Source organism: Corynebacterium sp. MSK012 (assembly GCF_030232435.1).
Taxonomy (GTDB): domain Bacteria; phylum Actinomycetota; class Actinomycetes; order Mycobacteriales; family Mycobacteriaceae; genus Corynebacterium; species Corynebacterium jeikeium_D.
Genome location: NZ_JASPJU010000005.1, coordinates 57672 through 110728 on the forward strand (window position 1 = coordinate 57672; position 53057 = coordinate 110728).

The 53057-nt window shown below is 57.7% G+C and carries 48 protein-coding genes, 3 tRNA genes and 1 CRISPR repeat array; of the genes, 33 read left to right on the top strand and 18 right to left on the bottom strand.

The genetic code is table 11. The annotated features are described in order from the left end of the window. Positions 1-36: 36 nt before the first annotated feature. Complete coding sequence (locus QP977_RS04265; protein ID WP_049189409.1) at positions 37-1989, top strand: alkaline phosphatase family protein; 1953 nt, start codon at positions 37-39, stop codon at positions 1987-1989. A 13-nt stretch (positions 1990-2002) separates the two neighbouring features. Here QP977_RS04265 and QP977_RS04270 read toward each other — a convergent pair whose 3' ends face one another. Together QP977_RS04270 and QP977_RS04275 are read right to left on the bottom strand one after the other, a co-directional pair. Then, entirely contained in the window at positions 2003-2341 is a 339-nt protein-coding gene (locus QP977_RS04270; RefSeq protein ID WP_049170123.1) for a hypothetical protein, read from the bottom strand. Next, on the bottom strand, positions 2338-2565 hold the full coding sequence (locus tag QP977_RS04275; protein WP_049189408.1) for a hypothetical protein: 228 nt from the start codon (positions 2563-2565) through the stop codon (positions 2338-2340). The genes QP977_RS04270 and QP977_RS04275 overlap by 4 nt, the downstream gene beginning before the upstream one ends. A 256-nt stretch (positions 2566-2821) precedes the next feature. On the opposite strand from QP977_RS04275, the gene gyrA reads away from it, so the two are divergent. From gyrA to QP977_RS04310, 7 genes are all read left to right on the top strand, one after another. Further along, on the top strand, positions 2822-5338 hold the full coding sequence (gyrA, locus tag QP977_RS04280) for a DNA gyrase subunit A (RefSeq protein WP_231367213.1): 2517 nt from the start codon (positions 2822-2824) through the stop codon (positions 5336-5338). A gap of 4 nt (positions 5339-5342) precedes the next feature. Then, positions 5343-5675 (top strand): DUF3566 domain-containing protein, encoded by a 333-nt coding sequence (locus QP977_RS04285; RefSeq protein WP_049170131.1) that lies wholly within the window; start codon positions 5343-5345, stop codon positions 5673-5675. 203 nt (positions 5676-5878) lie between these two features. After that, positions 5879-5952 (top strand) — tRNA-Ile (locus tag QP977_RS04290). Between the two features lie 31 nt (positions 5953-5983). Beyond that, positions 5984-6056, top strand: a tRNA-Ala gene (locus tag QP977_RS04295). A 478-nt stretch (positions 6057-6534) separates the two neighbouring features. Beyond that, positions 6535-8187, top strand: a complete 1653-nt coding sequence (locus tag QP977_RS04300; RefSeq protein WP_049193109.1) for an ABC-F family ATP-binding cassette domain-containing protein — start codon at positions 6535-6537, stop codon at positions 8185-8187. After that, complete coding sequence (locus QP977_RS04305; RefSeq protein ID WP_049193110.1) at positions 8184-9428, top strand: MFS transporter; 1245 nt, start codon at positions 8184-8186, stop codon at positions 9426-9428. The genes QP977_RS04300 and QP977_RS04305 overlap by 4 nt, the downstream gene beginning before the upstream one ends. After that, positions 9425-10411, top strand: a complete 987-nt coding sequence (locus QP977_RS04310) for an IS481 family transposase (RefSeq protein WP_049193111.1) — start codon at positions 9425-9427, stop codon at positions 10409-10411. The genes QP977_RS04305 and QP977_RS04310 overlap by 4 nt, the downstream gene beginning before the upstream one ends. Positions 10412-10419: 8 nt before the next feature. On the opposite strand, the gene QP977_RS04315 is transcribed toward QP977_RS04310, so the two are convergent. Next, positions 10420-11313 carry a hypothetical protein gene (locus QP977_RS04315; protein ID WP_049193113.1) on the bottom strand — a complete coding sequence of 298 codons (894 nt, stop codon included), beginning with the start codon at positions 11311-11313 and terminating at the stop codon, positions 10420-10422. 304 nt (positions 11314-11617) lie between these two features. On the opposite strand from QP977_RS04315, the gene QP977_RS04320 reads away from it, so the two are divergent. The 9 genes from QP977_RS04320 (at position 11618) to QP977_RS04360 (ending at position 18702) form a co-directional block, all read left to right on the top strand. After that, entirely contained in the window at positions 11618-12154 is a 537-nt protein-coding gene (locus QP977_RS04320) for a peptidylprolyl isomerase (RefSeq protein WP_369707163.1), read from the top strand. Positions 12155-12360: 206 nt separating this feature from the next. Next, a complete protein-coding gene (locus QP977_RS04325) occupies positions 12361-13485 on the top strand; it encodes a tyrosine-type recombinase/integrase (protein WP_284847181.1) in 1125 nt (374 codons plus the stop codon). A gap of 453 nt (positions 13486-13938) precedes the next feature. Further along, the gene (locus QP977_RS04330; protein ID WP_284847163.1) at positions 13939-14124 is read left to right on the top strand and encodes a helix-turn-helix transcriptional regulator; all 186 of its coding nucleotides are present in this window, start codon (positions 13939-13941) and stop codon (positions 14122-14124) included. 424 nt (positions 14125-14548) lie between these two features. Then, the gene (locus QP977_RS04335) at positions 14549-14887 is read left to right on the top strand and encodes a helix-turn-helix domain-containing protein (protein WP_284847164.1); all 339 of its coding nucleotides are present in this window, start codon (positions 14549-14551) and stop codon (positions 14885-14887) included. A 2-nt stretch (positions 14888-14889) separates the two neighbouring features. Continuing rightward, positions 14890-15255: a hypothetical protein gene (locus QP977_RS04340; RefSeq protein WP_284847165.1), complete on the top strand. Its 366-nt coding sequence runs from the start codon at positions 14890-14892 to the stop codon at positions 15253-15255. A 4-nt stretch (positions 15256-15259) separates the two neighbouring features. Further along, the gene (locus QP977_RS04345) at positions 15260-15565 is read left to right on the top strand and encodes a hypothetical protein (RefSeq protein WP_284847166.1); all 306 of its coding nucleotides are present in this window, start codon (positions 15260-15262) and stop codon (positions 15563-15565) included. Beyond that, positions 15562-16941, top strand: coding sequence for a hypothetical protein (locus tag QP977_RS04350; protein WP_284847167.1), 1380 nt, complete (start codon positions 15562-15564; stop codon positions 16939-16941). The genes QP977_RS04345 and QP977_RS04350 overlap by 4 nt, the downstream gene beginning before the upstream one ends. A gap of 758 nt (positions 16942-17699) precedes the next feature. Beyond that, complete coding sequence (locus tag QP977_RS04355; protein WP_284847168.1) at positions 17700-18155, top strand: helix-turn-helix domain-containing protein; 456 nt, start codon at positions 17700-17702, stop codon at positions 18153-18155. A 379-nt stretch (positions 18156-18534) separates the two neighbouring features. Continuing rightward, positions 18535-18702, top strand: a complete 168-nt coding sequence (locus QP977_RS04360) for a hypothetical protein (protein WP_256890731.1) — start codon at positions 18535-18537, stop codon at positions 18700-18702. A 979-nt stretch (positions 18703-19681) separates the two neighbouring features. On the opposite strand, the gene QP977_RS04365 is transcribed toward QP977_RS04360, so the two are convergent. After that, positions 19682-19927 carry a hypothetical protein gene (locus QP977_RS04365; RefSeq protein ID WP_284847169.1) on the bottom strand — a complete coding sequence of 82 codons (246 nt, stop codon included), beginning with the start codon at positions 19925-19927 and terminating at the stop codon, positions 19682-19684. Between the two features lie 818 nt (positions 19928-20745). Next, positions 20746-21015 (bottom strand): cell division protein CrgA, encoded by a 270-nt coding sequence (gene crgA, locus QP977_RS04370; RefSeq protein ID WP_005511903.1) that lies wholly within the window; start codon positions 21013-21015, stop codon positions 20746-20748. Between the two features lie 135 nt (positions 21016-21150). Here crgA and QP977_RS04375 point away from each other — a divergent pair, with 135 nt between their 5' ends. Beyond that, the gene (locus tag QP977_RS04375; protein WP_048731900.1) at positions 21151-21822 is read left to right on the top strand and encodes an aminodeoxychorismate/anthranilate synthase component II; all 672 of its coding nucleotides are present in this window, start codon (positions 21151-21153) and stop codon (positions 21820-21822) included. Positions 21823-21825: 3 nt separating this feature from the next. Here QP977_RS04375 and pknB read toward each other — a convergent pair whose 3' ends face one another. From pknB to QP977_RS04410, 7 genes are all read right to left on the bottom strand, one after another. Continuing rightward, a complete protein-coding gene (gene pknB, locus QP977_RS04380) occupies positions 21826-23889 on the bottom strand; it encodes a Stk1 family PASTA domain-containing Ser/Thr kinase (protein ID WP_049172595.1) in 2064 nt (687 codons plus the stop codon). A 53-nt stretch (positions 23890-23942) separates the two neighbouring features. Further along, the gene (locus tag QP977_RS04385) at positions 23943-25427 is read right to left on the bottom strand and encodes a serine/threonine-protein kinase (protein WP_069358903.1); all 1485 of its coding nucleotides are present in this window, start codon (positions 25425-25427) and stop codon (positions 23943-23945) included. 2 nt (positions 25428-25429) lie between these two features. Further along, positions 25430-26866, bottom strand: coding sequence for a penicillin-binding transpeptidase domain-containing protein (locus QP977_RS04390; RefSeq protein ID WP_284847170.1), 1437 nt, complete (start codon positions 26864-26866; stop codon positions 25430-25432). Further along, positions 26867-28228 (bottom strand): FtsW/RodA/SpoVE family cell cycle protein, encoded by a 1362-nt coding sequence (locus QP977_RS04395; protein ID WP_083310511.1) that lies wholly within the window; start codon positions 28226-28228, stop codon positions 26867-26869. Continuing rightward, positions 28225-29559 (bottom strand): PP2C family protein-serine/threonine phosphatase, encoded by a 1335-nt coding sequence (locus QP977_RS04400; RefSeq protein WP_016421757.1) that lies wholly within the window; start codon positions 29557-29559, stop codon positions 28225-28227. The genes QP977_RS04395 and QP977_RS04400 overlap by 4 nt, the downstream gene beginning before the upstream one ends. Next, positions 29556-30017, bottom strand: coding sequence for an FHA domain-containing protein FhaB/FipA (locus QP977_RS04405; protein WP_016421758.1), 462 nt, complete (start codon positions 30015-30017; stop codon positions 29556-29558). Before QP977_RS04405 ends, QP977_RS04400 begins: the two co-directional genes overlap by 4 nt. Before the next feature lie 136 nt (positions 30018-30153). Then, positions 30154-31053, bottom strand: coding sequence for an FHA domain-containing protein (locus tag QP977_RS04410; RefSeq protein WP_070439233.1), 900 nt, complete (start codon positions 31051-31053; stop codon positions 30154-30156). Positions 31054-31318: 265 nt separating this feature from the next. Here QP977_RS04410 and QP977_RS04415 point away from each other — a divergent pair. Beyond that, positions 31319-31402, top strand: a tRNA-Leu gene (locus QP977_RS04415). Between the two features lie 632 nt (positions 31403-32034). Beyond that, complete coding sequence (locus tag QP977_RS04420) at positions 32035-32850, top strand: hypothetical protein (protein WP_070827236.1); 816 nt, start codon at positions 32035-32037, stop codon at positions 32848-32850. Positions 32851-32888: 38 nt separating this feature from the next. Here QP977_RS04420 and QP977_RS04425 read toward each other — a convergent pair whose 3' ends face one another. Then, entirely contained in the window at positions 32889-33305 is a 417-nt protein-coding gene (locus QP977_RS04425) for an iron chaperone (RefSeq protein ID WP_070602180.1), read from the bottom strand. Between the two features lie 59 nt (positions 33306-33364). Here QP977_RS04425 and QP977_RS04430 point away from each other — a divergent pair, with 59 nt between their 5' ends. Beyond that, positions 33365-34747 carry a DHA2 family efflux MFS transporter permease subunit gene (locus QP977_RS04430; RefSeq protein ID WP_070604527.1) on the top strand — a complete coding sequence of 461 codons (1383 nt, stop codon included), beginning with the start codon at positions 33365-33367 and terminating at the stop codon, positions 34745-34747. Here the strand turns inward: QP977_RS04430 and QP977_RS04435 are convergent. Both QP977_RS04435 and QP977_RS04440 read right to left on the bottom strand, forming a co-directional pair. After that, on the bottom strand, positions 34731-35423 hold the full coding sequence (locus QP977_RS04435) for an AAA family ATPase (protein WP_070546990.1): 693 nt from the start codon (positions 35421-35423) through the stop codon (positions 34731-34733). The two genes, QP977_RS04430 and QP977_RS04435, sit on opposite strands and share 17 nt — an antisense overlap. Beyond that, positions 35420-36433 carry an App1 family protein phosphatidate phosphatase gene (locus QP977_RS04440; RefSeq protein ID WP_070546991.1) on the bottom strand — a complete coding sequence of 338 codons (1014 nt, stop codon included), beginning with the start codon at positions 36431-36433 and terminating at the stop codon, positions 35420-35422. Before QP977_RS04440 ends, QP977_RS04435 begins: the two co-directional genes overlap by 4 nt. Positions 36434-36526: 93 nt before the next feature. Between QP977_RS04440 and QP977_RS04445 the strand changes: the two genes are divergently transcribed. Continuing rightward, complete coding sequence (locus tag QP977_RS04445) at positions 36527-36853, top strand: transglycosylase family protein (protein ID WP_005511827.1); 327 nt, start codon at positions 36527-36529, stop codon at positions 36851-36853. Here QP977_RS04445 and QP977_RS04450 read toward each other — a convergent pair. Next, complete coding sequence (locus tag QP977_RS04450) at positions 36850-38079, bottom strand: HNH endonuclease signature motif containing protein (RefSeq protein WP_070546993.1); 1230 nt, start codon at positions 38077-38079, stop codon at positions 36850-36852. The two genes, QP977_RS04445 and QP977_RS04450, sit on opposite strands and share 4 nt — an antisense overlap. Before the next feature lie 296 nt (positions 38080-38375). Between QP977_RS04450 and QP977_RS04455 the strand changes: the two genes are divergently transcribed. Further along, a complete protein-coding gene (locus QP977_RS04455) occupies positions 38376-38897 on the top strand; it encodes a GNAT family N-acetyltransferase (protein ID WP_284847171.1) in 522 nt (173 codons plus the stop codon). Here the strand turns inward: QP977_RS04455 and QP977_RS04460 are convergent. Beyond that, on the bottom strand, positions 38854-39771 hold the full coding sequence (locus QP977_RS04460; RefSeq protein WP_284847172.1) for an FAD-dependent oxidoreductase: 918 nt from the start codon (positions 39769-39771) through the stop codon (positions 38854-38856). The genes QP977_RS04455 and QP977_RS04460 overlap by 44 nt on opposite strands. Positions 39772-39825: 54 nt before the next feature. Here QP977_RS04460 and QP977_RS04465 point away from each other — a divergent pair, with 54 nt between their 5' ends. Beyond that, complete coding sequence (locus QP977_RS04465) at positions 39826-40824, top strand: LLM class oxidoreductase (RefSeq protein ID WP_284847173.1); 999 nt, start codon at positions 39826-39828, stop codon at positions 40822-40824. On the opposite strand, the gene QP977_RS04470 is transcribed toward QP977_RS04465, so the two are convergent. After that, positions 40808-41845, bottom strand: a complete 1038-nt coding sequence (locus QP977_RS04470) for an aldo/keto reductase (protein WP_049172571.1) — start codon at positions 41843-41845, stop codon at positions 40808-40810. The two genes, QP977_RS04465 and QP977_RS04470, sit on opposite strands and share 17 nt — an antisense overlap. Before the next feature lie 145 nt (positions 41846-41990). On the opposite strand from QP977_RS04470, the gene QP977_RS04475 reads away from it, so the two are divergent. The 9 genes from QP977_RS04475 (at position 41991) to cas2e (ending at position 52511) form a co-directional block, all read left to right on the top strand. Then, entirely contained in the window at positions 41991-43319 is a 1329-nt protein-coding gene (locus tag QP977_RS04475; RefSeq protein WP_284847174.1) for a PepSY-associated TM helix domain-containing protein, read from the top strand. A gap of 264 nt (positions 43320-43583) precedes the next feature. Then, entirely contained in the window at positions 43584-46385 is a 2802-nt protein-coding gene (gene cas3, locus QP977_RS04480; protein WP_187271222.1) for a CRISPR-associated helicase Cas3', read from the top strand. Beyond that, positions 46382-48016 (top strand): type I-E CRISPR-associated protein Cse1/CasA, encoded by a 1635-nt coding sequence (gene casA / locus QP977_RS04485; protein WP_187271223.1) that lies wholly within the window; start codon positions 46382-46384, stop codon positions 48014-48016. The genes cas3 and casA overlap by 4 nt, the downstream gene beginning before the upstream one ends. A gap of 2 nt (positions 48017-48018) precedes the next feature. After that, the gene (casB, locus tag QP977_RS04490; RefSeq protein WP_147722152.1) at positions 48019-48642 is read left to right on the top strand and encodes a type I-E CRISPR-associated protein Cse2/CasB; all 624 of its coding nucleotides are present in this window, start codon (positions 48019-48021) and stop codon (positions 48640-48642) included. A 20-nt stretch (positions 48643-48662) separates the two neighbouring features. Then, positions 48663-49784, top strand: a complete 1122-nt coding sequence (gene cas7e, locus QP977_RS04495; RefSeq protein ID WP_147722154.1) for a type I-E CRISPR-associated protein Cas7/Cse4/CasC — start codon at positions 48663-48665, stop codon at positions 49782-49784. Further along, complete coding sequence (gene cas5e / locus QP977_RS04500) at positions 49784-50485, top strand: type I-E CRISPR-associated protein Cas5/CasD (RefSeq protein WP_147722156.1); 702 nt, start codon at positions 49784-49786, stop codon at positions 50483-50485. The genes cas7e and cas5e overlap by 1 nt, the downstream gene beginning before the upstream one ends. Before the next feature lie 3 nt (positions 50486-50488). Next, the gene (gene cas6e, locus QP977_RS04505; protein ID WP_147722158.1) at positions 50489-51190 is read left to right on the top strand and encodes a type I-E CRISPR-associated protein Cas6/Cse3/CasE; all 702 of its coding nucleotides are present in this window, start codon (positions 50489-50491) and stop codon (positions 51188-51190) included. A gap of 2 nt (positions 51191-51192) precedes the next feature. Further along, positions 51193-52152, top strand: coding sequence for a type I-E CRISPR-associated endonuclease Cas1e (gene cas1e / locus QP977_RS04510; RefSeq protein WP_284847175.1), 960 nt, complete (start codon positions 51193-51195; stop codon positions 52150-52152). Continuing rightward, the gene (gene cas2e, locus QP977_RS04515; protein WP_147722162.1) at positions 52146-52511 is read left to right on the top strand and encodes a type I-E CRISPR-associated endoribonuclease Cas2e; all 366 of its coding nucleotides are present in this window, start codon (positions 52146-52148) and stop codon (positions 52509-52511) included. The genes cas1e and cas2e overlap by 7 nt, the downstream gene beginning before the upstream one ends. A 42-nt stretch (positions 52512-52553) precedes the next feature. Further along, a CRISPR array of direct repeats spans positions 52554-53008; the repeat unit is 28 nt; unit sequence GTTTTCCCCGCGCGAGCGGGGATGTTCC. The last annotated feature ends 49 nt before the right edge of the window (positions 53009-53057 follow it).

Below are 53057 nucleotides of genomic sequence, written 5' to 3' on the forward strand. Positions count from 1 at the left end.
CCAGCTGGTAATCTGCGCTTCTTAACGTAGATGCCTATGGCAACTTCACCTAAAAATATATCTGAATTTTCCCGTCGGCACTTCCTGCAGACCGCCGCAGGAGTCGGTGCTGTCACCGCTGCGAGCACGCTGCTGCCGCCATCATTGCGCCATGCACTCGCGCAGCCCCGACCGGCTGGCTCCCTCGACCAGGTTGAGCACGTTGTCGTGTTGATGCAGGAAAACCGCTCTTTTGATCACTACTTCGGCACTCTCCGAGGTGTGCGGGGGTACAACGACAATTCCGCTTTGCCGGGCGTTTTCAACCAGAGTGGGGTCAGTCCATACCTGATTCGCAACGCCGCTAATCGCGGTGATCTCTCGGTGGAGTACATTGCAAGTTTGCCGCACGGTTGGGAAGACGGGCAGGTTGCACTAAACGGCGGCCGCTGTAACGGCTGGATCGAGGCTAAGGGCAAAGGCACGATGGCCTGCTATGACCGTCAGGACATCGCGTTCCAATTCGCACTCGCAGAGACATTCACTATCTGTGATGGCTACTTTTCTTCAATGCCTACGTCGACAAGCCCGAACCGCAACTACCTGTTTTCGGGTGATACCCGAAAGGAACCGTGGGGGACTGGAGCGGTTGGCAATGCGGCGTACGAGCCGACGCACCCGGGGTACAGGTGGCGCACGTATGCCGAGGATCTCTCGGCGGCTGGGGTGCCATGGCGCGTCTACCAGGAGTGGGATAACTACACGGACAACAACCTGGATTTCTTCGCCGCGTTTCGAAATATTGGCCGCAAGGTCATTCGTGAGGCCGGGCTGCCTGGTCGCGACATGACGGGCTTCCACGAGAAGCTGCTGGAACTGGGTGATGGCACGCCGCCAACTGCAGAGCAGCAGCAGATGGTCGACCGCCTGAATGCCGCTGTGGAGAAGCTGCCTGAGGCGGAACGGGATCTCTATGATCGCGCGCTGCACCGCCGCCAGCCGGGCACGCTAACCGACGCTTTCCGACGGGATGTTGAATCTGGGGAGCTGCCAAAGGTGTCCTGGATTGTGCCTTCGGCCGCGGAAAGCGAGCACCCGGGAGCGTCCTCGCCGATTCAGTCGGCGAATATCACTTACCGCCTGTTGGATGCGTTGGCCTCCAACCCGGAGGTGTGGGCCAAGACCGTCTTCCTGATTAACTTTGACGAGTTTGATGGTTACTTCGACCATGTGGTGCCGCCGCTGCCGCCGAAGAATGAGCCGGGGGAGTGGTACCTGGGCAAGCCGAAGGGGCTCGGGTTCCGTGTCCCGATGACTGTCATTTCACCGTGGTCGGTGGGTGGTTTGGTGTCCTCAGAGGTCTTCGATCACACTTCGGTGATCCGTTTCCTGGAGCAAGTCACCGGCGTGAGCTGCGGAAATATCACTGATTGGCGTCGTCGGGTATGTGGTGATTTGGTATCCACACTGGACTTCTCGGCGTCTACGGGAATGCAGCTTCCAGAGCAGCCGGGACCAGCGCCGGAGTTTGTGAAGCGCTGGGAGGCGGAGCCGGCCGGTGACTATCCTGTGCAGGAGTCCGAGCAGGCGACCGCGCTGCCGACACCGTACCGGCTGCACGCCTACCTCAAAGGCGGCAATCTTGTGCTGGTCAATGACGGTTCCCGTGAGGCTGTTTTCGCTGTTTACAGTGGCAATAAGGTGGAGCATCACACGGTGCTCGGTACGTTAGAGCTGCGAATTGGACTCCTGGAGCGCGAACTTACCGTGTGCGGCCCGGACCGCTTCCTGCGTGTATTCAGCAAGACGGCGAAAGAGTTGCCGGAGGTCACTTTGGAGCACGCGGCGGGACGTGTTCTAGTTGGCGGGCAGGACCGGACGGCTGATTATGTCCGTGATGGTTGGTACGAGGTTGAGCTGGCTGAAGGTGAGGCCACGGCGTATTACACGGGCCGGCTGGAGTCCGGCAATCGCATTCCGACCAGCCCGTTTACCCGAAAGAGTGACTAGGCCCTGTCCCCGGCTAAGTGCCGCCTTTGACCAGATCCCACGTCTCTGCGAATGACAGCTCTTCGCCGTTGGTGGTGAGGAGTATGTGTGCAAGTAGTGCGCCCAGTGCGGTGTTGCCAAAACTTAGTGGTTTCACGTGAAACGTTGCGTAAGCGACCGCCTGCGCTGCCGCAGAAATCGCGGGAAAGCTACGGTGACCAGCAATGACTCCTGAGCTGGCGGCGACAATAGCGCTGATTGTCCACGGCCTCGCAAGTGTAGCGTCGGCCAATTCCGGCACTGTGGCCACCAGTTCATCGGTAGCCGCCAGGATAGCGGCCTCGCTGAGAGGCTGAATCTGGGGCGCGCTCATTCTTGTACTCCGCGGGGCCTTGGGGAGCTCAACTTTCGCAGCAGCGCCATGTCAGTATCAATTACGCTTGCCGTAATTTCCCGAGCCTGACCTTGCTGAAGGGCTCTCGCTGCGGCGGATTCGATGGCGCGAATGGCGGCCTCGTGTTTAGACACGCCCTCCATGTGCGCCAGCAGCGCCAGAGCGGTGTCCTGTTCTTTCGTGAGTCTCAAGGTCATCGCCATCGCATTTGCTCCTTGCTGCCTAGCTTGTGCCGTCTTATTCGTCTCTACTAGGCCTAAAACCCAGATTTGATACCACAATGGTATCGAAAAGTTGCACACGGCGTCGTAAAGCGGGCTCTAAAGCCCTGTAGAATGGATGCGAACCTCTTTTAAGTAAAGGAAGCAGTCATTGAGCGACGATAACAACAACGACGGCTCATCCTTCGGAAGTGGAGTATTGGGCCACCAGGTTCGCCCGATCGACATCAATGAAGAGATGCAGTCGAGCTATATCGACTACGCCATGAGCGTGATTGTGGGCCGTGCGCTGCCGGAGATTCGTGATGGTCTCAAGCCGGTGCACCGCCGCATTCTCTACGCCATGTTCGACAACGGCTACCGCCCGGAGCGCGGCTATGTGAAGTCCGCAAAGCCGGTTTCGGACACGATGGGTAACTACCACCCGCACGGCGACATCGCTATTTACGACACCATGGTGCGCATGGCGCAGCCGTGGTCCATGCGCTATCCGCTTGTCGACGGTCAGGGTAACTTCGGCTCCCGCGGTGACGACGGCCCCGCAGCTATGCGTTACACCGAGGCCCGTCTGACGCCGTTGGCCATGGAAATGGTGCGCGACATTCGCGAAAACACCGTCGATTTCCAACCGAACTATGACGGTCGTACGACAGAGCCTGTTATTCTGCCGTCGCGTGTCCCGCAGCTGTTGATGAACGGCTCCGGCGGTATTGCCGTCGGTATGGCCACCAATATCCCACCGCACAACCTGCGTGAGGTCGCGGATGCCATCAACTGGTGCCTGGACAACCCGGAAGCGGATGAAAAGACCACGCTGGATGCGGTCATGGAGCGCATCAAGGGCCCGGATTTCCCAACTGCCGCCCAAATTGTCGGCGATAAGGGCATCAAGGAGGCCTACACCACCGGCCGTGGTTCGATTCGCATGCGCGGTGTGACCTCGATTGAGCAGGAGGGCACTCGTCAGTCGATTGTCATCACTGAGCTGCCGTACCAGGTCAACCCGGACCGCATGATTGCCAACATCGCGGATCAGGTCAAGGACGGGCGTCTGCAGGGCATTGCCTCGATTGATGACGAATCTGACCTGAAGTGGGGCATGCGTATCGTCGTCAAGCTCAAGCGCGACGCCGTGCCGCGTGTGGTGCTGAACAACCTGTACAAGCACTCCCAGCTGCAGACCAGCTTCGGTGCGAACATGCTCGCCATCGTCGACGGTGTGCCGCGTACGCTGCGCATTGACCAGATGGTGACGCTGTATGTCGCCCACCAGATTGAGGTCATTGTTCGACGGACCCAGTTCCGCCTGGACGAGAAGGAAAAGCGTGCCCATATCCTGCGTGGTCTGGTCAAGGCCCTGGATATGTTGGACGAGGTCATCGCCCTGATTCGCCGGTCTGCCACGGTTGATACCGCGCGCACGGGCCTGATGGGTCTGCTCGAAATCGACGAGATTCAGGCTGACGCCATTTTGGCGATGCAGCTGCGTCGTCTGGCTGCTCTGGAGCGCCAGAAGATCATTGACGAGTTGGCTGAGATCGAGCTCGAGATCGCCGACCTGAAGGACATCCTGGCCAAGCCGGAGCGTCAGCGCGCCATCGTTAAGGAAGAGCTGGGCGAGGTCGTGGAGAAGTACGGCGATGACCGTCGTACCCAGATTGTGGCCGCTGAGGGCGACGTCACCGAAGAGGACCTCATCGCCCGCGAAAACGTGGTTGTGACCATTACTTCCACGGGCTACGCCAAGCGCACCAAGGTCGATGCCTACAAGGCCCAGCGCCGTGGTGGCAAGGGCGTGCGCGGTGCGGACCTGAAGCAGGACGACATTGTCCGCCACTTCTTCGTCTGCTCCACGCACGACTGGATTCTGTTCTTCACCAACAAGGGTCGCGTCTACCGACTCAAGGCCTACGAACTGCCGGAGGCCACTCGCGCCGCCCGCGGCCAGCATGTCGCCAATCTGCTGGAGTTCCAGCCGGAGGAGCGCATCGCCGAGGTGCTGCAGATTCAGAGCTACCAGGACAGCCCGTACCTGGTGCTGGCCACCAGCGAGGGCAAGGTAAAGAAGTCCCGTTTGGAGGACTACGAGTCCGCTCGTTCCGCTGGCCTGATTGCCATCAACCTGCGCGAAGGCGACTCCCTCATCGGTGCCCGTCTGTGCTCTGCTGACGATGACCTGCTGCTCGTCTCCGAGCGCGGCCAGGCTATCCGCTTCACCGCCTCCGACGACGCGCTGCGCCCGATGGGCCGCGCCACTGCCGGTGTCCAGGGCATGCGCTTCAAGGGCGACGACAAGCTGCTCAGCATGGTCGTGGTCGAGGAAGAGCACAACCTGCTGGTCGCAACGACCGGCGGCTTCGGTAAGAAGACCAAGCTCAGCGAGTACACCCCGCAGAACCGCGGCGGTATGGGCGTGCTGACGCTCAAGTACGACCCGAAGCGTGGTCCGCTGATGGGCGCCCTGGTGGTCGACAACGACGACGAAATCTTCGCTGTCACCTCCGCCGGCGACATCATCCGCACCAACGTCAACGAGATTCGCGCCACCTCGCGTGCTACTAAGGGCGTGCGCCTGGTCAACCTCGCTGACGGCGTGGAACTGCTGGCTATCGACCGCAACGTCGAGGATGAGGGCGAAGAGACCGCTTCTAAGGTCTCTGAGGCCGGAACCTTGGACGTAGTCCCGAAGCGCACCGGCGCCACCAAGAGCACCGGTGCTGCCGAGTCCGGTGACTCGGAGGCGGAGAAGGAGTAAGCGCATGGCCGAAACTAACTTGGTAGTCGACAAGGTGAGCCCCTGGTCCGCCATGCGCATTACGGCGGCCACTGGTTTCATTTGCTTCCTCGTCTGGCTTGCCGCGGTTGGCCTGCTCTACCTCTTGCTCTCCGGGATGGGATTGCTCGCTCCGATTAGTGAAATGGTCGGCGGGGAGGATTCCATCAGCGCGGGTCTCGTCCTTGGCCTGGCGGCCGCTGTAGGAGCGCTGTGGTGGGTGCTGTCGATTGGGCTCATGGCCCTCGGCGCGGTCATCTACAACGCTTGCGGCGGTCTCGTCGGAGGTCTCAAGATTTCGCTTGCCGACGACAGCTAGGCTGCCTAGCCTCCCGCTGGCCCCGGTGTCACCCCCGTTCGGTGGCCCCGGGGCCGCGTTGGTTCAGAGGTGTTTTCAGTGATCTGGTTATGGAGTAGCCGTAATGACTACTTAATGACTGCTTTTTAACTCAATATTTAGGCCGCTGACCAGGCGATTTGTGAAGTGTCATGGTTACGGGTTAAGTTATATCTCGTTCCACGGGGCCTATAGCTCAGGCGGTTAGAGCACTTCGCTGATAACGAAGGGGTCGGAGGTTCAAGTCCTCCTAGGCCCACTGCCGAACAAGGTATAATTGCTCGGTGTACGGGGCTTTAGCTCAATTGGTAGAGCACCTGCTTTGCAAGCAGGAGGTCAGGGGTTCGATTCCCCTAAGCTCCACAAGGAACAAAATCCCCCGGTCGTAAGGCCGGGGGATTTTTGCGTTTTGGGGATGTAGAAGGGGAGGGGGCAAGAACGCCGAGTTACTGACTGCGTTTATGACAAAAATGGCGTGAAAAATGGCTTGAAACTGTCATAAACTTGCACAGTTTCACATTTGCAGCCCGTCTTTCTGAAGTTGTCAGGTTTGCTGCTTAACCAAAAACGCCCGACCGCCTGCGCATCAACTGCACAGAACAATCGGGCGTGAAAAGGCTTTTGGCTATCTAGCTGTACTGACCGGGGACGTTAGTTGACTTGCGTGGCATCGCCCGGGCTCTGTATCCTCGGCCGCATGTACTCAGGCATCGCCTCGATGAAGCTGCGTTCCGTCCGCTGACGGCGGCGGGACCCCTTATGACCTCTCGTCTGCCGTCCTGGCCATCTGCCGGGCGGCCGCTTCGTGGTGCCCGGCTCCATGACGAGCTGAAAGTACGCAATGCCAACCACAGAACCTTTACGATCATGTGCCTGGATCGGGACATCCCAAGGGCCCGCTGCACACATCCGCGCTGAATCACTCCACCTGACACTCGGCGACAGGCCGCTGCTGAGTGGGACTGACGTCACCGTCTCCACCGGGTCGCGACTGGCGATCGTCGGCGACAACGGCCGGGGCAAGACCACCTTGCTCCATATACTGGCGGGGATCTTGAAACCCGACTCGGGAGTGGTGACCCGGGTGGGTTCCCTCGTCCTGGTCAAGCAGGACATGGCCACCGAGGGCGATCGCACGGTCGGTGACCTCATTGCCGAGGCGACCGCCCCATCCAGGGCCGCTCTGCAGGCCCTCGACGTGGCTACCGCGGCGCTGGCCGCGGGCGATGACGCGGCCGACGCTTATTCCGCCGCACTCGAGGCGGCCACGCGGCTGGACGCCTGGGATGCAGACCGCCGTGTTGACATCGCCCTGGCGGGCCTGAACGCCTGTAGCGACCGCGATCGGGTCCTGTCGACCTTGTCGGTCGGCCAGCGGTACCGGGTACGGCTGGCGGTCGCCCTCGGATCGACCCCTGACCTGTTGCTGCTGGACGAGCCCACCAACCACCTGGACGCTGCAGGGCTGTCCTTCCTGACTGAGCGCCTGCGGGACCACCCCGGTGGCCTGGCCTTAGTCAGCCACGACCGCGCCCTGCTGCGCGACGTGGCGACCAGCTTCCTGGACCTCGACCCGACCCGCGATGGCCTTCCGCGCACCTACGCGGGCGGTTACGAGGGCTGGATCGAAGGGCGGCAACGAGAACGGGCCGCCTGGGAGCAAGACCATGCCGCCCAGGTCGCCCGGCATCAGGAACTGACCCGCGCCGCCGCCGACGCACGCTCCCGCCTGTCCCAGGGTGGATGGAGACCTGAAAAGGGCACAGGCAAGCACCAACGTGCCACACGCGCTGCTGGAGTGGTCCAAGCCTTCAACCGACGTATCGAAGACCTGAAAAGTCATGAAATCGGCGTCCCGGCGCCGCCACTGCGTCTTGCGTGGCCCGCCTCGGCAACCCGTGCCGGACAGAGCATCATGAACGCCACCCAGGTTACTGTGAAGGGCCGATTGGACGCTCCGGTTTCGGTCGACGTGAACGGCGGTGACCGGTTGGTGGTCACCGGACCGAACGGCGCGGGAAAATCCACCCTGTTGGCACTTCTCGCAGGGCGGCTGGCCCCCACCACGGGACATGTGCGAGTTAATCCGAGAGCGCGCATCGCTCTGCTGTCCCAAGAGGTCCCCGACTGGGACCGCTCCAGCCCCGCACACGAGGTCTATGAGGCCTACCTGGCGAAGCTAGGCCGTCGAGCTCAGGCGCCGTCCCTCGGCTCGCTCGGGCTGCTCGAAGCCTCCGCAACCGGCACGCCGGTGGGGCGCTTGTCGCAAGGACAGCAACGCCGTCTCCACCTGGCCATGTGTCTGGCCCAGGATCCAGACCTGCTGCTCCTGGACGAGCCCACCAACCATCTGTCATCGAGCCTCGTCGACGACATCACCACCGAGCTGCTGCAGACCTCCTGCGCGGTGATCGTTGCCACGCATGACCGTCAGATGCTCCACGACCTGGCCGACTGGCCCCACCTGAACCTTGACCTGAAGGACATGCCATGAACCCGCTTCACCCCTTGACCATCCCCACGTACCGTCAGCTGTTCGCAGCGATGGTGCTGACCATCTTCGCCCAGGGTGCCTGGGCCCTCTACCTTGCCATGCAGACCCTCGACCTGGGCGCCACGCCAGCCGCCCTGTCGGGTGTCGTAGTCTGGAGCGGCATTGGCCTGCTTGCAGGATCCCTCCCAGCTGGCGTAATCGCAGACCGGTTCCCCAATAAGTCCGTCATCGTGAGCGTGCTCACCCTGAACCTCACCATCGCGACCGCGACGTCCACGGCAGCAATCCTCGACATTGTCACCTTCTGGATGCTCGCGGTCTCCGCGTTCATCATTGGCACTTCAACCGCATTCTTCTTCCCCGCCTACACGGCGCTGGTGCCAGTCCTGGTGGACGGCGACGACTTAATGGCCGTCAACGGCCTCGAAGGCGCCGCCCGCCCGTTGGTCGGACAGGCAATTGCGCCCGCCGCCGTCGGAGCGGTCATCGGTGCCAGCATGCCCGCCGCGGGCGGGTACCTCATCGCCGGCGCGCTCGGACTCGCCCTGATCGCCGCCCTGCGGCTTCCTGCCCCTTGCTCAGCCGAGACCGACGCCGAAGCTCCGGCCACCTCTGCGCTGCGGGACCTGCTCGACGGGTTCGGCTACGTCGCCCGCACGCGCTGGGTTCGCTCCAGCGTGCTGTTGGCGGCCGCCATGGGCCTGGCCGTGACCGGTCCGCTGGAAGTTCTCCTGCCCGCGGTCATACGCTCGACCCATGACAACGGTCCGGCTGTGTACGGAGTCGTCCTCGGAGTTCTGGGCGTCGGCGGCCTGGTGGGTTCCCTCGTCGCCGGCTCATGGCCCACCCCCTCACACTTCCTGCCCGTAATGGTCGGCGCATGGGTACTCGGCTGCCTTCCACTGGCCATCCCCGCACTCACCAACAATCCGTGGATCATCAGCGCCGGACTGGCGGTCTACGGTGCGTCGATCGGAGTCGGGATGGTCATCTGGGGCACGGTCCTGCAGGAACACGTACCGCTGGAGATGCTCGGCCGAGTCGCCAGCCTCGACTTCTTCATCTCCATCGCCTTCATGCCACTGTCCATCGCACTCACCGGACTCCTCAGCCGACACATCGCCGCTGCCAGCTTGTTCATCGCCGCCGGACTCGTGCCGCTCGCCACGACGATCCTCCTTGCAGTCCTGGGGCAACTCCGAACGCCGCGGACGACGCCCGTCGCAGCAGGTGAGGAGTGATGCACGCCAACGCCACCCTGACACCTCGCCACCGGCTCAAGGTGGCCCAGCTCGTCGTCGACGACGGTTGGCCCATCAGCGAAGTCGCCGCCCGCTTCCAGGTCTCCTGGCCGACCGTGAAGAGGTGGGTCGACCGCTATCGCGCCGGCGAGTCGATGCAGGATCGCTCGTCCCGGCCGAAGACCTCACCGAACAAGACGGACAAGGCGACGACGAAGCGGTGCGTCAGCCTGCGGATACGGCTGCGTGAGGGCCCCGTGCAGCTCGCCGCCCGACTCGGCATCGCGCCCTCGACCGTCCACCGCATCTTGGCCGGTGCCCGACTGAACCGGCTCTCCTACATGGACCGCGAGACTGGCGAACCGATCCGCCGGTACGAACACCCCCACCCCGGCTCCCTGGTCCACGTGGACGTGAAGAAGCTCGGGAACATCCCCGACGGCGGCGGCTGGCGCTACGTCGGCCGCCGCCAGGGCGACCACAACCGAACGGCGACACCGGGTAAGCCGAAGAGCAAGTGGCACAACCCCAGGCTCGGGTACGCGTTCGTGCACACCGTCATTGACGACCACTCCCGCGTCGCGTACACCGAGGTCCACGACGACGAGACCGCCGTCACCGCGGTCGGGGTCCTGCATCGGGCTGTGGCGTGGTTTGCCGATCGCGGCGTCGCCGTGGAGCGGGTGCTGTCCGACAACGGTGGCGCCTATCGCTCGCACCTGTGGCGGGACACCTGCGAGGCCCTCTCGATCACCCCGAAGCGGACGCGTCCGTACCGGCCGCAGACCAACGGCAAGGTAGAGCGCTTCCACCGGACCATGGCCGACGGGTGGGCCTACGCCCGCTGCTACACCAGCGAGCAAGAACGACGCGACGCCCTGCCGGATTGGCTGCACCAGTACAACCAGCACCGCCCGCACACGGCCTGCGACAACCAGCCGCCGTTCTCACGATTGATCAACGTCCCCGAGCAGTACATCTAGCCGCCTATTTACTTCTTGCGAGCCTGACCCGGCTTCGGAGCCGGCTTGGACGGCTTGGAAGAGATCTTCTTAGCGTCGTCAGCGTTCTTCTTCTCGGTCTTGACCTCGTCGACCTTGATTTGAGCCTGCTTGGAAGCCTCTGCGGCCTTCTCCTCAGTGGTCTCCTTGGCCTCAGCAGCCTTGTCCTTGGCCTCGTCGGCCTTGTCGGCTGCCTTGCCCTTTACCTCTTCAGCCTTTTCCTTAGCCTCGGAAGCCTTCTCTTCAACGGTCTCCTTGACCTCTGCGGCCTTCTCTTCGACCTTGTGCTTAACTTCCTGGGCCTTCTGCTGGTACGGAGCTGGGTCAACCGGGAGCTTGTCGTCCTTGCGCAGCTTCCAAACAATGACACCGACGATTGCTGCAACAACAGCGAAGACCAGGGAAGCGGTTGCGATGCGACCGTTCTTGGCGCGCTGCTCTTCCTTACCGGTTACCTTGTCGATAGCCTTCTGGGTACGCACCTCGAGGTCCTTGCGAGCCTTCTTGGCCTTCTTTTCAGCCTTCTTAGCCTCGCAGCGAGCCTTGCAACGGGTCTTCTTGCCCTTGCGCTTAGCGTCCTTCTCGGCCTGCTTCGCAGCCTTCTTAGCCTGCTTCTTGGTCTCCTTGGACTTCGTCTCAACCTTGCCGGTCAGTTCTTCGGCCTGCTCAGCGAGCTGATCGCGGGCGTCGGAAACCTTTTCCTTAACGTCTTCCGCCCAATTGGTTGCTGCGTCCTTTGCTGCCTCGTTCTGTGCAGCTGCCACCTTCTTAGCCTCCTGCATCGTGTCGTAGAGCTCTGCAGCCTTCTTGTCCCGGTAATCCGAGTAGCTGTCGTAAGCGGACTTCAGTCCCTTGACAGCCAGCGAGATTGCGTTGGGGTTCATGACTCTCCTTTATTAGTGCGTCGCCAACAGGCATCGCCTTTAATTCTCAATCAATGATTAATACTGCTGCGGCGCCAGTGCCTCTGAGACCAAGATGCTTCTAAGTCCAAGAGCTAGGGCCCAGATAGGCCTAGCGCCGAAATATTTGCAGCAGGCTCACATTCCAGCTTAGGCACTATTTGGCCTCCATGGGGGTCAACGAAGAACTCTTTTCCTTATCTTGAGAAACATTTTCGCTGGTTTCTGCCACGGAGAAACTCACCAGTAGGAGCAATTGGCCACCAAGGTCGGTATCCTAAGGAACGTGACTATTAAGACTGCTACTGCAACTGTGCACACCAACCATGGCGATATCGTGATTGACCTGTTCGGCAACCACGCGCCGAATACCGTCGACAACTTCATCGGCCTGGCAGAAGGCACCAAGGAGTACAAGGGGCAGAACGCCTCTGGCACCGAGTCCGGCCCGTTCTACGATGAGGCCATCTTCCACCGCATCATCGCTGGATTCATGATTCAGGGTGGTGACCCGCTGGGCACCGGCACCGGCGGCCCGGGCTACATGTTCGACGATGAGATTCACCCGGAGCTCCAGTTCGATCGTCCGTACCTGCTCGCTATGGCAAACGCCGGCAAGCGCGGCGGCCGTGGTACCAACGGTTCCCAGTTCTTCATCACCGTTGTTCCGACCCCGCACCTCAATGGCGCTCACACCATCTTCGGTGAGGTCGCTGATGATGCCTCGAAGAAGGTTGTCGACGAGATCGCTCGTGTGGCTACCGATCACTGGGATCGCCCGCTGGAGCCGGTCGTGATTACCTCCATCGACATCGAGAAGTAATCCGCTAGATTATGTAGATTGGAGCCCTCGGTAGTTGTTCTACCGGGGTTTTCCTTATTGTCTGTGCTGGTCAGACACTTATTAGTCTACGTCAGGTTATGACTAATATGCCACCTGATACACTCTGATTTGTCACGAATCTTGTCACGACTTGTCACGAATCTCGTCACGCGCGGTAGGCACGCACGTCAAAGGAGACGTTGACAATGGCAAAGAGAATCAGCAGCCCTAAGCAATTGCCGTCCGGGTCGTGGCGCGTTCGCTACACATACCGGGGTAAGTCGTACTCAAAGACGTTCGCCCGCAAATCCCAGGCGGAAGCATGGCGTGAAGCGGAAGAGCGCCTATTCCTGTTTGATGAATGGACCCCACCGCAGCAGCGGGAGCAGGCGAAGAAGCGCGCGAAGATGACCGTCTCGGAGTTTTACGAGACGCTTCCGGAAAAGCGCCGGTGGGAACGTAGTACCCAACTCACCAATAACAGCATGTTCAAAAACGACATTCAGCCGGTGCTTGGTGATAAGCCGCTGCAGTCCATTACGAGCAATGATGTTCGTGATTGGTACTTTTCCATGCTCAAAACCCATAAGGGCCGGGATAAGTGCAACCGGGACACATATCAGCTACTGGCAACGATCTTTAGCCAGGCGGCGCGCGAAGAGCTGATTGAAGTTTCCCCGGTCAATATTGAGGGCGCTAGTAAGCAACCACCGGCGAAGAAAGAGCAAGAAATCCCGACACCGGCGGAGTTCGCAAAGTTTGTCGCTAAGGTTCCCGCAGCCTATAAAGCCCCGGTTATTATCGCTGCTGGTTGCTCGTTCCGTATTGGTGAGTGGTGTGAGCTCCGGCGTAAAGATGTTGTTCGCGATGGGGATGTGTGGCGGTTCCGGGTGCAACGTCAGTTTTCGAGCGAGACCCGCTCGGTGAAGCACTATTTGAAATCAAAGCGGAACAGGTGGGTGACTATTCCGGATAGTTGTGTTCCGGCGTTGCGGCAGCACATGGAAAAGTTTTCGCAGCCCGGCCGTGAGGGGCTGCTGTTCCCCAATGAGAATGGGAGCCGGGTGGACTGTGGCCGGTTTAATCAGATGTTGAAAGATGTGTGTGAAGAAACGCTTGGACACACGAACATTCATTCGCATATCTTGCGGCATTACGGTGGAACCGAATTCGCGCGGGCCGGTGGTTCGTTGGCGGAAGTCATGGCGCGACTCGGCCACAGCACTGTGGCGGCGGCGTTGAAGTATCAGCACGCGTCGCAGGCGCGCGATATTGAGGTTGCGAACCGAATCGTCATGCCGTTGGTGAAGATTGATGACGTGGCGGCGTAACGCTTAGTTTGTTTGTTGTTATCCCCTGTTCGGTTAATTCCGGGTGGGGGAACTTTTTTGTGCAACTATGCGGCCTATAGCCAAAAAGTAACGCAAATTGCCCCGTTGTTTTATCTCTGTGTAATCAATGTTGTGCATAAGGATTTTGCAAAGTTGACGGATAAGTATTTTCTCGTCGTATTCCTTAACGTGATTGTGCTGAATTCCCCTGTGGATATTCCTTATTTTCCTTAACATGGCTGTGGATAATTCCAGTTATCCACAGGATAACTAATGCGGAAAAGTCTCTGAACAGCGGGTTTGGTGTTCGTTACCATGCCTGGACGCGCCGTCGTAACGTTGCTCATTGGCAGAGTGTTGTAACGTCCTTTATGCACTCATTGGTTCACGTATTGCCTACCGCGCGAATGGGTGCAATGACAGGTTCTAACGCTGACTCAGGGAGGAGAAAAAATGTCAGCACAACCAAAATCCCGATGGGTTTCTGTATCAGGAATCGCCGAAGAGTACGGTCTGTCAACACGGACCGTGTACCGACTCATTGACGATGGAAAGATCGAAGCGTCATACGTCACGCCCCGCGCCCTCCGGGTTAATCGTGAGTCGATGGAAGCGTTAATTGAACGCAACGCGGCCTAGAGGCAGGAGTGTGAAAACAATGGCTGATTCCAACCGTCCAAAGACAGACCCAAAGGTGTTGGACTTCCTCGCAGAGTTCAGCACCACAGGACAGCTCCCAACGAGCATAAGGGGGTTATGCGGCCTGGTGGTGGATCTACCGGCGGGCAATGGGTTTCGGAAGATTATTCGAATGGGTGACATGACTCCCGAAGATTTTTCCGCAATCGCACGTGAGATTCAGGCGGGCATGTATAGGAGGTGTGCCTAATGACGAAGAGTGTGGACGTAAAGAAAACCCCCGTGCTGCAACACGGGGGAGACGACGAAATTTATAGCGGTTCCGTCGTTGCCTACCTTACGTTCCGGCTCGGTGATGTTCACAACGAAGTTCAAAGGAATCTTTGTGATGTGGCAGCAGCCACGCAGAATGTAGGTGAGAAGTATGGCTACACAGAATGAACTTGATGACATTCTCAGCCGCATTAAGCAGTTGAGCCTTAAGGAGCAGCTAACCCTCGTGGTGAGGGTGCTGGAAGATGTGCAGGCGAAGATTACGCGTGAGACTCGCACAGCCCGACGCGCCTGGCGGGGTAAGTCTCGCGAGTTGGGCACGGTCGGGGAAGCGGCGGAGTATGCGGCGGTGAGTGAGAAAACTATTCGGCGCATGATCAACGCCGGGGAACTGACTGGCTATTACCCAACGCCGCATGTTTTGCGTGTGGACATGTGTGAGCTCGATGAGTTTGTGGAGTCCCGCGCCACCCGCAAGGTGGTGGCATAACAATGACCACCAACTACACCCCAGCCGATTCACTGGCCTACCTCAAGGAAAACGGGCTAATCGACGCGGCCATAGAAGCGCTGTACACACTCTCAGACGATATGAGCGCGCCCGAACAGGCAGACCTTGCGGTAACTGTTCTGGAAACCCTGCAGAAGATTATCGCGTATGAAGTCCGGGTACACCGGCTTGATACAGCCACGCACTACAGCAATGACATCCCCCTGCGTGTTACCGGGCTAGAGCCGTATGAAGAAGTCGATACCGACGGCGTGCGGCATACAGGAGTACGCCCGTTCACCACCTGTATGCACCCCAGTGGTGCGGTAACCCACCCGGCTATCGACAACGGCGGGGAGGTGGCATAACCTCATGACGGAAAAGACGAACCCCACGCCGGACAAGCGCGGGGTATTCGCAGAATCGACTTCTAACTTTATCACCTATCAGCAGTTAGCCGTATGTTTTGGCTACTCGAAAGACATGCGGAAGTGCGCCCGCGAAGTCGCTGGGAAACTCGCAGCGATTGAGCAGTTTGGCAGCGTGGATATGAGCGCCTGGGAGTCATCGCTAACCGTCCACGAGTTGCGGCTGTTGTGGGAACTGGCGGAACCACGGCAGCGCCGGGCGATTAAGGAACTGGCAGACGTGATTAAGCACCGGGATGGTGTGGCATGAGTAATCAGCGAACACTCTACACACTGGACCGGCTACAGAATATCGAACCGCTGGAATACCAGGTGTTCACCTCCTCGCAGGCAATGAGGAAAATCTGGCACAGGAGCATTGCTCGGCGTATGAGTCCGTGGGGAGTGCTGGCAAACGTGCTGGCATATGTCAGTGCGGCGATTCCCCCAATTGTTCAAACCCCACCGATTCTTGGCGGCTACGGATCACTGAATCTTTTGGTTGGTCTAGTCGGTTCCTCGGGGGCGGGTAAAGGTGCGTCGCAGGCTGTAGCCCGTGAGCTCATGGAGTTCAAACTGTATGACCGGGGCGGCCTGGATGTTGATATTGAGGAGTTTCCGCTAGGCACCGGCCAGGGTGTCGCACAGGTGTTTAAGCCACCGACTAAAGATGAAGATAGGCCACAGGTTGACCGGGCCCTGTTCGTCGCAACCGAAATTGATGGGCTGGCAGCAAGTACTCAGCAACGCGGTGCAACGATTATGACTGTGCTCCGTCAGGTCTGGTCAGGAGAAAACCCCGGGGCCGTCAACGGTAGCCGGGAGACTACCCGCAATATCCCGGCCCACTCATACCGGGCTAGCCTGCTGTGTGGCATTCAGCCGGAACGGTCGGCGGCACTGCTCAATGAGCATGAGTTAGCAGGCGGCACTCCTCAGCGGTGGTTGTGGTTGGAAGTAGCCCGCTACCCGCGCAGGGAGCGCCAGGCTGACAAAGACCTATCCGATGGGCCGCTAACTGTGGTGATTCCGAAGACCTTTGCCCCGCCGGAGTCGAAAACACAGCAGCACCCTAAGCCGGTGGCCATTGACGTGCCGGAGGAGGTAGAAGAAGAGACAGATGAGCTCTATTACGAAAACCAACTCAAAGATGACGGCTCGGTTCATACACATCGGAACCTAACTAGAATCAAGGTCGCGTGCCTGCTGGCAGTGCTCAATGGCAGCGACAGCAACGGACGCATTGCGGTAACCCTCGATGAATGGCACATAGCGGGCCTGATTATGAACAAGTCAGATCAGGCGCGGCAGCGTTGCGAGACAGCGTTAAAGGCAGCAACGTCACGGGATAAGACACGGCGCATTGTTGAAGACGAAGTAGCGCGTGATGACGCGTTACGGCAGACGGCAATCAATTGGGTTCGTCGCAGGGTTCAACGTGGAATGTTTGACGATTGGGTTATCGGCGGCGCTGCACGCAATAAGGCTGATAGTAAGTTGCGTGGCCAGTTTCCTGACGCGCTGCACTACGTTGTAGACCGTGAAAAGTTATTGGAGCGTGTGCCGCTGATGGATCGCAGCGGAAAGAATCAGGCGCTCGATAAGGATGGGTTGCCTGAATATCAGTACCGGAAGTTAGGCAGGTAGCTGGATAGGGGTGGGGCTCCAATTCCCCAACGCCCCAACCCTGGTCAGCGGGGGTTTTGCGCCCCCAAAATATGGCCCCAATCCTCCAAAACCTACATAGCCACCTCGGGTAGTTTGGGGTTTTGGGGCACCAGTTTGGAGCCTAAAAACATGCCCTGACCTGCATTGGGGTTTTGGGGTTTTGGGGAACGGGGTACAAAACCGCCCGGCGCGCCGGGCGGTCCTGAGGCTAAAGGCCCCTGGGGGCTATCCCCTCCGTGAGAATAATCCCGGCCCCCGTCGGTGTAGGCGTGAGGGCCGGTTACGGGTCTGGAGTTTCACACCCCAGGGGGATAACCCCCGGCCCCAGGGCATGTGTCGCCCGGTTGGCAATGGCGCTAGGGCTGCGCCTGGCCGTGGGATTCCAGGCCCAGGGGGTGACCCCTCCCCAGCCTGCCTTGTCGGCCGGAAGGCATTGCTGCGCCGTTCCTGTACGGGTTTGAGCATTTCCGCACTTTTCCGGTGAGTAACAGCAGATAGCAGCGTGAGACGGTTCAACGCCACGCGAAAACGTTTGCGAAGTGAACTAATATGAAAACATGATGGTTCACACCACAAACACACCTGAACGGCAGGCCATTGAAACCAGACTCACCACAGCACTAACCACTATTGCGCGCCTGGCAGAAAACCTTAATGACCTTATCGGCGGTCATGGCCGTGTCGCTAGGTTCGGGGAAATCAGGCGGCGTAATCCGCGATCAACACCACCGTGTAACTTGAGCTGGTTGCAACTCTCCATTGAGCTGCAGGACCTGCTCAAGTGTGGTGTGCTGCAGGCGCGCGCTGACGGTATTACAGGCGTTCCACGCGATCGCAGCGGTGAAGCACTTGCTTGGTGGCTCGCAGACCACAGTAGCCAGTTAGCAGTCTTACAGTGGGTGGGCTCCTCCTCCTGGTGGTCCTTGCGTTCAGGTAGTAACGGCGTTAGTTGGCTCGATGAAGTGGAGTTGTATGCCGATACCCTGCAGAACGCTATCAACCCACCCGAAAAGTACCCACCAGCAGGCAGCACGCTAGAGGTCGCAACCTGGTGCGATGTGTCTGCTACCTCGGTCCGCAATTGGCGGCGCGCTGGAAAACTACAAGGGTTCTGGAATGGCAAAAAGTGGACCTACCGAACTGCCGATGTAATGGCGGTCAAAGAGATGATGGAGCAGCGCCAGGCAGGGTAGTCGGCACCGGATAAGCCGGGTGAGTGCTGCAGTCCGTACTCGGTGCACGTGCCCTTGAGATGTGCAGCCCCCGGAAATCTTAGGGCGGTGGCTCGCCCGCGACTCTCTCGGCTCCTGGTGCTCGCTTGTCTCTCTCTCCTTTTGTTTTGTGGTGCTAATTAATTAGATGGGGAGGTAGCCCTGGCGACGCTCACGGCGCTAAAGGGCACTGCATAGCTGCAGTACCTCCCCCGGTGGCTAGCGGTGTCGAACGGGCCCAAAAACAGGGGCCGGGTCGCTGCTACTCGGTGGCGATTACTGCTGGTTGTGAGGTGTTTCTAGGGTGTGGCGTGCCGTAAACTATCGGTGTCAAAACGTAAAGGGCATATGAGGTGTTTGCATGAAGTTAGAAGCTGACAAGTGGCAACTGCAGTTTGATGAGCTCACGGCGCTGATCCGGTCGCTGGAAGCAATGGAGCCTAAACCGGCGAAAGAGATTGTGGCGGCGTATGCGCAGCGGGCGCGTGCGATTGAGCAGCTGGAAAAGTCCCCGTTTGGCAAGCGCTAACAGGTGGGCGACGCTTAAACCTAAGTATTCTGTCTAGTCTTAGATTTCCCTCTAGACGGTATGGTTAGAGCATGGGCAAGGGATTAGGCACTACTCAGCGGGCAATACTGACAGCACTACGCACACACACTTACACAGAGCTGCAAAAATGGATAACGGCCCACCCCGGCAGGCAAGAGGTGTTTCTATTGCCCATGTTGACCGCTGAGGTCGCAAAAGCCGTAAACCGTTCACCCCGGCAAGTGCTGCAGGCTATGGAGAGCTTAGAAAAGCGGGGGCTAGTTGAATCCTCCCTGTCATGGAGTGAATGGGTACCCACTAAGCGACGCACCGCGCCGGGCCGTGACCGTATCCCGCTAGAGCTCATTGACCAGGGGGCTATACGGCGGGCTGTGGCCGCGGCGGAAGAGCAGCTGCAGGGTTGGATACCCCGCTATACGGACCGCTGGGGAGAAGAGCATTACCCGGACAAAGTGCGGGTTACTATTCAAGTCTGGAATGAACGATATGGCGGCGGCTCGGTGATTGAACGGCCGGTTATGTCTCGGGTGTTTTCGGCTGTTCTGCCTACTGGGGTGCGTGTCGAAGATATTGGGCCAGCGTGGGTAGGGGAGTTCGGGGATTAGCGCGCGGTAATCCGCATGCCGGGTTATTCTGTCGGTGCCCCTGTTGACTGTGAGACTATGGCATTGGCCCTACTGCTGGCAGCGCATCCCCCCCTGCGTGCTGGTGGTAGGGCGCTTTTTGTCTCGGTGAATTTTACGCCGGTGTAAGATTCCGTGCGTGTGGGGCTTACCCTCGTTGACCTGCGCAAAACCCCTGTTCACAAACGCATTCTAAGGCGTTGAACGACGGGAGCACGTACCCTAACGCCCCTTAATCGCTTACAGGGCGTTCTACAGCACCGGCCCCAACCTGCGATTATGTAAAAACCGGGTGATTCTTACACTTAGCATGGCCGGGCCGGTCGCTTAATGACTTAGCTGTTGTTGGTATCGCCCGGCGCGGCTCGGTGCGCGTCACGGGCGGCCTCAAGAGCCATTTGAACTTCCTTGTGTGTGTCACGGCCTGCGATACGGCTAAGCGTGTCGGTGAGGGTGTTCACATGCTCAATGGTGAGCGGTGCGCCGTCGTTGATCTCGTCGGCTAGTGGGAGCTCGGGGCAGACGATACTCACGGTGAGTTCCTGCAGTTCTCGGAGCGCGTGGGCGGTGTAGGTGGACATGCTTTTTCCTTGCTGTTTTCGTGCTGTGTGATGGTGGTCTTGTCACGAACCTTGTCACGGCGCACGGTAGACGGGTTGAATACATGCGCTGACCAGCGGTGGAGTGAATAAGGGGAAAAATCTTTTAGCTTCTACGCTCTTTAACCCGTCCGGTTGTTCCGGGCGGGTTTTTTCATGCCCATTTTCGCTTTACGACGGCCCGTAACTTCAATGTTGTGTTTAGGGGTAGTGGGGGTAGTAGCACATCGTGTTGATTCTCCACATGTCCACAGCCCTGTGGAAAAAATACTCCACTGTTCACCTAGGTGAACACGGGCCAAGAAGCACGTTACGGGTTCCAATTTTCACAAATTACAACAATTCACAGTTGTCCACAGACTTGTGCACATGTGTGGATAATTCCATTCTTGTAATTTACGAACCAGCGTTCGAAAGTGGTCGAACTCCGCAGAATATTGGAGTTACGCACAACTTGACTTGCAACTATGTTACTTGTTCACAGAGTTATCCACAGGCTGTGGATACTGTGGACACAGGGGATAGAACCAAAGTTGTCATGCTTTACGGTTTCTGTCACGTAACCCGTGAGAAATTTGGGACGAAATCTCTCCACAGTTATCCACAAATTACATGATTGTTACACAGGTTTCTGTGGATAACTTTTTTGCGCGATCAGTAGGAGGGAAATCCTCATTCGTCGAAAAACGTGTGGGAAACGGGTGTACTGACGGGGGTGAATTGACCTGGGTTTTTAGGTATGAAAAAAAGGCGCATCCAAAAGTGGATGCGCCTGAGGGGGTGCGATGTATTAGAGCTGACTAACGCCAACCCATAGTCATCAGCAGACCAACAATGAAAAGACCAAAGCCGATGACGTAGTTCCATGCGTTCAAAGTCACCATGAACGGAATATGCGGACCCGCGATGTAGTTGACCAGCAGCCAGCCCAAACCAATCAGCATGAACCCGAACATCAGCACCTTGTACCACACCGGCGTCTGAGTGCTGTTGATTTTGACCGGGGTACGGCTGACGGAGGAGCCACCGGATTGTGGTGAATTAGTGCTTTCGATCTTTGCCTTAGGCATAGCGCTTTAAACTCCTTAGGTTGTGGTCAGCAGGTTGCGATCAGCGCGGTATCTACACTCCCGCGGTATATGCATAATTGTAAACTTTGCATCCGAACTTACCAGTGAAGTTCGCAGGCAGTAGAATTCCCAGTTATGCAGATTCTCGTCGTCGATAACTATGACAGCTTCGTATTCAATCTGGTCCAGTACATAGGCCAGCTCGGCGAAACGGTTACTGTCTGGCGCAATGATGATGCGCGTCTCCGCGATGTTGACGACGTCGTAAAGCAATTTGATGCAATCCTACTGTCGCCCGGTCCCGGTGAGCCGTCTAATGCGGGGTGGACAGAGGACATTATTCGCGCGGTGAGCAGGCAGGACGAGCCGACACCGGTGTTGGGTGTGTGCTTGGGTCACCAGGCGATTGGTGAGGTCTTTGGTGCGCAGGTCGTGCGTGCCGACGAGCTGTTGCACGGCAAGACCTCCCCGGTCACTCATGACGGCACGGGTGTTCTGGCCGATGTGCCCAGTCCTTTTATTGCCACGCGCTACCACTCGTTGACGGTGGATCCGAAGACACTGCCGGAGGAACTCATTGCCACGGCATTCACGGATTCGGGCATGCTGATGGCGATGCGCCACCGCGACCTGCCGATTCACGGCGTGCAGTACCACCCGGAGTCGGTACTCACCCAGTACGGGCACCGCATGCTGGTCAATTGGCTGCGGCTGGCCGGCGGTGAGTACACCGAGGAACTCCTGGCGGAGTTGGAAGAGCAGCAGGCCGTGTACCAGCGCGCCTTCTCAGACGTGCTGGCACACTAGCCGCTAGTTAGGCAGCAGATCCGGCAGCCTTATGGGAGGTTCCGGAGCAGGCCGTTCCTCTGAAGAGCTCTCCGGGGCAACCCCCAGCCGGTAGACGCGCAGGGTGACCTCGCCGTCCTTGTTGAGCTTGGAGCCGGCTGACGGGTTGGCCTTCTCCACGTGGTCGACCTTGGACAGATCCAGCGTGGTGACTTCCTCGGTGCGGATAGTTCCCTCGAAGCCGGCATTGGTGAGTGCCTTCTCCGCATCACTGCGAGTCTGGCCCTCAACTCGTGGCATCTTAATTTGGTTGCCGCGCGAAACGTGCAGCTCGACAGTCGTTCCGACGGTGAGCTCCGTGCCCTTCTGGGGAACCTCAACAACGGTTCCCTGTTCCTCAGTGGAGTCAACCTCCACCACCTCGACAACGAAACCAGCGGATTCGAGGGTCGTGCGGGCGGAATCCAACCTCTGACCAGTGACATCCGGAACAGTCTTGGTCTCGATACCGGAGGAGACAGTCAAAGTTACGCGGGTTCCCTTCGACACCTGAGAACCGGCAGCTGGAGACTGCTCGATGACATTGCCGCGCGGAACGTCCTCACTCGGTTCCTCTTGCAGCTTCGGATTGACGACAAGCCCCGCCTCCTCGAGCAGGCGGCGAGCTTCCTCTGCCTGTTTGTCGCGTACATCCGGCACATTGGTCAACTCTGGGCCCGAAGATACGCGCAGCTTGATACGAGATCCCTGCGGCAACCCCGATCCGACACCCGGTTCGGTGGCAATCACCGTGTCTCGGGGCACATCTGGGTTCGGCTCGTCGACGCGGTTGACCACGAAACCAGCCTGCTCGAGAACCTGCGTTGCCTCATTGACATTTAGGCCCTCGACCTGCGGAATGGCGACGGTCTCGACCTCGGTGGACGAGTTGAAAAGCTGGTAGGCGCCGTAGCCGACACCGCCGAGAGCGACCAGCGCAGCAGCCGCCAGTGCGACAGTCTTTCCTGCGCCACCCTTCTTTTTCTCAGGCTCGTCAGTGTTAGCGATCTGAGCAGGGGCTTCCGGCTGGGCAGCCACTCTCTCCGGTTCCGGAGCCGGAGCCGGAGCAGGGACAGCGGCCGGAGTTGCCTGCTGCGCAGGGGTCACCCGGGTCTCAGCATCCGACGGAGTTGCCGGAAGGAATTCGGTGGTCTTCGCGTCGTCGTCATGCGCGCCGTGGTGCGCCAGCGCCAACGGATCCTCGCCGCGTGCAAGACGACGCAAATCCTGGGCGAAGTCCTCTGCAGAGTCGTAGCGCTCCATCGGATCCTTGGCCATCGCGGTCAACAACACCGCGTCGAGGGCCTGAGCCGTGTTCGGGTCGGTGTTGAGCTTCCCTGAAGGCCGCGGCGGCTGGTCCTGAACGTGCTGGTAAGCGACAGAAAGAGGGGTTTCACCGGTGAATGGCGGGGCGCCCGTGACGGCCTCGAAAAGTACGCAGCCGACAGCGTAGATATCGGAACGGGCGTCGGCGGTCTTACCGCGCGCCTGCTCCGGCGAGAGGTATTGCGCGGTACCCAGCACCGCCGCAGTCTGCGTCATCGTGGTGGAATCACCGAGCGCGCGAGCGATGCCGAAGTCCATCACCTTCACCTTGCCGGTGTTGGTCAGCATGATGTTCGCTGGCTTGATGTCGCGGTGAATAATGCCCGCATGGTGGGATGCCGTCAGCGCATCACACACCGATGCCATGATCGATGCGGCTTTCTTCGGGTCGAGCCGCCCCTCACGACGAACAAGATCACGCAGGGTCTCGCCCTGAATCAGCTCCATGACAATGAAAGGCACGCGCCCCATCGGGCTATCCGTCTCGCCGGTGTCGTACACCGACACGATCGACGGGTGATTCAGCAGCGCTGAGTTTTTCGCTTCACGACGGAACCTTGCGAGGAAGTTCTCATCCCTGGCAAGGTCGGCCCTCATCATCTTGACCGCGACAGAGCGACCGAGAACAGTATCTTCAGCGCGGTAGACATCGGACATGCCGCCAACGCCAATGAGCTCGCCGAGCCGATAACGGCCGGAGAGGAGATCGTCATTGCCAGACATTGTTCGTCAGTCCCTTCGGAAGGATTTCCACCAAAACATCTTGTACCTGAATATTACTGTGCATCTGGAGTCCCCAAGGTATTACCGGAGTCATTTCCCAGGGGCAACTGAATACCGGGCAGAACGCCGTCACTGGAGTCGTTGCCATTGTCGTTGCCATTGTCGTTGCCCGAATCCTGAGTCGGTTCGGACGTATCCGGAGCGGTCTCGCTGGTGTCCTGCTCAGTGGAGCTGTCAGAGGCACCGTCATTGTTGCCGCCGTAGTTTTCCCCAGAGTTGCCGCCGTCGTTATTTCCCCAGTTACCGGAATTGTCTCCCGACCAACCGTAACCAGAACCGTCGTTGGGGTCGGTGTTTTCCTCTGTGGTTTGCTGCTGTGACTGGTTCGGAATGTACTGCTCCAAGTTCGGAATGGTTGGCAGTGAACCGGTAGTCGACAGCGAATAGACGACCGCGATAGCACCGGCCAGCAACACTAGCAGCACCAACAGCACAATGCTGCCGCAGCCACAACCGCAGCCACTGCGCTTCTTTGCCGGCTTACGCTGTCGGGCGGGTTGCTGCGGTGGCCGCTGTGGCTGCTGCGGTGGCTGCGACACCGGCATGGGCGGTCGCGTCATGGCACCGAGTTCGGTGGTCGCCGGGTTGGCAGCGTTGGATTGACGGTGCACCGTTGGGGTCACACCACGCGGCTGCGGTGGGCGGTGCCCCGCGCGCACTCGCAAAACAGCCTGTGCCAGCTCACGGCCATCGGCATAGCGACGCTGCGGATCCTTGCGCAGCATAATGCCGATAAGTTCGCGGATATGCGGATTGACCGTCGGCGCCAACGCAGGTGGTGCCTCGTTGATGTGTGCCACGGCAACCGCGACGGTGGAGTCGCCCTGGAAGGGCCGGGCGCCGGCCACCATTTCGTAGGCGACACAGCCAAGCGAGTAGATGTCTGTCGCCGGACTCACCTGTTTGCCCTGCGCCTGCTCCGGTGAGACATACTGCGCGGTACCGACGACCATGCCGGTACGCGTCAGAGGCACCGCTTCAGCGGCTTTGGCAATGCCAAAGTCGGTAATTTTCACCGTGCCCTCCGGCGTCACCAGGAGGTTGCCTGGCTTAATGTCGCGGTGGACAAGGTTCGCAGCGTGAATTGCCGACAGGCCGTGTGCAGTCTGCTCCAGAACGTCGAGCATCAGGTGCTCTGGCAGGGTGCGACGCCGCTGCAGCACCTGCGACAGAGATTCGCCACGGATGTACTCCATGACGATGTAACACGCGCCGTGGCTGCCGATGTCGCCTTCCTCGTAGGTGACAATCTTCACCACGTTTGGGCTGTTGACGCTGCGCGCAGCGGCGGCTTCGTTCTGGAAACGCTGCCGGAACTCGTAGTTGTCCGAGTACTCCTGGTTCAGAAGTTTGATTGCAACCAGTTCGCCGCTGGTGGCGTCGTCGGCAAGCCAGACGGTGGACATGCCGCCACGGCCGAGCAGACGGCGGACGTGATATCGGTCGCCAACGATGTCTTGAACTTGGTGGGCATCCATGCTTATCGACCCGCCTGTTCGACCGCGTTAATGAGTGCACGGCCAATCGGGGCAGCAACGGAGGCGCCGGTAGCGCCCTGGCCCTGGCCGCCACCGTTTTCCACGACGACAGCCACGGCGACATCGGAGTCCGGCGCGAAGGCGATGTACCAGACGTGCGGTGCGTACTCGCCGCGGACAGCACCGTGTTCGGCGGTACCGGTCTTGGAGGCAATACGCGAACCGTTACCGCCCGAGTGCAACTCGGAGCCGCGCATCAGCTCAGTTACGGTCTCCGCGACCTCCGGCGAAATCGCCTCGCCGGCTTCAATCGGCTTAAAGGACTTGATTTCGGAGAGGTCGGCACCGCGCACCGATTTGATGATCTGGGGTTCCATGCGCACGCCGCCGTTGGCAATCGTGGCGGCGATGATGGCGTTGTCCAGCGGCGTGAAGGACACGTCGCGCTGACCAATGGAGGTCTGACCCAGCGAGGACTGATCCGGAATATCACCGACAGCGGAGGGCTGAATCGGCAGGCCCGCGTCATCGTGGGTCTCACCGATGCCGAATCGCTTAGCGACGTCCTTGAGCGCATCGGCCCCGTACTGCATACCGAGCTCAGCGAATGCCGTATTACAGGACTGCGCGAAAGCCTGGCGGAGAGTTGTAGTAGCCCCACCACAGGTCGAGCCACCGTAGTTCTCCAACGTAGTGGTGGTATCCGGCAGCGTAATCTGCGGTGCGCCAGTGACTGAGGTGTCCGGGGAAGCGCCTTGCTCCAGTGCCGTGACCGTGGTCAACACCTTGAAAGTGGAACCCGGCGGCAGCGGACGCTGAGTGGCGTGGTTGAGCAGCGGTGCGCCCTCATTGTTATTGAGGGACTGCCAGGTACTCTCGTCGCCGGCGGCGATGTCATTCGGGTTGAACGACGGTGTGGAGGCCATCGCGAGAATTTCACCCGTCGATGGGCGAATGGCGACGGCGGAGCCGACGTAGCCGCGTTCAGCGAGTTGTTGGTACGCAGTCCGCTGAGCGTTCGGCAACAGCGTCAGCTCCGTGGAGGCCCCAGAGGGTTCCTTGCCCGTGACCATGTCGAGGGCGCGGGAGGTAAACAGCGAAGGGTCGCTGCCGTTCAAGATCTCGTTCTGAGAGCGTTCGATACCGGCCGAGCCGTAGATGTCCGACAGGTATCCGACCACCGCGGCATATGCCTCCGGGTCGGTGTCGTAGCTGCGGTCATAGAAGCCGCTCTCGCCCTTGACCGAGTGGGCCAGAATGTCGCCGTCAGTGGTGATTTGGCCGCGAGGTTTGGACTTTTCCTCCAGGAACTGGCGGCTATTCAGCGGATTGTGGGCGTACTTATCCTGCTGGAAGCCCTGGATGTAGGTCAGGTTCGCCAGTAGAAGAACGAAGAGTCCGAGAACGACAACAAAGATTTGGCGAATGGTTTTATTCATCTACTGGTTCACCTCCTGAGATGCGTTGGCATTGTCGTTGAGGCCCGAAGGGCTGCTTTGAATGCCCCAGGGGCGGTTGGCCTCGTCAGAGACGCGCAGCACGATGGCCAACATGATGTAGCTGGCCAGCAGTGAGGAACCACCGGCTGACATGAACGGAGTAGTCAGACCTGTCAGCGGCATCAGCTTGGAAACACCGGCTGCAACCACGAACAGCTGAATGGCCATCGAGAATGCGACACCGGCCGCCAGCAGCTTGCCAAAGGAATCACGTACCGCCAAGCTCGCCGAAATACCGCGGGAAATCAGAATCGCGAACAGCAGGATGATGGCACTCAGACCGGTAAAACCTAGCTCTTCACCAAAGGCCGAGAGGATGAAGTCAGAGTGTGCCACCGGAATGTTCTGTGGGTAGCCCTGGCCCAGACCGGTGCCACCGATGCCACCCCAGCTCATGCCGAACAGACCCTGGGAGAGCTGATAGCCGCCCTCGTCGTAGGAGCCCAACGGATCCAGGAAATGCGTGACTCGCGCCTGAATCTTGTCCGAAACCATGTAGACACCGACAACGCCGACGGTCACCAGCACCATGCCGATGATCAGCCAGGAACCGCGACCGGTGGCAGCGTAGAGCATTGCCAGCACAGTGCCGAAGAGCACCAGCGCCGGGCCAAAGTCATTCTGCAGAGCCATGATGACGGTAGCGATGCCCCAGATCAGCAGAATCGGACCCAGGTCGCGAACACGCGGGAAATCAATGCCCAGGAAACGCTTGCCCGCCACATTGAACAGCGAGCGCTTATTCACCAGCAGCTGAGCAAAGAAGATCAGCAGCATGACCTTGGCAAACTCACCCGGCTGCATGGAGAACGGGCCGATGGAAATCCAGATGCGGGCATCAGCATTAATCGACGACGGCCACACCAGCGGTAGCGCCAACAGAATCAAGCCGCCGAGACCCAGCAGATACGAGTACTGCGACAGCGAGTGGTGGTTGCGCAGCAGGACAATCACGCCGATAAACAGTGCGACACTGAGTACGGTCCACATGATCTGGTTGCGCACCAACGAGGTGTCATTGGCCAGGTCGAGGCGGTGAATCATCACCAGCCCCAAGGCGTTGAGCGTGGCCGCAACCGGCAGCATCACCTGATCGGCGTTGGGTGCCACAAAGGTCAGCGCGATATGCGCCACTGCAAAGATCACAAAGAATCCGCCAATGATGTAAAAGACATCTGCGGTCAGAGAGTTGCCCTGAGCCAGTTCCAGTGAAATTAGTGCCAAAAGCAACAATCCTGCCGACAGCAGCAGCAGGAGCATTTCCTTCATCCGAAGCTGTCGCTTCGTGGTAGTTTCACTCATTTTCGCACCTGCCTACAGTTGACTCCTGGCTTCGAGCCCAGCTTTTCATCCTTCTTGTCATCGTCGGAAACGGACAGACATACCGGCAGTGCCGACTCCGCCAAACGGCCAATCTGGTCGCTGACACCGTCGTAGGAATCAGCCGGCAGACCTTCCAGCGAATTGCGTGCCGCCGGTGAGAGATCTTCCGGCGTCATGATGTGGCAGTCGACCTTCTCCTTCGGCGTCCCAGCCGGAGGAAGCTGAACTTTATTGTCATCGGTCAAACAGATGAACTGATGTGGCTCTTGCAGATCGAAGCCCAGCAAACTGCCGGGCACGCCGTGCATCAGCTGCACCTGCCCGTCGACCACCGCGAGATGGTACATCGACTCCTTCTTCTGCCAGCCCCAAATACCAAGGCCGACCAACCCGGCCACCAGCACCAGCACCACAGAAATAACTAGCCACTTGCCCTTGGAAGCTTTCTTCTCCGGCGCCGAAGTCACTGCAATTTCCTGCGACTTCCGCGGGCGGAGTGCCGCCGCGCGTCCCGCTGACGTATTGGGGCGGGGGAGTTCCTCCTCCGCACTCTGTAGGGCACCGGCCAGGGCGGGCTCGTAAGGCGTGCGTGCCGACGAATCGACAACATCGGCAACCACCACGGTGATGTTATCCGGACCACCGGACTTCAACGCGTAGTCAATGAGCTTGGTAGCGGCCTCGTCCGGAGTGCCCTCCGAGAGCACATCCTTGATGGTGTCCGCGGACACTGGATCGGATAGACCATCCGAGCACAGCAGGTAGCGATCGCCCTCGTGAACATCGCGATAAGACAAAGTAGGCTCCACCGGGCGACCGGTGAGAGCCTTCAAAATCAGTGAGCGCTGAGGGTGAATTGCCGCTTCTTCTTCGGTGAGATTGCCCTCATCCACCAGGGACTGCACATAGGTGTCATCCCGGGTAATGCGGATGAGCTCCCCGTCGCGCAGCAGATAGCCACGCGAGTCACCGACATGGCACATGCCCAGGCGGGTGCCGTCGAAAAGCAGAGCAGTCAGCGTAGTGCCCATGCCTTGCGTAGAGGGGTTCTGCTCAATTTCATCCGCGATGGAGTTATTGCCCTCCATGCAGGCGCTGCGCAGGGACTCGAGCAAATCGGGGCCGGGCTGATCATTGTCCAGCCGAGAGACGGCCGCAATCATCAGCTGGGATGCGATTTCTCCGGCGGCGTGGCCACCCATGCCGTCGGCAAGCGCGAGCAGACGCGAACCCGCATAGGCGGAGTCCTCGTTGTTCTGTCGGATGAGGCCGCGGTCAGAGCGGGCCGTGTAATTCAGAGCAAGACTCATGGTTGCAACCTCAAAGTTGTACGGCCAATACGAAATTCCATACCCGAAGCCAGGCGTTCCGGCTGTTCCACGCGCTGGCCATTGAGGAATGTGCCATTGCGGGAGTCCAGGTCCTCCAGGTACCAGATGCCGTCGCGGTTGATGACGCGAGCGTGCTGGCCCGAGGCGAAGTCATCGTTGAGGACGAAGGCATTCGACTCTGAACGGCCAATAGTGATGTCGCGTTGGTTGTTTAGGTTCATGCGCGAACCCGCCAGCGGCCCGGAGGTGACAAGGAGCTGATGTGGAGTCTGCGAGCGCTGGAAACGCTTGGCCGGAGCACTGCTGGCCTGCCGAAGTGGGCGCAGCGGAGCCGAGCCTGTTGTTTCTGTACGCAGGGTGCGAAGCGTCATCCAAATGAAAAACCACAGGACGACCAGCACGCCGATGCGCGAAAGCAGAAAAACGATAGCTTCCACGTCCGAGGAACCTCCTTATGTAGAGCTGGTGGGTCCGCAAACCGAACACACGGACGTAATTATTCCAGGAATGTGTCGGCAAACCTAGGGCAGTGGCATGTGAACCTGGTGAACCTCACTACTTAGCGAATCTGAATCAGCGAATCTGAACTTCGAGAACAGAATGCCCCAGCGAGATTTCGTCGCCGTCAGCCAGCAGCCAGTTCTCAATGGGTTCGCCATTGACAATGGTGCCGTTGGTCGAATGCAAATCGACGAGCACAGCGTCCTGGCCGTCCCACGTGATCTCGGCATGCTGGCGGGAAACACCAGTATCCGGGAGACGGAAGTCGGAAGCGGTGCCGCGGCCGATGATGTTCGAACCATGGCGCACCTCAAATACGCGCGAGGAGCCGTCCTGCAACAGCAGGGTGACGGTCTTTTCCTGGGACTGGTCTTCGCCCACGGTCGCGCTGCTCAGCTCAGTTGCAGCCTCTGGGTCGACCGCGGGGATGGGGCGGGAAGCGGTGGGGAACTGCTCAGCTTCAGGCTGCGGGTGGTAGGCGGCAGAGGTCTCTGCAGCTTGGGGTTCATCATCGCTTTGCGACGGGGCTGCGTCAGTGTTGGCATCATCGGCACTGTCCTCGAATGGGGCGAACTCCGAGGTGCCCACGGTGTCCTCGGTGAAAGTGCTGGCCGTCTTCAACTGGCCGGTGTGGAGAGACTCCACTGCCTGCAGGTGGACGCTAATGGAACCGGTGAAGCCCCAGCCGTTGTTACGGCAGTAGCGTGTCATGCGGTCAGCCAACTGATTCGGCAGGTTGGGCTCGGACGCAGAAAGGTTCTTGTAGTCGGCAGCGCTGATGCCAATGCGGAAATCATTGGGTGCCAAGTACTGACCGTTGGCGTCCTGCATCAGGAAGTCTTCAATTTCCTGCTTCAGGCATTCTTCTAACTCATTCGGGACAACCTTGCCGCCGAACACGCGCGCAAAGCTGTTGTCGAGCCCGCGCTGAAGCGAGCTATCGAGCTTGCGGATGCGTCCTAGGAAATCCATCTGACTAAAGAAATTCGCCTTCTCCCGCCAAACCGCGGCGGGTTACGTGAAAAAAATGTGCACAAAAATTATCGATACTTAAGCAACAGTATAGAGCCCTACACCTTCAGTTAAGGGCTAGGAACTGCTGAGGTTTATCAAATAGTGACGACGGTTGTGGGGGAAGTTGCTATTGCTAAGTGCTGAAAAGTGGTGAAAAACGCGCGCTGGCCTGGGGATTTGGTGGTGTATTAGCGCGGGGTGTTATAGTTCTATTCGTTCCCACGGGCGAGTGGCGGAATGGCAGACGCGCTGGCTTCAGGTGCCAGTGTCCTTTACGGACGTGGGGGTTCAAGTCCCCCTTCGCCCACAGTGAAGATCCTCGGAAGTGTAAAAGCTTCCGAGGATTTTTTGTTTGTGGTGGGGGTTAGCATGGGGGTTGGATTGAAGCAGGGGCGGATGCTGAGCCGAGGTTGTTGGCTTGTCCTGTAACCCTCCTTTAACCCTGTCCGGCACTTATGGCCAGGTTTCGGGGACTTGTCGATGGATTCTCCTGACTTATCGATGGTTTTTCGGCACTTATGCGCACGCTGTGGGCCAGGCTCTCTCACTTGTCGATGCGCTATTCACTTGTGGACACGCTGTAGCGCATCGATAGGTGAATAGCGTGGCCATAAGTCGTCGGATGCGTGGGCCAGCGAGCATTGCAGCCAGCTCGCGAGAAGAAATGTAGAAATCTCAAAACTCATTTTGTATTGAAAGTAGAAGAAAACTTGAATAGTTTTGAGATGAGCATGAGGGCGGTCGGCCCCCATCTGCGACATTGGTATAGCGGTGTTCAGTCATGAATTTGGCTCACGGCCATATTTTAACGATTGTTTGGTACCTGTTTATATCGTGAAAAATCAACTCAAGAATGTGTAAGAAATATTAAGAGAGAGCTTGCATGGTGAGGAATCTTCTTCCGAGGAAAGCCTGTCAATTCATAGTCGGAATGTAGGCATGAAAATTATATTTAGAGCAATTCTGGTTACCGCAATTATTCTTGAAGCAGTTCTTTTCCTTCTTATGAATGTGGTATCTGGTTTGCCGGGTTGGGTATTCCTGTTACCACTTGCCGTGGTGGTTGCGGCTTTTCTCTTACTGTTTGGAGGTATGTGGCAAGACTATCTCAGAAATGGCAGGTCATGGGCTTCTTCGCTGTCCGAGACGTCAAAGAAATTTGGCGTACCTCGAAAAATACTAGCGTTACTCGTTTCGGAAGTTGGTTCGCTGCTAGCTGCTTTCACCTTTTTTAAGCCTCAGAGAAATGTCGACAGTGAAGTCAGATCCTTCACAGCATATAGAAACCTTCGAACTGTTGTTTTTATGATACTGGCGCTGAGCGTTGCAGAAATAAGCATAGTGCATTTTGCTATTTCTAATGCGTTTTGGCGATATTTATTGCTGGTAATTAGTGTTTATGCCGTAGTTCTTTTATCTGGATTTTACGTAACTGTTCGGGATCATCCACATCTAATGACACCGCAAGGACTCGTACTGCGAAATGGGCGAAGGCTTATTTGCGAAATTCCGTGGTCACACTTACGTCATGCGAGCTCCGTAACGGCAGGTGAAGGAGGGGACGTAGCAATTGACGAGCACGGCAATCTCAGGGTGCCTGTTTTGAGTGAAGTGAACGTCAAGTTAGAAGTCGATTCGCAGGTCGTGGCAGAAGATCTTTACAAGGGACCAATGATGGTTTCCTCGATTGAGATTTACTGCGACGACAAAGACACATTCCTGCGTGATCTCGCTGAGGAAAGGAATGCTCATTAAGTGCTTGGCAGCTTCCAGGGCTGGTAATCAACCCCGACCTACCGCCAGAACTTGGTCATCCCGCGCTTGTCCTCGATGTTGAACTCAATCATTTTGGCCAGCAGGTCCAGCGGCATGGACTCGGCCTTGCCATCCTTTGGCCAGGGGAAGCGGACCATCATTTTTCCGTAGGAGAGGCCGCGGGCATCGAACTCGTCGGAGAACTTCACAATGCCGTCGCGCTCTGGGGCGATGGACATGTGTTTCTTGGCGTAGGAAAAACCGATGATAAAAGTGCCATCGAGCGTGAACATCGGCTGATTCCAGGCAATGCGAACGCCGAGTTCCGGGTACTTTTCATGAACCCATTCCAACACCTCGAGAGCGACAGCGCGCTGCGTGTCATCATCTACCCGCGAGAGGTGATTGGCGAAGAACTCGGCGATGGTTTCATCGGTCATATGCTGAACAGCCATAGCCTGGATTTTACTGTGCCATCAACTAACACCCGAGCCATCAACTAACATAACTCCGAGTGGCTACAGATTTGAATACTCAGTTTGATCCCAAAAAGGCGTGGCCAGCGCTATGGACCGTGTTACTCGGCTTCTTCATGATCCTGGTCGACGCCACCATTGTCACCGTTGGTATCAACACCATCCAGCATGAACTGGGCGGTGAGCTCAACCAGGTCATGTGGGTGACCAGTGGTTATCTGCTGGCCTATGCCGTGCCGTTGCTCATTACTGGCAGGCTCGGTGACCTCTGGGGAGTCAAGCACACCTATGTAGCGGGCCTGGTTATCTTCGTGTTGGCGTCGCTGGCGTGTGGGTTGGCGCCGTCGTTAAGCATGCTGATCATTGCCCGCGTGGTGCAGGGACTGGGGGCCGCGCTGCTGACGCCGCAGACGATGGCGCTGATTACGCAGATGTTTCCGCCGGCGCATCGCGGTGCGGCGATGGGCCTGTGGGGTGCGGCGGCCGGAATTGCCTCGCTGACGGGGCCGCTGGCCGGTGGCGTGTTGATTGAGCTGCTGAGTTGGCGCTGGATTTTCCTCATTAATGTGCCGATTGGGCTGATCGGGCTCGTTTTTGCGTTCCGCTATCTGCCGACCTTTGAGACGCACCGCAACAAGATTGATTATCTCGGTGTTGTACTCAGCGCGATTGGTATGTTCCTGCTGGTCTTCGGCATTCAGGAGGGGGAGAGTGCCGGCTGGTCCGGTTGGATCTGGGCACTGATTGCCGGTGGCGTGGTGGTCCTGGCCCTGTTCACCCTGTGGGAGGCCAAGACCACGGCCGAACCGCTGATGCCGCTGTCCCTTTTTAAGGATCGCAACTTCACCATCTCCTCGCTGGCCATTGCCGTGATGGGCGCGCTGGTGGTCGCGGTTGGTTTCCCGATCATCCTCTTCGCCCAGAATGCCCGCGACCTATCGACCATCCAGGCCTCACTACTGCTCGTGCCGCAGGCGCTCATTTCCGGTGTCATGGCGCCATGGACTGGGCGAATGCTGGACCGGCTGAAGTTCCGCGAGTTCGCGCTGATCGGTTTTGGGTCCTCGCTGGTGGGCATGCTCGGGTTCCACTACCTCATCCACGAGGACCTCTCCGTGCTGTGGCTGCTACTGCCGGGCGCCGCATTCGGTGTGGCAAACGCGTTTATTTGGGGCACGCTGTCGACGGCTGCTACTCGCAACATCGACCCGTCCCTCGCCGGTGCCGCCTCCGGTGTGTACAACACCATCCGCCAGATTGGCAGTGTGCTGGGTAGCGCACTGATTGCCACCGTCATGGCGGCGGCGCTCAGCAGCAACCGTGGCGACTTCACCACCGCCATGAGTGACGCGATGTGGTTGCCGGTGGCACTGTCGGCCGTGGGTGTCGTGGCGGCGCTGGGGCTTAAGAATCCGACGTAAAACGCTCCACCATGTAGTCCGCGATGCCGACCGGATCGGCCAGGAAATCCCTGGTCGCCCGTACCGCGAGGGTGTCTTCGAAGTGGGTGGTGTCGGCGTCGTCAAGCGAAATAATCGTTGCTTCTGGCGTGGCGAGCAGGATGGGGGAATGCGTCGCCATGATGATTTGTGCGCCGGCTTCCGCGAGCGCGCCGAGGCGGCCGAGGAGCTCCAGTTGGCGTAGGACCGACAGTCCCGCCTCGGGTTCGTCAAGGAAAATCAGTGATTCGGGACTGAAGCGGCGTTCGGCCAGCGTCATGATGGATTGGCCGTGGCTCATCTGGGTGAGGTCTGCCATTTCTCTGCCACCTGGTAGCTGCCCAAGCGACTCGTAATAGCGCGCGAGGTTCAGGTGCGCGTCGCCGCGAAAGAAAAACGTATCCGGGGGATTGCGCCTGGTCAGCGCCAGTGGGACCGGGGAGGTGCGCTCTTGCGTCTTGTACCGCGAGCCGCCGTCCGTATCGACACCCATCGCCGACGCTAACGCCTCCAGTACCGTCGACTTTCCCTTGCCGTTTTCGCCGGTCAGGATGGTAATCGGCGTGGTGAAGGTCATGGGGAAGGGCAGCGCGAGCTTTACGACGTACGCCGGGAGCTCGGCATCATCGTGAATACGGGCATGGCGGAGGTAGATCATGGTTGCGGCAGCTGGTCAATCTGTTTGAGCAGTTCATAGCCGTCGGCGCCCTCGATGAACGGGACCTCCTTGTTCTCCAGCTTTTCAATTGGCACCGCCGTGCCGTGAGAGAGCACGTGCTCGCTGGGAGTGAGGTTGCGGATTGCGATGGCCGCGACCTTGTCCGGATGCTCCGCCGCGGCCGTGCCGTAGATGAGCGGGTCGTACTGGCCATCATCGCCGACGAGAATCCAGTTGATTTCGGGGAAGTCAATAAACAGGTCGCGAAGTCGCACCTTCTTGTGTTCCTTGCCCGAGCGGAACAGGCCGGTGGGCGTTGGCCCCCAGTCGGTGAGCAGCAGTGGGCCCTTCGGCAGGTTGTTGCGGTGTAGGAACTTTTTTAGTGTGCTGAAGGTGTTCCACGCTCCGGTGGAGAGATAGATGACGGGAACGTCCGTGTCCTCGTCGGTTTTGCTCGCGTAACGACGGCGAAGTTGCGCATAGAACTCGCTGAAGCCAGCAACGGCCTTGCGCTCGTCTGTCTCCTTGACCCAGGAGTTGTAGGCGGCGATGAGGGCGCGCGGCAGCATAGTGACCAAAACGGTGTCATCAATATCGGAGACGATGCCGTATTTGGTCTCCGGGGAGAGGATGAGGACCTCTGCAGGAGTGTCGTTGATGGTGATTTCGTGCCAGCCGGGTTCCAGGCCGTGATTCCTGATTAGTACCTCGATATAGCCGTTGCTATCCGTGGTGGTTTCCACCGTGCGGTCGCCGGCAGTGATGGTGACGGGAAAGTCCGCGAGTTCGACGGTAAAGAACTGCCAAAATCCGCGTTTTTTGTTTCGTTCTTCGTCTCGTTTTTTGGCCGGATCCTTCAGGAGGACACGGCCGAATACGCGCACGCGCTCTGCATTTCCATACCCGGTGAAACCGATGATTTCCGGTTCCCAACCAGCGTTTTTGGAACGCTTGGCGGCCAGCGCGTTGATCCTTCTCTCGGTCTTGCGGACGACATCTGCCACGGACATGCTTTCCAGGATACGGGTTGACAGGACGGGGGAGGGTGCGCGTAGGTTGGTCGCCCAAGAGAAAAGTCAACCCTTTAGGAGTGTTCTCTTTTTATGCGTTTTTCCGGTAAGTTCATCGCATCCGCCGCTGTGGCAGCAGGCATGATTGCTGCCCCGACCGCGGCCGCTAACGCTGCATCAGTTAGCGCCTGGGATCAGGTTGCGGCTTGTGAGTCCGGCGGAAATTGGCAGACCAATACCGGTAACGGCTACTACGGCGGACTGCAGTTCTCGCAGCAGACCTGGAGCGGCCACGGCGGTGACCAGTACGCACCGACGGCTGACCAGGCCACTAAGGAGCAGCAGATTGAGATTGGCGAGCGCGTGCTTGCCTCCCAGGGTGCTGGCGCATGGCCGAACTGCGGTGGTCCGCTGGGTTAATCCTCCCCATCATCAAAGACCAGATCTGGCACAGCCGCGAATGACAGCCACCACTTCATGTAGTGGTCATGGCGTGCTTTCGTCTTCTGGGTAGCGCGTTTGTCAAAAGTCTGTCGGCCGAACCCGGCTAATGGTCCGGCCGGGACGGTCGCCGCGGTAACGCCGTCGGCAGAGGACCACACCTCTGAGCCGTCCTCATAAGCGGTGATATCCCAGAGCTTGTGGGTTTTCAGGTTGTGGTGCTTCCTGCATAGGCAGTGCAGATTCTGCGTGTCGGTGGGACCACCGGCTTCGGGGTCTTCCTGGTTGTACGGCGCGATATGGTCAATATCGCACTTGTACGCTGGGACTTCGCAGCCGGGGAAGCGACATGTTCCATCGCGACCGTGGACGCGGGCGACCTGCGCTGGAGTTGGGCGGTAACCATTGGTGGCGCTGTCTGCTGAGAGGCGGACATGCGTCACCTTTTGCATCCACTCCTCCGTGACCAGCGCGCCTAGCCAGCCGGCACCGTCCAGCCAGGCGTCATCACTGTGGGGCTCGCGGAAAACATTGAGCACAACTTCCGCATTGGTGCGCTGGTGGATGAGTTCCACAAATGCATCCGCCTGCGTCATTTCCTCATTCGCGCGGAAGACCGTTTCAATTGCGCACATGGCGAAATAGGCGCGGTCCGGCCGCAGTGTGAGAATGATTTGGGAGTAGCTGTCGGGACGTTCCACCAGAGTCACCGATTCCGTGTCGGTGATGGTGGGAATTGTGCCGTCGGCGCGAGCACGGTCATCCAAGTCCGCAGCAATATCACCAATTTTGGTGGTGAGCGTGCGAGGACCAATCATTGCTTGACGACGCTTCCGTGGCGTAACCAATGCCAGAATCTTCTTCTCTGCATCGGGTATTTGATCAGGCTCGATGCCGACTACGCCATGTGCAATGATGCCGAGTTGCCGCATGGATAATGCGCAGCTTTCCCGGGCGTATTCCGCCAACTGTGGCATTTTCTCCAGCAACAGGCCAATGTCACAGATACGCAGTGCTTCACTGCGGGTGATTCCCAGCCGAATGCTGATGCGAGCGGCATGGTTTTCAACGTCATCATCACCTGCAGGGCAGCAGGCTTCAATCAACTCAAGTTGGGCGCGGTTGGTAGCCCGCGCGAGTGCTGAGAGCTCATCTTCAGGATTTTCGTGAGCCCAATATGGTTCGGGTACTTGTTCGGACTTCATTGGATCCCCCTGGTGCTCCAATGGTTGTCGGTTTTCTTTCGAACTTACTTGCTATCATACGGGCATGTTTCTAGTTTGTAAAGAGAAATGAAAAGAAATATTGGGGAGTTTTCGAAGATGGTTAGCCGACTATAAAAGCACATGTTACCTGGGTGTTTGTGGGTTGTTCGCGGGGTAGCGTACCAAAATACAAATAAAACACCCGTTCGAAATTGAAAGCTTGGTAATCTCGCTTTCATAAAAGCGGAGCTGTAGAAAACAGCACAGAAACAGCGCAGGCAGTGGGGAGCAAAACCATGATCATCCGACAGGCAACGCGGGAGGACGCCGCGGCAATCGCGGAGATCTACAACGAAGCCGTAATCAACACCGTCGCCATCTGGAATGATGACACTGTCAGTGCGGAGAATCGCATCGCATGGATGGAGGCGCACTGGGACAAGGGCTACCCGGTTTTCGTCGCCACGCTTGACGACGAAGTCGCTGGATATGCCACCTTTAGCGATTTCCGTGACTTCGACGGGTTTCAGTACACGGTGGAAAACTCCATCTACGTGCATCCGAACTTTCAAGGCCGGGGAATTGGTGGCGCACTGTTAAGCGCGACCATCGATGCTGCTCGCGAGGCGGGAAAGCATGTCTTGGTTGTGGCGATTGAAGGCGGCAATGAGGGGTCGATTGCGCTGCACAAAAAGTATGGCTTTCAGCGTGTTGGGCTACTGCCGCAGGTGGGGACGAAGAACGGGCGATGGTTGGACATGCTGTTGATGCAGGTCATGCTGACAGACGGGCAGCCACCCGCTCGGCCGCGCGCTTAGCGAAGGGGCCAACACCCATGATCGTGGCGGCACCGGGGCCAACCCAGTCGCCGTAGCCGACGAACTCGATGAGGTCAGAGTCGACGCTGCGGAAAGGGCCGAGCGCGGGGCGGAAACCGGTGCACCAGATGAGGTGGTCCGCGTGGACGTCGTCAAGCGAGGAGAACATGGGCGTCCAGGTGAGTGCGCCGGAGTCGCGGGCTTTGCGGACGGGCGGTAGGACGACGATGTCGCCGATGCTGTCGGTGGCGTCCTGCCGGTAGCGTTTGAACAGGACGCGGCCGTCGACGTCGTTGGGCATCCAGCGTGGTTCGTGGCGGGTGAACCAGCTGGTGTCGATGTTGGAAAGTACCAGTTCAGAGGCAATTTGTGCGCCGGAGTTTGCCGCGCCGACAACGGCAACGCGGGAGCCTTCGAATGGCTCGGGACCTGGGTAGTTGGCCGAATGCCACTGTTTCGCGGTGGTCGTGCCGGGGTAATACGGGACGAAGGGCTGGTTGCCGGTGGCGGCGATGAGCTGGCGGGATTCGAAGTCACCGGCATCGCTGGTGAGGTGGAAGGTGCCGTCATGGGAGACGTGCGTGACGGCGACCGGGCGCTGAACGCGCAGTTCGTAGCGCTTTTCGTAGGAGCTGAGGTAGTCAATCACGTGGGAAGCGGGCGGGAAACCGTCATAATCGGGCATCTGGATGCCCGGAAGGTTGGAAAAGTCCGGGGTGGAAAAGAGCGTCAGTGAGGGCCAGACATTGCGCCAGGAGCCGCCGGGAGCGGGCTGATTGTCCAGAATGAGCGGATCAATGCCGCGTTTGTGCAAGTAATAGGCGGTAGCGAGGGCAGCTTGGCCGCCACCGACGATGATGACATCCTCAAGCATGTTTCCAGCTTAACGACGAGTGCCGCACCTCGAGCTGTACTACCGTGGAGCACCATGAGCTCGCTGTTTGATCTTTCGGACAAGGCCATCGACGAACTTCCCGGTTACCAGCGTACATTCGCGCCGGGCCGACTCACGGTAGGGCTCAGTTTGCCCATCGAGCAGGACGCCGAAGCCGAGCCCAAGGACGCGCTGAGCAACCAGATTCGGCTGATTCAGAAAGCCGAACACGCAGGCATCGCGGCAGTGTGGGCACGCGACATCCCGCTGCGCGTGGAAACATTCGGCGACGTCGGCCAGGTCTACGACCCCTGGATGTACCTCAGTTACATCGCCGCACACACCACCGATATCGCGCTCGGCACCGGCGCAGTCGTCGTGCCCTTCCAGCATCCGCTGGTGATGGCCAAGCGCGCTGCCACCCTGGACAGGCTTTCCGACGGCCGTTTCCTCTTTGGCGTTGCCACCGGCGACCGACCCGAGGAGTTCCCCGCCTTTAACCAGGACAAAGGCAAGCGCGGTGAGCGCTTCCGCGAGCATATCGAGGTCTATGAAAAGGCCCTCAGCACTAGCTACCGGCCCATCCGCTGGTCCGAGGGCAAGATGGGCGGATCGGACGTGGTGCCCAAACCGCTGGCACGCCGAGTTCCGCTGTTGGCCACCGGCTCCTGTCAGCAGAGCCTGAAGTGGAAGGCCGCGCATACCGACGGGTGGTTCATGTACCACAAGGGTTTGGAAATGCAGAAGAAGAACATCGCCAATTGGCAGGAAGCGGTGACTGAGGAGTGCGGCGAGGACGTGTTCAAACCCTTCCTGGAATCACTGTGGATTGATCTGCATGAAGACCCCGACGCACCTGCGCAGGGTGGCCACTTCGGGTACCGCCTTGGTCGCAACAAGCTCATCGAACTGCTGCACTCCCAGCGACAGCTCGGCATCAATCACGTCAGCATCAACTTCCGCACCTCTAAACGGGATGCGGAAGAGCAGATTGATGAGCTGATTGAGTATGTGCTGCCGGCGCTCGATGAGCTCCCTACACAGACTCCGTAGCGCCCTGCCACTGATTAATCCCGCGGTCGACAGCCCACTTGTCGATTTCCGCGAGTTCTTCATCGCTAAACGGTGCAGCGTCCAGGGCGCCGAGGCTGTTCTTCAGCTGCTTCACCGAGGATGCACCGATCAGGGCTGAGGTCACTTCGTCACGGCGGAGCACCCACGAGATGGCCATCTGTGCCAGGGACTGGCCTCGTCGTGAAGCAATGGCGTTGAGCTCGCGGATGGCGGTGAGCGTGTCGTCGTTGAGGAACCCCGAGTTCATCTTGTGCGCCCCGAGACGCGAGGACTCCGGCACGCCATCCAAGTAGCGGTCGGTGAGAAGCCCCTGCGCAAGCGCGGAAAAGGCGATGACGCCCATGCCTTCATCGGCGCAGGTTGCCAGCAGCTCGTCCTCGATCCAGCGGTTGAACATGGAGTAGCTCGGCTGGTGAATGGTCAGCGGTGTGCCCAGCTCACGGGCGATTTTCTGCGCGCGGCGAGTGAGCTCAGGGGAGTAGGAGCTCACGCCGACGTAGAGCGCGCGACCCGAGCGGACGAGGAAGTCGAGGGCGGCGACGGTTTCCTCGATAGGCGTATCCGGGTCGGGGCGGTGGTGGTAGAAAATGTCCACGTAGTCCAGCCCCATGCGCTTCAGCGAGGCATCGCAGCTGGCCACGAGGTACTTCCGCGAGCCGCCGAAGCCGTAGGGGCCATCCTGCATGTACCAACCGGCCTTGGAGGAAATAATCATTTCATCACGGTAGGGAGCGAAATCCTTGGCCATGATGCGACCGAAATTCGCCTCCGCAGAGCCCTGCGGTGGGCCGTAATTGTTGGCGAGGTCGAAGTGTGTGACGCCGTGGTCGAACGCGGTGCGCAGAATCTCACGCTGCGTTTCCAGCGGCCGGTCATCACCAAAGTTATGCCAAAGTCCCAGCGTAATGGCTGGAAGCTTCAGCCCCGTGCCGCCGGAGCGGTTGTACGGCATCGTCTCATAGCGGTTGTCATCGGCGCGGTACACGTCTGGATAAGCCATGTATTCGAGGGTACGCGGGCTTTACGACGAGTAGTTGTGCACAAGGTGGCCGACAACGAGGCGCGTGGCCGAATGGCTACCCCTGGAAGTAATAAAAGTGAGCTTGCTGGGGAACAACTGGGGCAGTTCGTCCGACTAATAAGGCATGACTTCAATAGCCACAGGCGATGCCGCTGGAACGCCAGCCGCAAACCCCGTCGCACAGACTCAGAAAAATGGTGGGCCACGAGCATTACTGCACCGAATCCATGTCGTTGCAGGCATCCTCGTTGCGCCACTACTTGTTATTGCAGCTATCACAGGCGTGGCGTATGCCCTCGCCCCGAGCATAGAAAAGGTGGTTTACCACGAAGAGCTAACCGCAACATCAAGCCTTCCCGCACAACCGCTGGAAAAGCAGGTTGAGGTCGCGCAGCGCGTGCACCCTGACCTGCCGGTGACCGCAGTGCAGGTCCCGGAAAAGCCGGGGCAGACAACGCGAGTCATGTTCAATGATGAGCAGCTGAAGTCGGAGTCCTACCGACATGCGGTGTTCGTTGACCCAGGCGACTTGAGTATCAAGGGTGACCTGGTGCAATACGGTTCCTCGGCGGCGCTGCCACTGCGGGCGTGGATCTCGGAAGGGCACCGCAGGCTCTGGATTGATAGCAACTTTGGTCGCCTCTACTCCGAGACGGCAGCATCCTGGATGGGCGCACTGGCTATTGGTGGCCTCTGGCTCTGGTGGGATCGTTCGCGTCGCAAGCGGACACAGGGAACAAGTAAGAGGGCGCATCATATGCGTCGTCACGCGAATGTTGGCGTGGCGGTTAGCGTCGGACTTTTATTCCTGACCGTCACCGGCCTGACGTGGTCGTGGGTGGCTGGAACGGGCATCGCAAAGCTGCGCGAGACGATGGACTGGTACGCACCGAAACCAGCCATGACTGCGACTGCACCAGCGAATTATGACTGGTCAGAGGCAGATAGTGTTATGAACCTCGCACGTGCCGAGGGCCTGTCCGGGAAAGTCGAACTGACACCACCGGAGGCTGGCACGGTGTGGATGGCCAAGGAAGCCCGCGAGGAATGGCGGATGGGCATTGAGACCGTCACCGTTGACGGCTCGACCGGAGCGATGGTCGATCGGATTCACTTCGCGGACTGGCCGCTGCCGGCGAAGCTGACCGAATGGCTGATCAACGCGCACATGGGCATCCTGTTCGGTTGGGTGAATCAGCTGATCCTGGCACTGATTGGTGTCGCTCTGTTGGCGATGATTGTGCGCGGGTACGCCATGTGGTTTGGGCGCGGTCGAGGTGGTCGCCCGGGCAGGCTCCCGGCGCCGACGTGTTGGCGGGACATTCGCCCGGGAGTTGCAGCAACTGTTGTGGCGCTGCTGATTGCCTACTCGGTAGTTGCACCACTGTTCGGTGTGACGCTTGTTGGCTTCGTAATCGTTGATTGGGTCTGGCGGAAGCTGCGGAGAGGTTAGTGTAGGTTCTGTCGCCTTCGGGTTCCCTGTGTGAGCGGGGATGTTCCGGTTTTATTGTGAGGGGCGATGTTATCCCCGCGAAAGCGGGGATTTTTCGTGTAAGCGACACTTGTAGATGAGTCTATTGGATAGATATCAACGTTTTATTGTGTGGGGTTAATAAGGGGTAGTTTCCATATTGAATGAAATTGATATCTCGGCTATCTTGGAGATTAGAATAGAGGCCGGATAGGGGTTCGGCCGGACAGGGTCGTTATGTCGAACATGGGCTCGAACTTGGCAGATGTACTGTCTGAAATAGCTCGCTTGCAGTGGGCTAAGTGGGATTGGCAAAGTGAAGAGGCGTTGAGTCTCGCACAACATTTGAATGATGCCCAGGATGTGGCTTTTTATCTCTGGGATGAGTGGTTGCCGGAATCACTAAGGCAAGTGCTTACCGATGAGTTCGGCTCGAAAGAACGAGCCCGTGCATGGGTTGCTTTCTATGCTGGTGGGCACGATATTGGTAAGGCGTCTTATGCTTTTTCGGTTAAAGTTCCGGAACTGTATGACCGTGTGCGCCCGTATGGGCTAGGCGCTGCGGCAACACTTTCCTCCAAGGAGTTACGTGGAGCGCCCCACGGCGCTGTCGGTGCGTATGCTCTGTGGATTTGGTTGCTGGAAAACCACGGATTTAGTGAAGATTCTGCTAATACACATATTGCACCTATTGGTGGCCATCACGGCAAGTTTCCCGATGAGAATCTGTTGCATTCTGCCGAAGACTTCGTCGAAGAACTCGAAGGTGAAAAGTGGCAACACATTCGTTCTGAATTCTTCGACGCCGTGGCCACAAGGGCAGGTTTAACGGCGACTGATTGTGAACAACGCCGAGAGCAAGAGCTGTCAGCGCAAGCGCAAATGCTTCTGACGGGAATTGTGGTCATGGCTGACTGGCTTGCTTCGAACACTGATTTATTTCCACTGTCGATGTTTGATGCATCGTCGACAAGCAGAAGCGATGATGCGATTGACGGATTAAATCTTCCGGATCCGTGGGATCCTCGCCCGGAAAGTAGTGCGGATGACTTATTTCGCGCTCGGTTTGACCTGCCTGCTGGTGCCACCCCATACCCAGTTCAGCTGGACGCAGTAAAGCTTGCTGAGGAAGTGGATAAACCAGGCCTGTTGCTGCTAGAAGCACCGACTGGTGAAGGTAAGACAGAGGCTGCACTTGCGGCCGCGGAAGTTCTTGCAGCCAAGTTCGGATGTGGTGGTGTGCAAGTCGCGTTGCCTACATGCGCCACGTCAGATGCCATGTTTTCTCGTGTTTTGAAGTGGCTCGACCGTGCGATTGCGGAAGACCAGTTGGCCTCTGCGATGCTCACGCATAGTCGCGCGCAGTTTAATGATGAATTCCAAGGTCTTAAGTTTCCGTCACAGAGTTTTTCGGCTATTTATGACGAAGAATATGGTGCCAATTCTAAAGAGCCTGCAGTTGAGGCTCATTGGTGGCTACGCTCTCGTAAAACTGCAGCGCTGGCAGACTTTACTGTTGGCACAATCGATCAGTTCCTTTTCTCGGCGCTGCAGTCAAAGCATGTCATGTTGCGGCATCTGGGGCTTGCCGGAAAGGTATTGATCCTCGATGAGGTGCATGCTGCAGACATTTACATGCAGCAGTATTTGTACCGCGCATTGGAATGGTGTGGCGCATATGGGGTTCCAGTCATTGCGTTGTCGGCAACGCTTCCACCGGATGCTCGTTTTCATTTGATGGAGGCCTATGCCTCGGGGATTGCGCAGTTAGGAAATGCTCAAATTCCCAACAAGATTCTTGGCCAGATGGAAGTTGCCAAAGACGAACGTGCCTATCCACTTCTGACCTTTGTAAACGAGGATGGTGTCACGGTCCGTAAGCCAAAGGCTTCATCTCGCAGGCAGGTGGTATCGCTCGAATTCTGTGATGACTCATCTGTTGTTCACAAGCTGGCAGAGGAACTTCATGATGGTGGTTGCGCCGTAGTCGTATGCAATACAGTTCAGCGGGCCCAAACGCTTTACGACGAAATTTGTTCTGACGGTAGCTTCACTGATGAGGAAGTATTTTTGCTTCATTCGCGCTTCGCTGCGGCAGATCGACGGGCTAAAGAAGAAGAGCTTGTTGCCAAATACGGCAAGTCTGGCGTGCGCCCACAGCGAGGCGTGGTGGTGTCAACGCAAATTGTTGAGCAATCCCTTGACCTGGATTTTGACATTATGTTTAGCGATTTTGCGCCTTCGGACCTGCTGATTCAGCGGGCGGGTCGTCTCCATCGGCATAGTCGTAAAAGCCGTCCGGAGCGACTTCAAACGCCACGACTGGTGCTCTTTGGGGTCACTGAGATTGGGGATAGCAATGCTCCAGAGTTTGTGAGCGGTAGTAAACGGATTTATGGCACTGCGTTGCTGATGCGGACGGCCTCAGCGTTGATGGGGTGTAAGCAGTTTATTTCACCAGATGATGTCGCAGGAATAGTTCGTGAAACGTATGACGCAGATGCGCAGTGTCCAGTCAGTTGGCGAAAAGACTGGGATGAGGCGGTGAAGGAGAAGCAAGCGAGGGGAGAGAAGCTTGCTGAAAAAGCGAAACGTTCACTCGGTCCATCGCCAAACGAAAAAGACATGAGTCTGTGGTTCCAGCATGGATCTGCAGAAGAGTTTCGTGGGCAGTCGCAGGTGAGAGATATCGAAGAGACAATTGAAGTAGTTCTTGTAGAGCAGCGAGGCAGCGAACTCTATTCATTGCCGTGGCTGGAAAACCGCGGTGGTGAGTCACTGAGTAATGCCAATGGAGTCGACGACGAATTAGCACGCGAAGTTGCTAAATGCACCATTTCGCTGCCTTGTTGGCAAGTCGGGGGAGTGGACGAGTTCATCGCTGAATTGGAGCGGTTTGGTAGCCCCTCTTGGCAACTTAGCTCCTGGCTAAAAGGGCTTCTGCCATTGCCGTTGAACGAAAGTGGGGAATGCCATGTTAACGGAGTTAGTTTTTCATACGATATGAAGTATGGATTGCGGTCCGTTCGAGAAAAGGAGTCGCAGTGAGCGGAACTGAGCCAAGTTTTAATCTGCTCGACGAGCCCTGGATTAAGGTCACGGGGCACGATGGCAATGGTCGGGAATTAGGCCTTCGAGATATCTTTGCGCAGGCTGGTGAGTTAAAACGGATCTCTGGTGAATCGCCAGCGCAGGACTTTGCGATTTTGCGCGTGGCTCTTGCGGTTCTTTATCGCGCATTCGACTTTGGAGAAGATGTCAAAGAAAACCGCAAACAATGGGCGGCAGCATGGGAGGACAAAAAGCTGCCATTAGAGCGCATCAGCCGCTATTTAGATGAATATTCGCACCGATTCGATTTGCTCGATCGGGAAGCCCCTTTCATGCAAACTCCTACGCTTGCTACAAAAAGTGGAGAGTGGAAGAGCCTTGAGGCAATCATTCCGGACTCACCGGAATTAGGTGACCTCTTCTACCGGCGCTCAGCAATTGAGCCACTTCCCTTGGCGGAAGCAGGTCGTTGGCTGGTTCATTGCCTAGCCTTTGATTTCTCCGGAATTAAATCAGGTGCGGTCGGTGACCCTCGCGTCAAAGGCGGGAAAGGTTATCCCATTGGCATTGGTTGGGCAGGCTGGTTAGGCGGAACCGTACTCGAAGGACATAGTCTCCTTGAAACGCTGCTGCTAAATATCGTTGATCACAATCCCGCTGCCTGGGCTGGTGCCCCTATATGGGAATTGCCGGTTCCGACAGCGGCAGTCTCGGCCGAACCACTTCCCAAAGGCCAACTCACGCTTTTGACGTGGCCACAGAGGCGCGTCCGTCTTCATGCGGAAGATGGCATGGTTACCGGAGCACTTGTTTGCAATGGCGATCCAGTAGATTATCTGCATCAAGATGCGCTCGAAATGATGTCTCCATGGCGTTATAGCGAGCCACAGTCCAAGAAGGCCAAAGAAGACATCTACATGCCAAAGGCCATCAATCCGGATCGCGCGCTTTGGAGAGGTCTCTCCGCTGTGCTACCTGAAGCGGACGTTGATACGACCAAGGGGCGCACCGGCAGCGAAGTAAAAGTTTCAAAGCCCGCCGGTGTCATGGAAGCGTTGAAGACTCGAACAGGTCGCCGCAGTGGCGTTGTGCCCCAGAATTACCGGTTGAGTCTTCGGATGGTTGGTTACGAATATGGTCCCCAAATGGCTTCGTACAACCGTCTATTAACAGATGATTTAGCGTTCCCTGCGCTTTTGGCTGCCGATAAACAGACCATCCAATTCGTATTGTTGGCCGCAAACCGAACACAAGATACAGCAGCCGAACTGCGAAAATTTGCCAATAATTTGGCCATTGCGTCTGGTGGCGAACGCGGGGCTGCAGGCTTTAGCGCAGAGGGTTCCTTCTACTCGGATGTAGACCCAGTATTCCGTCAATGGGTTAGCGGGCTTACGTCAGAAACAGACCTTAGTGATCACCTTGCAACTTGGACAGAACAGTTGCGGCGTTTGGCTCTCGCTAAAGCTGCGGAGTTGATAGCAGGTGTGCCCGACAGCGCATGGTCAGGTCGTGAGGTTGATGAGCGTCAGTACAACGTGGGGCACGCTGAGCTGTGGTTTCGGCGAGGGCTCGGAAAAGTTCTGCCACGGCCAGAAGAACAAAAACCGCGAGAGAAGGTTAATTAACAATGGCAGATACGAATAAGTCGCAGTCGCGCAGCTCCCTGCTGTACAGCTTTGTTGCCGGCAAGGCACAGGGGTTAGCAGGTGGTCTGGCCAACGAAAGCTCGGAAGCTCGTGCCTCCCTTGCGGTGCTTCGCCGCTCATTGAGCGCGCCGCTGGCAGAGCAGCCCCAGGTGTGGTCAGAGGTATTCAATTCGTTCCCGGCGGAGCTTGAAGGCCCTCGAGATGAGCCAGGCGTCTACGAAACTGCAGCACACCTTGCATTGGCCTTTTTTGCACTCCATCAGCAATCGAGAAATGAGCCTATGCATAAGGCCAATGAAGGATTCGGAGCGGCTATTTGCCAGCTTCATCAAGTAGCAGGTGAAAACCAGAAAAAGGGTATTGAGCGACGATTTAACGCAGCGCTTACTGCACAGACAACCGATGAGTTAGTGCACCATTTGCGCGGACTAATTCAGATGCTGAGGAGTTACAGCGTTCCGATGGATTACGGCCGTTTGGCTAATGACTTGGTGGCGTTGAACTATTCAGATTCAGCTCGCAGTGTACGACTTCGTTGGGCCCGGGATATGAACAGAGTTCCGCAATCCGAAATCGATGACCATGACCGCGCAGTAGAAAACTAATAACAGCAGAAAGGCTTAACATGACCATCTACATTGATATTCACGCACTCCAAACTGTCCCGCCATCAAACCTGAACCGAGATGACACGGGCAGTCCAAAGACTGCCAACTATGGCGGTGTGCGTCGGGCTCGAGTTTCCAGCCAAGCTTGGAAGCGCGCAGCACGTAAGGAATTCGAGAACTTACTTGACCTTGATAAGTTGGGACAGCGTACTCGTTTCAGCCCGTCATTGATTGCTGCGGAAATCATTTTGCAGACTCCGGAGCTGGAAGAAAGCGCTGAGCACCTAGCGCTGAGTGTTCTGCAGAAGACGAAGTTGAAGCAGGCAAAGCCCAAGAAGGGTGAGGAAGACACGCGTATCCGTACTGAGTACCTGCTGTTTGTTTCCCGCGCGCAAATTAAAGCGCTAGCTGATCTGGCAATTCAGTACCAGGACGATCCGGCCAAAATTCCTGCGAAGGAAGCGAAGGAAGCACTAAATAACGAGCACTCAGTCGACATCGCCCTCTTCGGTCGCATGTTGGCCGATGCTCCAGACCTAAATGTTGATGCGACGTGCCAGTTCAATCATGCTATTTCTGTTCATCCGACCGTTACGGAGTTTGACTACTTCACTGCGGTTGATGACAACGCGGCGGAGGACAACGCTGGTGCTGGCATGATTGGTACGGTGGAATTCACCTCGTCTACGTTGTACCGCTACGCAACGGTCAACGCTAGTGAATTGGCTCATTCTTTGGGGTCGAAGGAGGCAGCATCTGAAGCTGCTGGTGCACTACTCAAGGCATTTGCGCTTTCGATGCCAACTGGTAAGCAGAACACCTTTGCTAACCGAACGCGACCAGATTTGATTGTGGTTCAAGTTCGTGATGATCAGCCTGTCAATCTGTCAGAAGCTTTTGAAGACCCGGTGGAAGCTACTCGTGGCCGCACAGAAAACGCATCTATCAAGTTGGCAGAGTATGCCGCTGAGCAGGACGGTGCGTACGACTCTCATCCACTCGGCGGTGCGTATCTTGCCACTGGTGGCGCAGCGACTGAAGCTGCGATGGAAAAGCTGAATGTCTTTGGCGATCGCACTGATATGGCTGGTTTGGTCAACTTAGTTGAGCAGGCTGTCATGGAGAAGGTCGAGCTCTAATGTCGGTTCTCCTCTTGAGGCTCGCTGGACCTATGCAAGCATGGGGAGACTCGAGTCGATTCAATCACCGAGGTACGCGGCGAGAGCCAACGAAAAGCGGGGTAGTGGGTTTGCTTGCAGCTGCAAGCGGGCGACGCCGTACTGATGCGATTGAAGATTTGGCATCACTGGGCTTTGGTGTTCGTACTGATCAAATTGGAAAGGTTGAGCGAGACTTCCAGACTGAAATTGATTGGCGCAACAACAAATCCAAGCCCCTGACGTATCGTGATTATCTCACTGACGCCATCTTCATTGTTGCAATTGAAGGTCCACGCAGTGTTCTTGAAGGGCTTGCCGACGCGGTACAGCGTCCAGCGTTCCCTCTCTACTTAGGCCGCCGTGCATTCCAACCGACAGGAAAAATGGTTCTAGGAATTAAGGAAAAGCCACTGGAAGACGCTTTGCGTGAGGCTCCTTGGCAAGCATCGACTTGGTACCGGAAACGTCAACCAGAAGTAGTTTCGCTGCCAATTGTTCGAGATATGCGCGATGGTGAGACCTACGATGAGCTAATTCCGGATACTCCAGTCAGCTTTGATCCGAGAGAACGAAAGCACGAGATGCGACCAGTGGTTCATGGATGGCTAGAGATTGAAAACAAAGAAGGAAAGCGTCCGGTGTTCTCTCACGATCCTATGTCCCTACTGGGAGGTGACTAGTTGATGTACCTTTCACGCATGTTTCTCAATCCGCAACGGCGGGGGACTCGTAAGTTGTTAGCCAGCCCAGAGGCTATGCATGCTGCGGTGCTGTCAGCTTTTCCACCAAATTGTGACCTCATCACTGAGAACGGTCGTGTTTTGTGGCGAGTTGACCGGGAAGCTCATTCACTTGCTCTATACGTGGTGAGTCCTGAAAAACCATCATTTGAGCATCTGCAGCAGCAAGCAGGCTGGGAAAATCAAGAGTCGTGGGCGATACGTGAATACGAACCGGTTTTGGGAAGTATTTCCGTCGGAAAGCGATTTCGTTTTAGGTTGGTAGCGAATCCTGTGAAATCAGTACGCGACCCCCAGACAGGTAAGTCTAAGAGGCTTGCGCATGTAACTGCAGCTCAACAGCGAAATTGGTTGTTAGAACGCGCTGAAGTTATGGGTGTGCGATTTCTGCCAGCTGAGTTTTCACATGCAGATAGTCATGACACCTCCAGCGATGACTTAGCTGTTTCAGTTACAGGCAGGGAAGTGGTGAAGTTCCGCAGGAAGGGAGGAATGGTCACAATCGCGCGTGCACAGTTTGATGGAGCCATTGAAGTAGCTGATGCTGAGAAATTCCGCCGAGTATTGACAAACGGAATTGGCAAAGCAAAGGGATATGGGTGTGGATTGTTGACTGTCGCTCCAATGACTTCTAGAAGTGACTAGTCATGGCCAATATTCCAGGAGCGCGTCCGTCGAAACCGATCGAATTGTCGAGGGCTGAAGACCGGATTTCTTTTCTCTATCTTGAGCACTGCACCATCGGTCGAGATTCTAATTCTCTCACTGCGACTGACGACCAGGGCGTCATGCATATACCCAGTGCTGCACTGGGAGTGCTTATGCTGGGCCCTGGTACACGGGTTACGCATCAGGCGATGGTGGTTATTGCAGATGCCGGTTCAACAATCGTCTGGGTGGGAGAAAACGGTGTGCGATATTACGCGCATGGTCGGCCGATAGGTCGTTCGACCCGGCTTCTGGAACAGCAGGCAAAGCTAGTGAGCAACCGAAAAACCCGACTAGCGGTTGCGCGCGAAGTGTATGGGATGCGCTTTTCCGGCGAGGATGTGGAATCCCTGAATATGCAGCAATTACGGGGCCGAGAGGGTGCTCGGGTTCGGTCGGTTTATAGGGAATGGTCAAAGATAACCGGGGTTGAGTGGTCGCGTCGTGAATACCGCCCTGATGATTTCTCGAATGGCACGCCAATCAATCAGGCTCTTTCAGCAGCACATTCTTGCCTATACGGTGTCGTGCATGCGGTGATAGTTTCCCTGGGAATGAGTCCCGGCTTGGGGTTTGTGCATACGGGGCACGACCGCGCATTTGTTTATGACATTGCGGATTTGTATAAGGCAGACATAACGATTCCAGTTGCTTTTACTGTGGTTTCGGAGCTTGGAACCGAGGTTGATACTCAAACACTTAGCACTACGGTTAGGCGACGTGTGCGTGATCGGATTCGTGAAGAAAAAGTTATTTCGCGCTGCGTTAAGGATCTAAAGCTCTTAATGAAAGAGCCTCTTGAAAACGAGGAATTCGGCGAAGTTATCGAATTGTGGGATTACAGCCGCGGCACGATTAAAGGTGGTACAAACTACTCCTCCGGAGAACCGCCATGGTGACACTAGTTTTGACGAGCTGCCCTGCCGGGTTGCGGGGACATCTGACTCGGTGGCTCGAAGAAATTGCCCCAGGTGTATTCGTTGGGAAAGTTAACTCTCGTCTCCGTGACATCTTGTGGGGACTCGTCATCGAAATGGTCGGCAGCGGTCGTGCCATTATGGTTTATCCGGATCGGAATGCCGAACAAGGGTATGCCTACAAGGTGCATCGCCACGATTGGGAGGTCGTTGATGTTGAGGGGCTATCCCTGATCCGGCGTCCGTTCAAAAACAGGACTAAAGGTGATATCGGATTACAACCGGGGTGGTCAAATCCAGCCAAGCGGCGTCGCGCCCGACGTGCTCGTCGAGCTAAGTGATATAAAATTTTTCACTGGGAACCGAACTCTGCTGGTTAATAAGTTTTCCCCGCGCGAGCGGGGATGTTCCCCAACCCGCAGCACCACATGACGCTCAAGATCCGTTTTCCCCGCGCGAGCGGGGATGTTCCGCGTCTCCGCAATCCGTAGCTCATCAGGCTCCAGTTTTCCCCGCGCGAGCGGGGATGTTCCGGACTTCATCTACGGGCACATGCGCCACGCAGAGTTTTCCCCGCGCGAGCGGGGATGTTCCCAAGGTCGGTGTCGGTAGTACTGGCTCCGAAGAGTTTTCCCCGCGCGAGCGGGGATGTTCCGAACTGGGCGCAGGCTGCCTGGGACTGGATTGTGTTTTCCCCGCGCGAGCGGGGATGTTCCGACCTGGCAGAAGAAGGAGTTTGAGGAGGCGCAGTTTTCCCCGCGCGAGCGGGGATGTTCCGTACGTTCCACGGCCAGAGTATGACGCACTCGCGTTTTCCCCGCGCGAGCGGGGATGTTCCCCCACAAATCCTCTCCGCATTCTGGGCAGCATGGTTTTCCCCGCGCGAG

Excerpts from the sequence above, each read along its gene's own strand:
- cas2e (WP_147722162.1), top strand. The coding sequence starts at position 52,146 with ATGGTGACACTAGTTTTGACGAGCTGCCCTGCCGGGTTGCGGGGACAT.
- QP977_RS04345 (WP_284847166.1), top strand. The coding sequence starts at position 15,260 with ATGACGGAAAAGACGAACCCCACGCCGGACAAGCGCGGGGTATTCGCA.
- QP977_RS04325 (WP_284847181.1), top strand. The coding sequence starts at position 12,361 with ATGGCAAAGAGAATCAGCAGCCCTAAGCAATTGCCGTCCGGGTCGTGG.
- cas7e (WP_147722154.1), top strand. The coding sequence starts at position 48,663 with ATGACCATCTACATTGATATTCACGCACTCCAAACTGTCCCGCCATCA.
- cas5e (WP_147722156.1), top strand. The coding sequence starts at position 49,784 with ATGTCGGTTCTCCTCTTGAGGCTCGCTGGACCTATGCAAGCATGGGGA.
- QP977_RS04420 (WP_070827236.1), top strand. The coding sequence starts at position 32,035 with ATGAAAATTATATTTAGAGCAATTCTGGTTACCGCAATTATTCTTGAA.
- QP977_RS04425 (WP_070602180.1), bottom strand. The coding sequence starts at position 33,305 with ATGGCTGTTCAGCATATGACCGATGAAACCATCGCCGAGTTCTTCGCC.
- QP977_RS04445 (WP_005511827.1), top strand. The coding sequence starts at position 36,527 with ATGCGTTTTTCCGGTAAGTTCATCGCATCCGCCGCTGTGGCAGCAGGC.
- QP977_RS04265 (WP_049189409.1), top strand. The coding sequence starts at position 37 with ATGGCAACTTCACCTAAAAATATATCTGAATTTTCCCGTCGGCACTTC.
- QP977_RS04360 (WP_256890731.1), top strand. The coding sequence starts at position 18,535 with ATGAAGTTAGAAGCTGACAAGTGGCAACTGCAGTTTGATGAGCTCACG.
- QP977_RS04395 (WP_083310511.1), bottom strand. The coding sequence starts at position 28,228 with ATGAGTGAAACTACCACGAAGCGACAGCTTCGGATGAAGGAAATGCTC.
- QP977_RS04460 (WP_284847172.1), bottom strand. The coding sequence starts at position 39,771 with ATGCTTGAGGATGTCATCATCGTCGGTGGCGGCCAAGCTGCCCTCGCT.
- cas1e (WP_284847175.1), top strand. The coding sequence starts at position 51,193 with ATGGCCAATATTCCAGGAGCGCGTCCGTCGAAACCGATCGAATTGTCG.
- QP977_RS04440 (WP_070546991.1), bottom strand. The coding sequence starts at position 36,433 with ATGTCCGTGGCAGATGTCGTCCGCAAGACCGAGAGAAGGATCAACGCG.
- QP977_RS04400 (WP_016421757.1), bottom strand. The coding sequence starts at position 29,559 with ATGAGTCTTGCTCTGAATTACACGGCCCGCTCTGACCGCGGCCTCATC.
- QP977_RS04435 (WP_070546990.1), bottom strand. The coding sequence starts at position 35,423 with ATGATCTACCTCCGCCATGCCCGTATTCACGATGATGCCGAGCTCCCG.
- QP977_RS04330 (WP_284847163.1), top strand. The coding sequence starts at position 13,939 with ATGTCAGCACAACCAAAATCCCGATGGGTTTCTGTATCAGGAATCGCC.
- QP977_RS04285 (WP_049170131.1), top strand. The coding sequence starts at position 5,343 with ATGGCCGAAACTAACTTGGTAGTCGACAAGGTGAGCCCCTGGTCCGCC.
- QP977_RS04465 (WP_284847173.1), top strand. The coding sequence starts at position 39,826 with ATGAGCTCGCTGTTTGATCTTTCGGACAAGGCCATCGACGAACTTCCC.
- QP977_RS04315 (WP_049193113.1), bottom strand. The coding sequence starts at position 11,313 with ATGAACCCCAACGCAATCTCGCTGGCTGTCAAGGGACTGAAGTCCGCT.
- QP977_RS04340 (WP_284847165.1), top strand. The coding sequence starts at position 14,890 with ATGACCACCAACTACACCCCAGCCGATTCACTGGCCTACCTCAAGGAA.
- QP977_RS04375 (WP_048731900.1), top strand. The coding sequence starts at position 21,151 with ATGCAGATTCTCGTCGTCGATAACTATGACAGCTTCGTATTCAATCTG.
- QP977_RS04455 (WP_284847171.1), top strand. The coding sequence starts at position 38,376 with ATGATCATCCGACAGGCAACGCGGGAGGACGCCGCGGCAATCGCGGAG.
- crgA (WP_005511903.1), bottom strand. The coding sequence starts at position 21,015 with ATGCCTAAGGCAAAGATCGAAAGCACTAATTCACCACAATCCGGTGGC.
- pknB (WP_049172595.1), bottom strand. The coding sequence starts at position 23,889 with ATGTCTGGCAATGACGATCTCCTCTCCGGCCGTTATCGGCTCGGCGAG.
- QP977_RS04335 (WP_284847164.1), top strand. The coding sequence starts at position 14,549 with ATGGCTACACAGAATGAACTTGATGACATTCTCAGCCGCATTAAGCAG.
- QP977_RS04350 (WP_284847167.1), top strand. The coding sequence starts at position 15,562 with ATGAGTAATCAGCGAACACTCTACACACTGGACCGGCTACAGAATATC.
- QP977_RS04305 (WP_049193110.1), top strand. The coding sequence starts at position 8,184 with ATGAACCCGCTTCACCCCTTGACCATCCCCACGTACCGTCAGCTGTTC.
- QP977_RS04385 (WP_069358903.1), bottom strand. The coding sequence starts at position 25,427 with ATGGATGCCCACCAAGTTCAAGACATCGTTGGCGACCGATATCACGTC.
- cas3 (WP_187271222.1), top strand. The coding sequence starts at position 43,584 with ATGGGCTCGAACTTGGCAGATGTACTGTCTGAAATAGCTCGCTTGCAG.
- QP977_RS04275 (WP_049189408.1), bottom strand. The coding sequence starts at position 2,565 with ATGGCGATGACCTTGAGACTCACGAAAGAACAGGACACCGCTCTGGCG.
- QP977_RS04410 (WP_070439233.1), bottom strand. The coding sequence starts at position 31,053 with ATGGATTTCCTAGGACGCATCCGCAAGCTCGATAGCTCGCTTCAGCGC.
- QP977_RS04470 (WP_049172571.1), bottom strand. The coding sequence starts at position 41,845 with ATGGCTTATCCAGACGTGTACCGCGCCGATGACAACCGCTATGAGACG.
- cas6e (WP_147722158.1), top strand. The coding sequence starts at position 50,489 with ATGTACCTTTCACGCATGTTTCTCAATCCGCAACGGCGGGGGACTCGT.
- QP977_RS04365 (WP_284847169.1), bottom strand. The coding sequence starts at position 19,927 with ATGTCCACCTACACCGCCCACGCGCTCCGAGAACTGCAGGAACTCACC.
- casB (WP_147722152.1), top strand. The coding sequence starts at position 48,019 with ATGGCAGATACGAATAAGTCGCAGTCGCGCAGCTCCCTGCTGTACAGC.
- QP977_RS04270 (WP_049170123.1), bottom strand. The coding sequence starts at position 2,341 with ATGAGCGCGCCCCAGATTCAGCCTCTCAGCGAGGCCGCTATCCTGGCG.
- QP977_RS04390 (WP_284847170.1), bottom strand. The coding sequence starts at position 26,866 with ATGAATAAAACCATTCGCCAAATCTTTGTTGTCGTTCTCGGACTCTTC.
- gyrA (WP_231367213.1), top strand. The coding sequence starts at position 2,822 with ATGCAGTCGAGCTATATCGACTACGCCATGAGCGTGATTGTGGGCCGT.
- QP977_RS04300 (WP_049193109.1), top strand. The coding sequence starts at position 6,535 with ATGCCAACCACAGAACCTTTACGATCATGTGCCTGGATCGGGACATCC.
- QP977_RS04450 (WP_070546993.1), bottom strand. The coding sequence starts at position 38,079 with ATGAAGTCCGAACAAGTACCCGAACCATATTGGGCTCACGAAAATCCT.
- QP977_RS04475 (WP_284847174.1), top strand. The coding sequence starts at position 41,991 with ATGACTTCAATAGCCACAGGCGATGCCGCTGGAACGCCAGCCGCAAAC.